At 63.7% G+C, this 56,377-nt stretch carries 55 protein-coding genes, 1 tRNA gene and 1 other RNA gene (2 of these 57 cut by a window edge); 42 read left to right on the top strand and 15 right to left on the bottom strand.

The genetic code is table 11. The features are described 5' to 3' along the window. The 3 genes from E8L03_RS21010 to mnmL all read right to left on the bottom strand — a co-directional run. Positions 1–786, bottom strand: partial view of an addiction module antidote protein gene (locus E8L03_RS21010; RefSeq protein ID WP_235896518.1) — the 5' portion only. 75 nt of this gene lie to the left of the window's left edge; only the first 786 of its 861 coding nucleotides appear in the window; its start codon is at positions 784–786; the stop codon falls past the left edge of the window. Continuing rightward, positions 764–1,087, bottom strand: coding sequence for a type II toxin-antitoxin system RelE/ParE family toxin (locus E8L03_RS13910; protein WP_171267666.1), 324 nt, complete (start codon positions 1,085–1,087; stop codon positions 764–766). Before E8L03_RS13910 ends, E8L03_RS21010 begins: the two co-directional genes overlap by 23 nt. Positions 1,088–1,178: 91 nt before the next feature. After that, entirely contained in the window at positions 1,179–2,108 is a 930-nt protein-coding gene (mnmL, locus tag E8L03_RS13905; protein WP_171267665.1) for a tRNA modification radical SAM protein MnmL/YtqA, read from the bottom strand. A 182-nt stretch (positions 2,109–2,290) separates the two neighbouring features. On the opposite strand from mnmL, the gene E8L03_RS13900 reads away from it, so the two are divergent. From E8L03_RS13900 to E8L03_RS13800, 21 genes are all read left to right on the top strand, one after another. Then, positions 2,291–3,328 carry a rod shape-determining protein gene (locus E8L03_RS13900; RefSeq protein WP_144234268.1) on the top strand — a complete coding sequence of 346 codons (1,038 nt, stop codon included), beginning with the start codon at positions 2,291–2,293 and terminating at the stop codon, positions 3,326–3,328. 4 nt (positions 3,329–3,332) lie between these two features. After that, the gene (gene mreC, locus E8L03_RS13895) at positions 3,333–4,358 is read left to right on the top strand and encodes a rod shape-determining protein MreC (protein ID WP_244963529.1); all 1,026 of its coding nucleotides are present in this window, start codon (positions 3,333–3,335) and stop codon (positions 4,356–4,358) included. 27 nt (positions 4,359–4,385) lie between these two features. Beyond that, positions 4,386–4,859, top strand: a complete 474-nt coding sequence (locus tag E8L03_RS13890; RefSeq protein WP_144234270.1) for a hypothetical protein — start codon at positions 4,386–4,388, stop codon at positions 4,857–4,859. Beyond that, positions 4,843–6,648 (top strand): penicillin-binding protein 2, encoded by a 1,806-nt coding sequence (gene mrdA / locus E8L03_RS13885; RefSeq protein ID WP_144234271.1) that lies wholly within the window; start codon positions 4,843–4,845, stop codon positions 6,646–6,648. The genes E8L03_RS13890 and mrdA overlap by 17 nt, the downstream gene beginning before the upstream one ends. A gap of 18 nt (positions 6,649–6,666) precedes the next feature. Further along, the gene (gene rodA, locus E8L03_RS13880; protein ID WP_144234272.1) at positions 6,667–7,830 is read left to right on the top strand and encodes a rod shape-determining protein RodA; all 1,164 of its coding nucleotides are present in this window, start codon (positions 6,667–6,669) and stop codon (positions 7,828–7,830) included. 43 nt (positions 7,831–7,873) lie between these two features. Then, on the top strand, positions 7,874–8,311 hold the full coding sequence (locus E8L03_RS13875; RefSeq protein WP_144234273.1) for a bactofilin family protein: 438 nt from the start codon (positions 7,874–7,876) through the stop codon (positions 8,309–8,311). 175 nt (positions 8,312–8,486) lie between these two features. After that, positions 8,487–8,903: a F0F1 ATP synthase subunit B gene (locus tag E8L03_RS13870; RefSeq protein ID WP_144234274.1), complete on the top strand. Its 417-nt coding sequence runs from the start codon at positions 8,487–8,489 to the stop codon at positions 8,901–8,903. Between the two features lie 14 nt (positions 8,904–8,917). Next, the gene (locus tag E8L03_RS13865; RefSeq protein WP_144234275.1) at positions 8,918–9,505 is read left to right on the top strand and encodes a F0F1 ATP synthase subunit B; all 588 of its coding nucleotides are present in this window, start codon (positions 8,918–8,920) and stop codon (positions 9,503–9,505) included. Next, on the top strand, positions 9,502–10,053 hold the full coding sequence (locus E8L03_RS13860; protein WP_171267664.1) for a F0F1 ATP synthase subunit delta: 552 nt from the start codon (positions 9,502–9,504) through the stop codon (positions 10,051–10,053). Before E8L03_RS13865 ends, E8L03_RS13860 begins: the two co-directional genes overlap by 4 nt. A 4-nt stretch (positions 10,054–10,057) precedes the next feature. Continuing rightward, the gene (gene atpA / locus E8L03_RS13855) at positions 10,058–11,566 is read left to right on the top strand and encodes a F0F1 ATP synthase subunit alpha (RefSeq protein ID WP_144234277.1); all 1,509 of its coding nucleotides are present in this window, start codon (positions 10,058–10,060) and stop codon (positions 11,564–11,566) included. 12 nt (positions 11,567–11,578) lie between these two features. Further along, positions 11,579–12,466, top strand: coding sequence for a F0F1 ATP synthase subunit gamma (locus E8L03_RS13850; protein ID WP_144234278.1), 888 nt, complete (start codon positions 11,579–11,581; stop codon positions 12,464–12,466). 18 nt (positions 12,467–12,484) lie between these two features. Further along, entirely contained in the window at positions 12,485–13,900 is a 1,416-nt protein-coding gene (gene atpD, locus E8L03_RS13845) for a F0F1 ATP synthase subunit beta (protein ID WP_144234279.1), read from the top strand. Positions 13,901–13,918: 18 nt separating this feature from the next. Continuing rightward, on the top strand, positions 13,919–14,323 hold the full coding sequence (locus E8L03_RS13840; protein ID WP_144234280.1) for a F0F1 ATP synthase subunit epsilon: 405 nt from the start codon (positions 13,919–13,921) through the stop codon (positions 14,321–14,323). A 287-nt stretch (positions 14,324–14,610) separates the two neighbouring features. After that, on the top strand, positions 14,611–16,050 hold the full coding sequence (gene glmU, locus E8L03_RS13835) for a bifunctional UDP-N-acetylglucosamine diphosphorylase/glucosamine-1-phosphate N-acetyltransferase GlmU (protein WP_171267663.1): 1,440 nt from the start codon (positions 14,611–14,613) through the stop codon (positions 16,048–16,050). Between the two features lie 31 nt (positions 16,051–16,081). Next, positions 16,082–16,324 carry a cell division protein ZapB gene (gene zapB, locus E8L03_RS13830; RefSeq protein WP_144234282.1) on the top strand — a complete coding sequence of 81 codons (243 nt, stop codon included), beginning with the start codon at positions 16,082–16,084 and terminating at the stop codon, positions 16,322–16,324. Then, positions 16,321–16,590, top strand: coding sequence for a cell division protein ZapA (zapA, locus tag E8L03_RS13825; RefSeq protein ID WP_235896520.1), 270 nt, complete (start codon positions 16,321–16,323; stop codon positions 16,588–16,590). The genes zapB and zapA overlap by 4 nt, the downstream gene beginning before the upstream one ends. 29 nt (positions 16,591–16,619) lie before the next feature. Beyond that, positions 16,620–16,802, top strand: a non-coding RNA gene (ssrS, locus tag E8L03_RS13820) — 6S RNA. Between the two features lie 735 nt (positions 16,803–17,537). Beyond that, a complete protein-coding gene (gene rny, locus E8L03_RS13815) occupies positions 17,538–19,100 on the top strand; it encodes a ribonuclease Y (RefSeq protein ID WP_144234283.1) in 1,563 nt (520 codons plus the stop codon). Between the two features lie 12 nt (positions 19,101–19,112). Continuing rightward, positions 19,113–21,092, top strand: a complete 1,980-nt coding sequence (locus E8L03_RS13810; protein WP_171267662.1) for a molybdopterin biosynthesis protein — start codon at positions 19,113–19,115, stop codon at positions 21,090–21,092. Between the two features lie 77 nt (positions 21,093–21,169). After that, the gene (locus E8L03_RS13805) at positions 21,170–22,297 is read left to right on the top strand and encodes a tetratricopeptide repeat protein (protein WP_144234285.1); all 1,128 of its coding nucleotides are present in this window, start codon (positions 21,170–21,172) and stop codon (positions 22,295–22,297) included. A gap of 2 nt (positions 22,298–22,299) precedes the next feature. Then, on the top strand, positions 22,300–22,719 hold the full coding sequence (locus E8L03_RS13800; protein WP_171267661.1) for a PaaI family thioesterase: 420 nt from the start codon (positions 22,300–22,302) through the stop codon (positions 22,717–22,719). Positions 22,720–22,796: 77 nt separating this feature from the next. On the opposite strand, the gene E8L03_RS21110 is transcribed toward E8L03_RS13800, so the two are convergent. Then, complete coding sequence (locus E8L03_RS21110) at positions 22,797–23,231, bottom strand: septal ring lytic transglycosylase RlpA family protein (protein ID WP_280530777.1); 435 nt, start codon at positions 23,229–23,231, stop codon at positions 22,797–22,799. Between the two features lie 201 nt (positions 23,232–23,432). Further along, positions 23,433–23,720, bottom strand: coding sequence for a hypothetical protein (locus E8L03_RS13790; protein WP_144234287.1), 288 nt, complete (start codon positions 23,718–23,720; stop codon positions 23,433–23,435). A 198-nt stretch (positions 23,721–23,918) separates the two neighbouring features. Between E8L03_RS13790 and E8L03_RS13785 the strand changes: the two genes are divergently transcribed. From E8L03_RS13785 to E8L03_RS13730, 12 genes are all read left to right on the top strand, one after another. Continuing rightward, positions 23,919–23,993 (top strand) — tRNA-Val (locus E8L03_RS13785). Between the two features lie 144 nt (positions 23,994–24,137). Then, positions 24,138–26,093, top strand: a complete 1,956-nt coding sequence (gene thrS, locus E8L03_RS13780) for a threonine--tRNA ligase (RefSeq protein WP_171267660.1) — start codon at positions 24,138–24,140, stop codon at positions 26,091–26,093. Beyond that, positions 26,059–26,589 carry a translation initiation factor IF-3 gene (gene infC / locus E8L03_RS13775; RefSeq protein ID WP_144234460.1) on the top strand — a complete coding sequence of 177 codons (531 nt, stop codon included), beginning with the start codon at positions 26,059–26,061 and terminating at the stop codon, positions 26,587–26,589. Before thrS ends, infC begins: the two co-directional genes overlap by 35 nt. Positions 26,590–26,635: 46 nt before the next feature. Further along, a complete protein-coding gene (gene rpmI / locus E8L03_RS13770) occupies positions 26,636–26,836 on the top strand; it encodes a 50S ribosomal protein L35 (protein WP_144234289.1) in 201 nt (66 codons plus the stop codon). Positions 26,837–26,865: 29 nt separating this feature from the next. Next, the gene (rplT, locus tag E8L03_RS13765; protein WP_144234290.1) at positions 26,866–27,219 is read left to right on the top strand and encodes a 50S ribosomal protein L20; all 354 of its coding nucleotides are present in this window, start codon (positions 26,866–26,868) and stop codon (positions 27,217–27,219) included. Between the two features lie 189 nt (positions 27,220–27,408). Beyond that, complete coding sequence (gene pheS, locus E8L03_RS13760; protein WP_171267659.1) at positions 27,409–28,455, top strand: phenylalanine--tRNA ligase subunit alpha; 1,047 nt, start codon at positions 27,409–27,411, stop codon at positions 28,453–28,455. A 132-nt stretch (positions 28,456–28,587) separates the two neighbouring features. Then, positions 28,588–31,020, top strand: coding sequence for a phenylalanine--tRNA ligase subunit beta (gene pheT / locus E8L03_RS13755; RefSeq protein ID WP_171268492.1), 2,433 nt, complete (start codon positions 28,588–28,590; stop codon positions 31,018–31,020). A gap of 32 nt (positions 31,021–31,052) precedes the next feature. Further along, positions 31,053–31,385: a MerR family transcriptional regulator gene (locus E8L03_RS13750; protein ID WP_144234292.1), complete on the top strand. Its 333-nt coding sequence runs from the start codon at positions 31,053–31,055 to the stop codon at positions 31,383–31,385. 13 nt (positions 31,386–31,398) lie between these two features. Continuing rightward, positions 31,399–32,100, top strand: a complete 702-nt coding sequence (gene rpe, locus E8L03_RS13745) for a ribulose-phosphate 3-epimerase (RefSeq protein WP_171267658.1) — start codon at positions 31,399–31,401, stop codon at positions 32,098–32,100. 121 nt (positions 32,101–32,221) lie between these two features. Further along, positions 32,222–34,234, top strand: coding sequence for a transketolase (gene tkt / locus E8L03_RS13740; protein ID WP_171267657.1), 2,013 nt, complete (start codon positions 32,222–32,224; stop codon positions 34,232–34,234). Between the two features lie 21 nt (positions 34,235–34,255). Then, a complete protein-coding gene (locus E8L03_RS13735) occupies positions 34,256–35,434 on the top strand; it encodes a phosphoglycerate kinase (RefSeq protein ID WP_171267656.1) in 1,179 nt (392 codons plus the stop codon). A 135-nt stretch (positions 35,435–35,569) separates the two neighbouring features. Continuing rightward, positions 35,570–35,995, top strand: coding sequence for a YccF domain-containing protein (locus E8L03_RS13730; protein ID WP_144234296.1), 426 nt, complete (start codon positions 35,570–35,572; stop codon positions 35,993–35,995). A gap of 87 nt (positions 35,996–36,082) precedes the next feature. On the opposite strand, the gene E8L03_RS13725 is transcribed toward E8L03_RS13730, so the two are convergent. The 3 genes from E8L03_RS13725 to E8L03_RS13715 all read right to left on the bottom strand — a co-directional run bounded on the left by E8L03_RS13725 (position 36,083) and on the right by E8L03_RS13715 (position 40,604). After that, a complete protein-coding gene (locus tag E8L03_RS13725; protein WP_171267655.1) occupies positions 36,083–37,150 on the bottom strand; it encodes a sensor histidine kinase in 1,068 nt (355 codons plus the stop codon). Positions 37,151–37,242: 92 nt separating this feature from the next. Further along, the gene (locus E8L03_RS13720; protein WP_171267654.1) at positions 37,243–38,814 is read right to left on the bottom strand and encodes an SDR family oxidoreductase; all 1,572 of its coding nucleotides are present in this window, start codon (positions 38,812–38,814) and stop codon (positions 37,243–37,245) included. After that, complete coding sequence (locus E8L03_RS13715) at positions 38,814–40,604, bottom strand: FAD-dependent oxidoreductase (protein WP_171267653.1); 1,791 nt, start codon at positions 40,602–40,604, stop codon at positions 38,814–38,816. Before E8L03_RS13715 ends, E8L03_RS13720 begins: the two co-directional genes overlap by 1 nt. A gap of 95 nt (positions 40,605–40,699) precedes the next feature. Between E8L03_RS13715 and E8L03_RS13710 the strand changes: the two genes are divergently transcribed. After that, a complete protein-coding gene (locus E8L03_RS13710; RefSeq protein ID WP_171267652.1) occupies positions 40,700–41,356 on the top strand; it encodes an HAD family hydrolase in 657 nt (218 codons plus the stop codon). A gap of 43 nt (positions 41,357–41,399) precedes the next feature. Further along, positions 41,400–41,774: a RidA family protein gene (locus E8L03_RS13705; protein ID WP_144234301.1), complete on the top strand. Its 375-nt coding sequence runs from the start codon at positions 41,400–41,402 to the stop codon at positions 41,772–41,774. 55 nt (positions 41,775–41,829) lie between these two features. On the opposite strand, the gene E8L03_RS13700 is transcribed toward E8L03_RS13705, so the two are convergent. From E8L03_RS13700 to E8L03_RS13685, 4 genes are all read right to left on the bottom strand, one after another. Beyond that, a complete protein-coding gene (locus E8L03_RS13700; RefSeq protein WP_171267651.1) occupies positions 41,830–43,206 on the bottom strand; it encodes a deoxyribodipyrimidine photo-lyase in 1,377 nt (458 codons plus the stop codon). Beyond that, the gene (locus E8L03_RS13695) at positions 43,203–43,994 is read right to left on the bottom strand and encodes a response regulator (RefSeq protein WP_144234303.1); all 792 of its coding nucleotides are present in this window, start codon (positions 43,992–43,994) and stop codon (positions 43,203–43,205) included. The genes E8L03_RS13700 and E8L03_RS13695 overlap by 4 nt, the downstream gene beginning before the upstream one ends. Positions 43,995–44,098: 104 nt before the next feature. Beyond that, the gene (locus E8L03_RS13690) at positions 44,099–45,145 is read right to left on the bottom strand and encodes a DNA polymerase III subunit delta' (RefSeq protein ID WP_171267650.1); all 1,047 of its coding nucleotides are present in this window, start codon (positions 45,143–45,145) and stop codon (positions 44,099–44,101) included. A 4-nt stretch (positions 45,146–45,149) separates the two neighbouring features. After that, positions 45,150–46,433, bottom strand: coding sequence for an adenylosuccinate synthase (locus tag E8L03_RS13685; RefSeq protein ID WP_171267649.1), 1,284 nt, complete (start codon positions 46,431–46,433; stop codon positions 45,150–45,152). A 326-nt stretch (positions 46,434–46,759) separates the two neighbouring features. Here E8L03_RS13685 and E8L03_RS13680 point away from each other — a divergent pair, with 326 nt between their 5' ends. After that, positions 46,760–48,133, top strand: coding sequence for an MltF family protein (locus tag E8L03_RS13680; RefSeq protein ID WP_171267648.1), 1,374 nt, complete (start codon positions 46,760–46,762; stop codon positions 48,131–48,133). Here E8L03_RS13680 and E8L03_RS13675 read toward each other — a convergent pair. Beyond that, complete coding sequence (locus E8L03_RS13675) at positions 48,041–48,418, bottom strand: hypothetical protein (protein WP_171267647.1); 378 nt, start codon at positions 48,416–48,418, stop codon at positions 48,041–48,043. The two genes, E8L03_RS13680 and E8L03_RS13675, sit on opposite strands and share 93 nt — an antisense overlap. 262 nt (positions 48,419–48,680) lie before the next feature. On the opposite strand from E8L03_RS13675, the gene E8L03_RS13670 reads away from it, so the two are divergent. From E8L03_RS13670 to E8L03_RS13650, 5 genes are all read left to right on the top strand, one after another. After that, positions 48,681–49,961 carry an IMP cyclohydrolase gene (locus tag E8L03_RS13670; protein ID WP_144234308.1) on the top strand — a complete coding sequence of 427 codons (1,281 nt, stop codon included), beginning with the start codon at positions 48,681–48,683 and terminating at the stop codon, positions 49,959–49,961. A 10-nt stretch (positions 49,962–49,971) separates the two neighbouring features. Further along, on the top strand, positions 49,972–52,113 hold the full coding sequence (locus E8L03_RS13665; RefSeq protein ID WP_171267646.1) for a ribonuclease catalytic domain-containing protein: 2,142 nt from the start codon (positions 49,972–49,974) through the stop codon (positions 52,111–52,113). After that, positions 52,110–52,709: a glycerol-3-phosphate 1-O-acyltransferase PlsY gene (gene plsY, locus E8L03_RS13660; protein ID WP_144234310.1), complete on the top strand. Its 600-nt coding sequence runs from the start codon at positions 52,110–52,112 to the stop codon at positions 52,707–52,709. Before E8L03_RS13665 ends, plsY begins: the two co-directional genes overlap by 4 nt. A 59-nt stretch (positions 52,710–52,768) precedes the next feature. Then, the gene (locus E8L03_RS13655; RefSeq protein WP_171267645.1) at positions 52,769–53,215 is read left to right on the top strand and encodes a universal stress protein; all 447 of its coding nucleotides are present in this window, start codon (positions 52,769–52,771) and stop codon (positions 53,213–53,215) included. Positions 53,216–53,282: 67 nt separating this feature from the next. Next, positions 53,283–54,071 carry a D-alanyl-D-alanine carboxypeptidase family protein gene (locus tag E8L03_RS13650; RefSeq protein WP_171267644.1) on the top strand — a complete coding sequence of 263 codons (789 nt, stop codon included), beginning with the start codon at positions 53,283–53,285 and terminating at the stop codon, positions 54,069–54,071. 110 nt (positions 54,072–54,181) lie between these two features. Here E8L03_RS13650 and E8L03_RS13645 read toward each other — a convergent pair whose 3' ends face one another. Together E8L03_RS13645 and E8L03_RS13640 are read right to left on the bottom strand one after the other, a co-directional pair. After that, positions 54,182–54,694: a hypothetical protein gene (locus E8L03_RS13645; RefSeq protein WP_144234313.1), complete on the bottom strand. Its 513-nt coding sequence runs from the start codon at positions 54,692–54,694 to the stop codon at positions 54,182–54,184. Positions 54,695–54,793: 99 nt separating this feature from the next. Then, positions 54,794–55,606: a universal stress protein gene (locus E8L03_RS13640; protein ID WP_144234314.1), complete on the bottom strand. Its 813-nt coding sequence runs from the start codon at positions 55,604–55,606 to the stop codon at positions 54,794–54,796. A gap of 140 nt (positions 55,607–55,746) precedes the next feature. On the opposite strand from E8L03_RS13640, the gene E8L03_RS13635 reads away from it, so the two are divergent. Further along, positions 55,747–56,377: the 5' end (the start) of an ABC transporter substrate-binding protein gene (locus E8L03_RS13635; RefSeq protein WP_235896521.1), read on the top strand. Its footprint extends 737 nt past the window's final position; only the first 631 of its 1,368 coding nucleotides appear in the window; the start codon lies at positions 55,747–55,749; the stop codon falls past the right edge of the window.

The following is a 56,377-nucleotide window of genomic DNA, read 5'->3' as shown; positions in this document are numbered from 1 at the left end:
GCCGGCGCCGGTAAAGCCAGTGAGGCCGCCGGAGGCCGAGAGCACCCGATGGCACGGAATGAACAGCGGCCAGCGGTTGGAGGCCATGGCCCGGCCCACGGCGCGCGCTGCATGGGGACGACCGCTCATGGCGGCGAGCTCGCCGTAGCTGGTGGTGTGGCCGAACCGCACCGAGCGGAACAGGGTGCGCAGGACCTCGCGGGAAAAGTCGGACACGTCGTCCAGCGGAATGTCCCGATCCAGGTCAAGGCCGAAGTCGGCGGCGCGGCCCTCCAGGTAGTCGGCCAGGCCGCGTGCAAAGGCCCGGCCGCGGGGGCTGAGCTCCTCTTCCGGCGTGGGCGCGGCACCCTCGGGCGCAAAGTCCAGGGATATGTTGTTCAGACGCTCGCCATTCCAGACCAGCGTGACGCTCAAAGGCGGCATGCAGATGATCTCGGTGTTCATACGATGTGCTCCATTTTTGCGAGGCAGTGATGTGTGCGAGCCGTGCGGCCGCCGGGCCATGCCGGCGCGTTGCACCGCAAGGGGCAGGCCAAGGGCCCTGGTGATCTTCACGATGGTTTCGAACCGCGGTTTCGCACCAGGGGCGAGGGTTTTGTACAGGCTCTCCCGGCCGAGGCCGGTGTCTTTGGCCAGCTGGGCGATGCCGCGGGCTCTGGCCACGTCGGACAGGGCGGCCAGAAAGACGTCGGGGTTCGGGTCCTTCATCGCCGCCGTGAGGTACTCGGCCATCACCTCGTCGTTGTCGAGGTACTCGGCCGCGTCAAATGTGCTGAGTGGAATCATGGTGCAGCTCCTCGATTTCCCGCCGCAAGGCCTTGGCCCGGTCGATGTCATGCTGCCGCGAGCGCACGTCGCCGCCGGCAAGCAGCCAGAAGACGCGCGGGCCGTGCTGCCACAAGTAGAGGCGGTATCCGGGATCGATATGCAGACGTATTTCCGACACACCTTCGCCCACAGGATCACAGTCGCCGAGGTCGCCAAGCTCCGCCGACCTGATCCGGGCGAGGACCCCGGCTCGCGCTCTGGCATTCTCGATCTTCCTGAGCCAGGCAGCGAATGCTTCTGTCTGGTAGAAGGTGTACACGAGTAGACTGTATCCGATTAGATACAGAAATCAAGCAGAATGATTTGCACCGCAGGATATGGCCCGGCACGATGCCCTATGTGAACACGGGCTACCGGCGGACAGTGTTTGATCCCTGCCGGACGTCCCGCTCTTCCAGCGCCTTTTCAATGGCGTTGCGTACGGCGTGTTTCTCTCCAGCCCAGGCTGGCGCGAGCAGCTCGCCTGGGGCCGGATCGGCATGGAGGCGGTGGATGACGACCTCTGCGGGCACGAGGGGCAGAGCCTGGCAGAGCATGTCCACATACTCTTCGCGCGCCAGCGGCTCGTATGCGCCGCGTCGCCAGAGGGGGACCATGCCCGAGCCGCGAACCACGAGGAGGTTGTGGAACTTGATGCCGGCAACGGGTAGGGCGCAGGCGTCGCGCACGGTGCGCAGCACATCCGAGGCGTCCTCTCCGGGCAGGCCGGCCACCACGTGGACGCAGACTTTGATGCCGGCGTCGTGCGCCCGGACGCAGGTGTCGGCCCAGGCAGTGAAGTCGTGGCCGCGGTTGATGCGGACCAGGGTGGCGTCATTGGAAGACTGGAGCCCGAGATCGAGCCATATCTCGTCTCCCAGGCGTTCACGGCAGGCCGCGACGAGGCCCAGGCGTTCATCATCCAGGCAGTCCGGACGGGTGCCCACGGCGAGGCCGGCAATGCCGGGCAGGGTGCAGATTTCGTCCAGCCGTTCGCGAAGAACGGGAACCGGCATGTACGTATTGGAAAAAGATTGCAGATAGGCTATGTAGCTAGCATCAGCATAGCGCTTGTCAAAGCGCGTTTTCCACATGGCCCATTGGCGCTCCAACCCGAGGCCCTGCTTCCAGGAGCCGGTGCCCGACCCGCGAAGGTTACAAAAAATACATCCTTGGGTTGATACAACGCCGTCACGATTGGGGCAGCCGGCCCCGATATCAAGGGGGATTTTCTGCGCCCGCGTCCCGAAGCGGGAGCGGAAGTACGCGGAAAGTTTCGTATAGCGAGCATCAGGCTGCATGTGTGGGCATCTTTTCGCGGCGAAAACGCCGGAAAGCGCATGGCCGGGTTGTACGGAAAAAAGCGTGTGATTGAACGCAAGACCGCGTTGCAGCGCGTTTTTTTCCGGTTGACAGAAAGGGAGGTTTGGACGCACATCCATCCTCAAAACAAACAGCATTAGAGTGTTGGAAGAGGAATTTCATGTCAAGAACGGTCGATTTTCTCCTGGGCTTGTTCTCCAATGATCTGGCCATTGACCTGGGCACTGCGAACACGTGCGTCTACGTCAAAGGGCAGGGCATCGTGCTCAGGGAACCCTCCGTGGTTGCGGTCAAGCAGGATGCCGGCAAGGGCAAAAAGGTCCTGGCTGTGGGCAACGAAGCGAAGCGCATGCTGGGCCGCACCCCGGGCAACATCGTGGCTATCCGTCCCATGAAGGACGGCGTCATCGCCGACTTCGAAATCACGGAAGCCATGCTCCGCCATTTTATCTCCAAGGTGCACAACTCAAGACGGCTGGTGCGCCCGCGCATCATCATCTGTGTGCCCACCGGCATCACGCAAGTGGAGAAGCGTGCGGTGAAGGAGTCGGCGGAATCGGCCGGCGCTCGTGAAGTCTATCTTATCGAGGAGCCCATGGCTGCGGCCATCGGCGCCAACCTGCCCATCGAGGACCCCACCTCCAACATGGTAGTGGACATCGGCGGCGGCACCACCGAGGTCGCGGTCATCTCCCTGTCGGGCGTTGTGTACTCCAAATCCGTTCGCGTGGGCGGGGACAAGATGGACGAAGCCATCATGACCCACGTGAAGCGCAAGTATAACATGCTCATCGGCGAGAGCACCGCCGAGGCCATCAAGATCACCATCGCCTCGGCCTATCCCGGCGCCGAAGAGACTATGGAAGTCAAGGGCCGGGACCTCGTCTCGGGTATTCCGCAAAACATTACAATCACCTCCGAGGAAATCCGAAAGTCCATCTCCGAACAGGTGGACGGCATTGTCCAGGCAGTGCGCATTGCCCTGGAGCAGACCCCGCCGGAGCTCGCGGCCGACATCGTGGACCGCGGCATCATGCTCACCGGCGGCGGCGCGCTGCTCAAGGGGCTCGACCAACTGCTGCGCGAGGAAACCTCGCTGCCCATCACCGTGGTCGAGAATCCGCTGGACACCGTCGTGCTCGGTTCCGGCAAGGCGCTGGACAATCTGGATATTCTCAAGGAGGTAACCATCGATTAATCTCGTGCCCCGACGACTCGCTGTTGCACTCTTCGTCGTCCTGTTCCTGTACCTGACCCTGTACACGTGGAATCTGCGCACGGGATACCTGGACAAACTCTCCACCACGACGGGCCTGACTTTCGTCGGGCTTATTCTCAAGCCTGCCGATTGGGTCAGGGACTCGGTCTCGGACCTGTGGCATCGCTATGTGTACCTCGTGGACGTGCAGAAGGAGAACACGCAGCTCCGCGGGCAGGTCCGCGGGCTAAACCTGGAGCTCGCCCGCCATCGTGAGGGAGCGGCCGAGCTGCGGCGTCTGCGCAAGCTGTTGCAGTTCGATCCCCCGCCGGCCTGGCGGGTGGAAGGCGCGCGTGTGCTCAGCCGTCGCGTCGGTCCCTATGCAGTCCTCGAAACCCTGGTGGTGGACAAGGGCTCCCACTCCAAGCTGGTGGAGGACATGCCAGCCGTGACCGACACGGGCGTGGTGGGCCGGGTTTTCCGGGTCGCGCCGCTCACCAGCCAGGTTCTCCTGGTCACCGATCCCAACAGCCGCATTGCCGTGCTGGGCCAGCAGAGCCGCACCTCGGGCATCGTCATCGGCCAGGGCGCCAACAAGCCCCTCGCCGTGGCCTATGTGCCGCTCAACGCGCCGCTCTACGAAGGTGAAATCCTGGTGACGTCCGGCTTTGCCGGCGTGTTCCCCAAAGGGCTCCCCGTGGCTCGGGTGCAGTCCATCCGCCGTTCCGACATATCCCTGTTCCAGAAGGTGGTGGCAGAGCCGTTGGTGGCCCCGCGCGCCCTGGAGGAGATTCTGCTCCTGGAGGTGGTGGACGAGTCCGAGGCTCCGGAAGCGCCTACCGGCAACGCCTCGCGCGATGTCATGCTCGACGTGGACGCCCTGGTGGACCAGCTTTTGAGCAAGGACTCCCCGCCTGAGATTTCGCCCGAGCTGCAGAAGGCGCCCGGCGAACCCGCGCCCCTGGGCGGCAACAGCACCGGCGGCAGCGGCGCAACAGGGACTGGGTCCACGGACAGAGCAGTTCAGTAGCTTCGTAAACGAATCGTATTACAAAATATGGGATTCCGTAACATACTGTGGTGGTTCGGCTTTACGGTCATCGCGCTCCTGGGGCAAACGGTCTTTCCAGGCGTGGACTTGCTCGTGCCCGGACTTATCGTATCCATGCAAGAGGAGCGGAACCGCCAAAGCATCGTCCTGGGCATCGTCTTTCTGCTCATCCAGGAAGGCTCGGGCAGCCTCGCTTTCGGTGCAGGGCTGGCCTGGTACGGCATGGCGATTGTCCTGTTCATTGCAGGCCGCTGGCTCTTCGAGGCGCGCAATATCATGTTCATGGTCATACTCGGCGCGGTCCTCGGCGTCTGGCGGTATCTGCTCATCTCCATGCTGACGGCGCTGCAGGAGTACACCTTCCTTGAGGACGTGGTTTTCTGGGAATGCGTGCACCAGGCGCTTACATTCCCGCTGATGTGGTCTCTCGCCGCTGCCCTGCGGCCGACCAAGCCGGAGAACAATGCCTATTCGGTCTGATTCGCATGACAGTCAGCCGGCTCCCAAGCTCGGTCTGATTCTGCTCCAGTTCCTCACGCTGGTGCTGTTCTTCTGCTTCGGCCTGCGATTCTGGTACCTCCAGGTGCACAAGGGCGCGGATTTCGAGGAAAAAGCGCGGCAGAATCAGCTGCGCGAGGAAGAGGTCTACGCACCGCGTGGCCGCATCCTCGACCGCTCCGGCAACCTGCTCGCCATCAACCAGCCGGCCTATGCCCTGGCCATTGTTCGCGAGGATGTGGAGGACGAGGAAGCCACTCTGCGGCAGGTCAGCGAGTGGACCAGCATCCCCTATGAGGAGCTGGAGGAGCGGATGGCCAAGGGCCGCCGCAAGACCAAGCCTTTCGACCGCCTGATCCTCGTGCCCGATATGGACTTCGAGCTCGTCTCGCTCATCGAGTCCAACAAGATCTACTGGCCCGGCCTGGAGATCGTCATTCGTCCCCGGCGGGTGTACCTGCAGGGGCCGTTGCTGGCGCACATCCTGGGCTATGTGGCAGAGGCCAACGAGAAGGAGTTGGGCGAGCGCCCGGAGCTCTCCATGGGCGACATGGTGGGCAAGCAGGGCCTTGAGTACATGATCGAGGACAGGCTGCGCGGCGAGAAAGGGCTCAAGCGCGTGGAGGTGGACGCCACCGGCCGGCGGCTCAAGGAGTTCATGGTGGAGCAGCCCCGGGCCGGAGAGTCCATAGCCCTGTCCATCGACCTGGGCCTGCAGGAAAAGGCTTCCAAGCTGCTGGAAGGGCAGGCCGGGGGCATCGTGGTGCTCGACCCGGACACGGGCAAGGTGCTCGCCCTGGTCACGCAGCCCACGTACGACAATAACGCCTTTGCCGCGGGCCTGACCAGGACGCAATGGAACGCGCTGCGCTCCCACCCGCGCAACCCGTTGCAGAACCGCGTCATCCAGTCGGTCTATCCGCCTGGCTCGGTGTGGAAGCTGCTGGTGGCCGGCTGCGCCCTCCATGAAAACATGGTGGACCCCAACGAGACTTTTTTCTGTGGCGGCTCCTACCGGCTGGGACGACGCGTGTTCCGGTGCTGGAGAAGCTGGGGACACGGCAACGAGAACCTGATGGAAGCGCTGGTGGACTCCTGCGACGTCTACTTCTACCAGCTGGGCGAGCGGCTCGGCGTGGACCGCATCAGCAAGTTCGCCTTTGCCTGCGGCTTCGGCAAGCCCACCGGCATAGACCTGCCCCACGAGAAGGGCGGCCTGGTGCCCACCCGCGCGTGGAAGCGCAAACGCTTCAACGAGCCGTGGCACGGCGGCGAGACCCTCAACCTCGCCATCGGCCAGGGCTTTACCCTGGTCCAGCCGCTGCAGGTGGCGCGTTTCGTGGCCGCGCTGCTCAACGGCGGCAAGCTGTACAAGCCCTCGCTGCTGCGCGACGAGGCACCGCTGGTGCAAGGCGATGTTCCCATGGACGAGGCCCAGCGGCAGCTCATTCTGGAGGCCATGGTCAAGACCGTGGAAGAGGGCACGGCCCGGCGCATCAAACGGCCGGACGCTGTGCTCGGCGGCAAGACAGGCACAGCCCAGGTCATCCGCATCGGCACAGAGCGCCTCGACAAGGAAGACATGCCGTACATGCACCGGGACCACGCCTGGCTTGCCTCCTGGGGTCAGAAAGGCGACAAGCGCTACGTGGTCATCTGCATGATCGAGCACGGCGGTCACGGCGGCTCGGCCGCAGGTCCTCTTGTGCGGGAAATTTACAACTACCTCTTCGGCGAACCGGACGCCGAGGCGGCGAAACCCGGCAACTAGGGACGGAGACGTCTGAACATGTCCATAGACAGACGGGTTATCAAGTACCTCAACTGGCCGCTGCTCGGCTTCACCGTCGCGCTGTTCGCCGTCGGCGCGGTGAACCTATACTCGGCCAGCGCCATCCGGCTGGAGGACGGCATCGCCCTGGCGCCGTACTTCGAAAAGCAGCTCATCTGGGGTCTGGTCGGCCTGGGCGGCATGATTGCGTTCATGCTGTTCGACTACAACAAGTTCTACACGCTGGCATGGCCGCTGTTCATCGTCACGCTGCTGCTGCTCGCCGCGGTGCCCCTGTTCGGCACCAAGATTTACGGCGCCAAACGCTGGCTGGACTTTGGTGCATTCAACTTCCAGCCCAGCGAGGTGGCCAAGATCTCGGTCCTTATATTGGGCGCGCGGCTGCTTTCCCGTAATCCGGAAAAGCTCGGCTGGAAGGAGTTCCTCTTCACGGTCTTCGTGGTCATGATTCCGGCCGGCCTTGTGGTGATCCAGCCGGACCTGGGTTCGGCGCTGAACCTGCTCTTGCTATTGGCGGGCATCATCCTGTACAGAGGCCTCAAAGGCCGGGTGCTCAAGGTGCTGGCGATAATCGTGCCCGCGATGCTGCCGTTGGGTTGGTTCTTTCTCCACGATTACCAGAAACAGCGGATTCTGACGTTCCTGGACCCCACGAACGATCCCCTGGGAGCCGGCTACCACATCATTCAGTCGCAGATCGCTATCGGCTCGGGCCGTCTCTGGGGCAAGGGATTTCTCCAGGGCACGCAGAGCCAGCTGCGGTTTTTGCCGGAGAAGCATACGGACTTCGCCGTCGCCGTGTTCGGCGAGGAGTGGGGGTTCGTGGGCTGCATCATATTGCTGGCCCTGTTCGCCCTGTTTCTGATGAGTATTTTTTCGACAGCCCGGGACGCCCGCGACCGATTCGGCAGCTTCCTGGCGGCTGGCGTGTTCTTTTACTTTTTCTGGCAGATCCTCATCAATATGGGGATGGTGCTGGGGCTTATGCCCGTTGTGGGTATTCCCCTGCCGTTCATGAGCTACGGCGGCAGCACCACCCTGGTGAACTTCTGTCTGATCGGACTCGTGCAGAACGTCTCCATGCGGCGCTTTACTTTCCGCCACCGCCAGAACAGGTCGCTGCAGTTCAAGGGTGAGACAACGTACACCACGAAGAAATAAACCACGCAGGCGCCCTTCAAGCGGCGCGAGGGAGCAAGAACCAATGGCCAAAGACGAGATCAATGCCTTTCTCGGCAGCGGCACCGCTTATGAGGGCAAGCTGAACTTCCAGGGATCCGTTCGCGTCGACGGGTCCTTTACCGGCGAGATCCAATCCGAAGGCACGCTGGTCGTGGGCAAGGACGCCAAGGTGCAGGGCAAGGTCTGGGTGGGCCAGCTCATTCTTTCCGGCCATTTCCAGGGCGAGATCCTGGCGACCAAGAAGGTGGTGCTGCACAAGACGGCGAACCTTCTGGGCAGCCTGAACACGCCGGTCCTGGTCATCGAGGAAGGTGCCGTGATGGAAGGGCAAGTGAGCATGGGCACAAGCGAGGCCGGGAAGTCGAAATCGAAAACCGAGCTGAAGGCCGTGGGCACTGCCACAAAGCCGACAGATCAGGAGCCCGTCAAAGAACCGAACGATTCTGCGGGCAAAGCGTGACAAGAAGATTCAATCATCACGGGGGCCCCGTGCCGGAGACGGCGCGGGGCCTTGGTTTATGAAGGTCTCGCGAATGAAAAATGCCTTTGACACTCAAGGGTAAATTGGTTAAGCCGCAGTGACTTTGATCAAAAATTCACAATAACCCGCCAGCCGTAAGTTCGAGGGGAGAGCCATGATCGATCTTGATGTCACATTCATCGTGCAGTTCATCAACTTTCTGGTCACGTTATTTGTGCTGAACTACCTGCTGGTTAAGCCTATCCGGGCGAAGATCCAGGAGCGCCAGCAGTCGATGGACGCCATGGCTTCCGAGATCGAAAAGTTCAGCGAACAGGCAGAGCGGAAACTCGAAGATTACGAAGAAGCGCTTGCCGAGGCGCGCAAGGCCGGCACCAGCGAGCGCATCAAGATGAAGGACGCGGGTGAGGCCGAGCAGGAAAAGATCGTCTCTGCAGCCCAGAGTGCGGCTCAGGCCGACCTGAGTCAGGCTCGCAGTGAGATAGAGAGCCAGGCCAAGGCTGCTCTCGAAACGCTTCGGTCCCAGGTGGACTCCATGGCCGCCAAGGCTGCTGACAAGGTTCTGGGATAAAGGAGGAGGGTGCGTTGAAGCGAATCATTCGGATTACGGTCACAGCCCTTGCGGTCCTCGCGTTTGCGGGTGTCGCCATCGCGGCTGAAGAGACGGGGCACGGCGGTGCAGCCGGCGGACACCACTACGACTGGACGAACTTCATTCTCCGTGTCGTAAACTTCGTCATCGTCGCTGGCATCATCTGGTACTTTGCTGGTGGTAAGATCAAAGATTTTCTGAAGACCCGCCGCTACAACATCGAAAACGAACTCTCTGAGCTCGACAAGCGCAAGGAAGACGCGGCCAAGCGTCTGAGCGACGTCGAGAAAAGCATCGCGAACATGGAAGAGGAGCGCAAGAAGATCCTGGACGACTATCGCGCCCAGGGCGAAGCGCTCAAGGCTTCCATTATCGAGCACGCCGAGAAATCCGCGGAGCAGATCAAGGACATGGCCAAGGCCACTGCCGAGACCGAGTCGCGCATGGCTGTGGAGTCCATCCGCGAGCAGCTGGGCGAGATGGTCGCAGAGGCGACGCAGAAGGTGCTCGAAGAAAGGCTGACCAAGGAAGAGCATCAAAAGCTCATCGATAAATACTTAACAAAGGTGGTGCTCAATTGATCGGCAACGTCGTCGCGCGCAGATATGCCCAGGCACTGTTCGCCTTGGGTAAGCAGAAAGGTCTCGAGGAGCTCGAGCGTTACGGCGCGGATCTCTCCGCCGTTGCTCAAGCCGTGACGGAGAGCCCTGAGCTCCTGCGAGTGTTCAAGAACCCGCTCTTCGGCGTCGAGGACAAAAAATCCGTTCTGGTCAAGCTCCTCGACAAAGCCAAGGTGTCCCCTGTGGCGAGCAACTTCATGAAGCTCCTCGCCGACAAGGAACGCCTCGGTCTGCTGCCGGAAATTGAAGCCCACTACGCCGACCTCCTCGACGCGGAGAAAGGCGTCATCCGTGGTGAGCTGCTTACCGCCGTCAAGCTCGACGCGGCCAAGCAGAAAGAGGTCAAGGCTTCGCTTGAAAAGCAAGCCGGCAAGGAACTCATCCTGGAGTTCGCTACCGATCCCGAGATTCTGGGCGGGGTCGTGCTCAAGGTCGGGGACCGCGTCCTCGATGCGAGCATCCGGGCACAGCTGGAGATGCTGAAGGAAAACATCAAGAGGGGTGAATAGGGTCATGCAGATCAAAGCCGAAGAGATCAGCCAGATTATTGAGGAGCAGATCCAAAACTACGAGCAGAAGGTGGAGATGAGCGAAACCGGTACCGTCCTGTACGTCGGTGACGGCATCGCTCGTGTCTATGGTGTCCAGAACGCGATGGCCATGGAGCTCCTCGAGTTCCCCGGCGGTGTCATGGGCATGGTTCTGAACCTCGAAGAGGACAACGTCGGTGTCGCCCTGCTCGGCGAAGACACCGGCATCAAGGAAGGCGATCCCGTCAAGCGTACCGGCCAGGTGTTCTCCGTGCCGGTGGGCGACGAGGTCATGGGTCGCGTCATCAACCCGCTCGGCCAGCCCATCGACGGTCTCGGCCCGATCGAAGCCAGCGACACCCGCCCGGTGGAGCTCAAGGCCCCTGGCATCGTCCAGCGTAAGTCGGTTCACGAGCCCTGCTACACGGGCCTCAAGGCTGTCGACGCCATGACGCCCATCGGCCGCGGTCAGCGCGAGCTGATCATCGGCGACCGTCAGGTCGGCAAGACCGCCATCGGCCTCGACGCCATCCTGGCGCAGAAGAACACCGATGTGCACTGCTTCTACATCGCGGTGGGCCAGAAGAAAGCCTCCGTCGCTCTCGTGGCCGACATCCTCCGCCGCGAAGGCGCCATGGAGTACACCACCATCATTTCGGCTACCGCTTCCGAGCCTGCGCCGCTGCAGTTCATCGCCCCGTACTCCGGCGCCACCATGGCCGAGTTCTACCGCGACAACGGCAAGCACGCGCTGATCATCTACGATGACCTTTCCAAGCAGGCTGTCGCCTACCGCCAGATGTCTCTGCTGCTTCGCCGCCCTCCGGGACGCGAGGCCTTCCCCGGCGACGTTTTCTACCTCCACTCCCGCCTGCTGGAGCGCGCGGCCAAGCTGGCCGACTCCCAGGGCGCCGGCTCCATGACCGCGCTGCCCATCATCGAGACCCAGGCCGGTGACGTGTCCGCCTACATCCCGACCAACGTTATCTCCATCACCGACGGTCAGGTGTACCTGGAGCCCAACCTCTTCAACGCCGGTGTGCGCCCCGCCATCAACGTCGGTCTCTCGGTTTCCCGAGTCGGCGGCGCGGCCCAGATCAAGGCCATGAAGCAGGTTGCAGGTACCCTCCGCCTCGACCTCGCCCAGTACCGCGAGCTCGCCGCATTCGCCCAGTTCGGTTCCGACCTGGACAAGGCCACCCAGGCCAAGCTCAACCGCGGCGCCCGCATGGTCGAGCTGCTCAAACAGGACCAGTACCAGCCCCTGTCGGTTGAAGAGCAGGTCGCCTCGCTCTACGCTGGTACCCGCGGCTACATGGACGAGGTTCCGCTGGAAGCCGTCCGCAAGTTCGAAGCCGAGTTCCTCGACTTCATGCGCAACGCCAAGGCCGACATCCTGACGGGCATCCGCGAGAAGCAGGCCATTGACGAGGACCTGGAAACCCGACTGAAGGCCGCGATCGAAGAGTTCCAGAAAGGCTTTTCCGCCTAAGGGGGATTATCGATGGCATCCTTAAGGGACATCCAGAACAAGATATCTGCGGTCAAAAAGACCAAGCAGATAACGAAGGCCATGAACATGGTGGCCTCCGCCAAGCTGCGCAAGGCGCAGCAGAGCATCGAGCGCTTCCGCCCCTACGCGGAAAAGTTCTACGAGATGCTCGGCGATATGGCTTCCAAGGTGGACGAGACCGCCCACCCCCTGCTCGCCAAGCGTGACGAGATCAAGACGGTCGGCATTATTGTCATGACCTCTGATCGCGGTCTGTGCGGCAGCTTCAACGCAAACCAGAACAAGACAGCCCTGCGCCTTGCCGAGGAAAAGAAGGCCGAAGGCAAAGAGGTTGTGTTCTACGCAGTCGGCAAGAGAGCGCGCGACCGCATCCGCAAGACGGATTTCAAGTGCGCGGCCGAGTATGCCGATCAGATGACCTCGTTCGACTTCAGCTTCGCCAACACTGTCGCGACGGAGGTCATCGAGGCCTACCTGAGCGGCGAGCTGGACGAAGTCATCATGATCTTCGGCGAGTTCATCTCCATGGCCAGGCAGCAGCCCAACATCCTGCCCATCCTTCCCATCCAGCCTGCGGAAGCAGGCGCCGAGGAAGGCGAGGCGGCTCCGGGAAGCACCACCGAGTACATCTACGAGCCGGACGTCAAGGGCCTGCTCGCAGAACTGCTGCCCCGGTTCATCAAGGTCATGGTCTATCGCGGCATGCTCGACACCTCCGCGTCCGAGCACGCAGCACGTATGGCAGCCATGGATAACGCTACCAAGGCTTGCGATGATATGGTTGGAAACTTGACCCTCGTATACAACAAGACACGCCAGGCGACGATTACCAAGGAACTGATGGATATCGTCGGCGGAGCCGAGGCGCTCAAAGGATAAGGGAAGGAGCCAATAGCCATGAGTGAGAACATCGGTAAGATTGTTCAGGTCATCGGCGCCGTCGTGGACGTCGAATTCGAGCCGGGGAAGCTGCCCAACATCCTCTCCGCTCTTGAGATCAACAACCCCAACAACCAGGACGCTCCAGACCTCATCTGCGAGGTAGCGCAGCACCTCGGCGACAACGTGGTCCGCACCATCGCCATGGACGCCACCGAGGGCCTCGTGCGCGGCATGGAAGCCAAGGACCTGGGTCATCCCATCCAGGCTCCGGTCGGCAAGGCCTCTCTGGGCCGCATCATCAACGTCGTGGGCCGTCCCGTGGACGAGCTCGGCCCCATCGACACCGACAAGATGCTGCCCATCCACCGCAGCGCCCCCGAGTTCACCGAGCAGTCCACCAAGGTTGAGCTGCTCGAAACCGGCATCAAGGTCGTTGACTTGCTCATCCCCTTCCCCAAGGGCGGCAAGATGGGCCTGTTCGGCGGCGCCGGCGTGGGCAAGACGGTTATCCTCATGGAGATGATCAACAACATCGCCAAGCAGCACGGCGGTATCTCCGTGTTCGCCGGCGTGGGTGAGCGCACCCGCGAAGGCAACGACCTCTACCACGAGATGAAGGACGCCGGCGTTCTCGAAAAGGCCGCGCTTATCTACGGCCAGATGAACGAACCTCCGGGAGCCCGTGCTCGCGTGGCCCTGACCGCTCTGGCCTGCGCCGAGTACTTCCGTGACGAGGAAGGCCAGGACGTGCTGCTCTTCGTTGACAACATCTTCCGCTTCACGCAGGCGGGTTCCGAGGTGTCCGCGCTTCTGGGCCGCATGCCTTCCGCGGTTGGTTACCAGCCCACCCTGGGCACCGACCTTGGTGACCTGCAGGAACGCATCACCTCCACCAACAAGGGTTCCATCACCTCGGTCCAGGCCGTGTACGTCCCCGCGGATGACCTTACCGACCCCGCGCCGGCCACGACCTTCTCGCACTTGGACGGTACCCTCGTTCTGTCCCGTCAGATCGCCGAGCTCGGCATCTACCCCGCGGTGGATCCGCTCGACTCCACCTCCCGTATTCTGGACCCCAACGTCCTCGGCGCCGAGCACTACCAGACCGCTCGCGAGGTACAGATGGTTCTCCAGAAGTACAAGGAGCTCCAGGACATCATCGCGATCCTGGGTATGGACGAGCTCTCTGACGAAGACAAGCTCATCGTGCACCGCGCCCGCCGCATCCAGCGCTTCCTCTCCCAGCCCTTCCACGTTGCTGAGACGTTCACCGGCACCCCCGGCGTCTACGTCAAGCTCGAGGACACCATCAAGGGCTTCAAGGCGATCCTCGAGGGCGTCCACGACGAACTCGCGGAGAACGACTTCTACATGGTCGGAGACATCTCCATGGCCGTGGAGAAGGGCAAGAAGCGCCAGGCCGAGGGCTAATAGAACGGGGAGACCACCATGGAAAAGTCCCTGCAGTTGGAAATAGTCACCCCTGACAAGCTCGTGCTGAGCGAGTCGGTGGATTATGTCGGCGCTCCCGGCCAGTTGGGCGAGTTCGGCGTTTTGCCGAACCACATCCCCTTCCTGTCCGCGCTCAGCGTCGGCAACCTCTACTACAAGAAGGACGGCAAGACGAAGTACGTCTTCGTCGCCGGTGGTTTCGCCGACGTCTCCTCCAACAAGATCACCATCCTCGCGGAAGCCGCGGAGAAGGCGGAGGACATCGATGTCGAGCGCGCCCGCAAGGCCAAGGAGCGCGCCGAGGCGCGCCTTGCCAAAGCCGCAGACCAGATCGCCTACGCACGCGCACAGGTCGCGCTCCAGCGCGCCCTCTCGCGGATGAAGGCGGCCGGCGTTTCCTAAGACGTCGCGCATACGACTGACGCACAAGGCAGGCCGCAGTTACTGTGGCCTGCCTTTTTTCATGCCGTATGGACAATGGCTTTACCCTGAGGCCACGGCGTCCGCCTTGGCCGATCGTCATGTTTGTTCAGGTAGTATGGCGTTTCTGGTTATGCGTATCCCTTTGGAAAAATTTAGTATGCAGAACCGCCTGATAAAACGGCTCTCCACGCCCTTGTTGCGGCGTTGTGGAAACGGTACACAGTCCCCATCCTGATGAACGCGATACAGCACGCGAGGTGCATTACATGAAGGATCTGCAGACGCCCATACGACCCCTGGGCGAGCACTGGGGCGCCGTTGTCCTGGCCGCCGGCAAGGGCACGCGCATGTACTCTCAGAGGCCCAAGGTGCTCATGGAGCTCCTGGGGGAGCCCGTGCTGGGCTATGTCCTGGATTCGCTGGAGCCGCTTTTTGGCGAGAACATAACCGTGGTCATCGGCCACGAGGCCGACTTGGTGCGTGGGGCCTGCGCAGGCCGCTCCTGCCGCTTCGTCCATCAGGAGCAGCAGCTCGGCACCGGCCATGCGTTGCAGGTCGCCTGGGAGTCCCTCGCCGCTTCGGGCATCCGCAAGCTTCTGGTCATCAATGGTGACACCCCCCTGGTCACAGCGCAGGACGTCGCCGCGTTCGTGGAGTATGGGGAGGAGGCCGATCTTGCCTTTCTGACCGTTTCCCTGCGCGATCCCGGCGCCTTCGGCCGGGTGGTCCGCAGTAACGGCAAGGTCAATGCGATCATCGAGGCCAAGGATTTCGATCCTGAAACGCACGGTCCGACAACCGGCGAGATCAACGCCGGCCTCTACCTGATGGACATGACCCGGGTGGGGCCGCTGCTGGACAAGCTGACCGACGACAACGCCAGCGGCGAGTACTACATCACCGATCTCGTGGCCCATGGCCTGGATGCCGGTCTGCGTGTGGAGGGCGTTCTGGCCGCCGTGGCCGGCACGGCCGAGGACTACGACGTGCTCCGGATGCTGGGCATCAACAGCCCGGTCGAGCTGGTCCGCGCAGAGGCCCGCCTGGCCGAGAGCAGGGCGCAGGAGGCGTTGAATACGGGCGTGCTGGTGCGCTGGCCGGAATCGGTGCGCATTGGCCCGCACGCCGTGGTGGAGCCCGGCGCGGAGATCACCGGCCCGTGCGAGATCTACGGCCGTAGCGTCATTCGCTCCGGGGCCAGGGTGGAGTCACACTGCGTGATCATAGATTCCACAGTGGATGCCGGCACGTCGGTGCACTCTTTTTCGCATCTTCAGAGCGCCAGCGTGGGCCCTGGCTGTAGCGTGGGACCGTATGCGCGGCTCAGACCCGGCGCCGTGCTGGAAGAGCACTCCAAGGTGGGGAATTTCGTGGAGGTCAAGAAGGCGACCCTGGGGCCGGGGGCCAAGGCCAGCCATCTGACCTATCTGGGAGATGCCGCCATTGGCGCCAAGGTAAATATCGGCGCCGGCACAATTACCTGCAATTATGATGGAAAAAACAAGCATTTGACGACGATAGAGGAAGGCTCGTTCATCGGTTCCAACACGGCGCTGGTGGCTCCGGTTACCGTGGGTGCACACGCTCTGGTAGCGGCCGGATCGGTCATAACCCGCGATGTTCCAGAGAATGCGCTGGCCGTGGCGCGCTGCCGGCAGACGGTTTTGCCGGGTCGCGGAACTATGCCGGATGACGAGACATCTTGATATATTGAGCCAACACGTGTAGATTGGAAGAATGAATTTGCTGGAACAATTAGAAAGCAAAATAAACGAGCTTTTGGAAACGCTCGCTGGGCTGCGCAAAGAAAACGCCCGTTTACGGCAGGAAATCGCCACAGGGACCAGTGCGCACGAGGAAGAGGCGCGCCGCCTGCGCGAAGAGCTCCAACAGGAACGCGACGCCAAGGAGGCTGTCCTTTCCCGCATTGACGCATTGCTCGACAAGCTCAAGGCGGAATCGGAACCCGAAGAGTCATGACGGCAGAAATGAACCGCTATAATTTGACTCTGCTCGGATTCAACATATCTTTCATGGCAGAGGCGGACAGAGAGCGGGTTGACGAAGCCGTCGCCCTGCTTGAGTCGCGGTACAAGAAGCTAGACGACGGAAGGCAGATTAGCAGAGAACGCCTGTTGATTTTTTTGGCCTTGGGACTTGCAGACGACTTGCTGCTGTCCAACAGGAGGCAGGCCGAGCTGGAAGAAAGGCTCGGTAAGCTGGTGGCCAGGATCGAAGAGGTGTAGACAACAGAGACGACGAGCTTATATCAAGAAGAGCCCTGGGGTGTGCGTGATCGTCTGTGTGTTTTTTGAGCCAACGATCAAAAAACAGGGTGCCAGACCCACGGACTGGTGCGCAGACCCGCTCACAAGCGGGAAGCCTGAAGGTCTGCGGTAGGCGCCCACCATGCTTGCATGGTTCAAAAACTCGGGCGACACGGCTCTCTGGGGATATTTTCACGGCAGCGTGAATCTTCTTCGCGATAGGTAGCTCGTACAAAAGGCCGCACGTATTCGTACACGGAACGGTCGTAAACGCGATGCAGCAGCGTCGCACCGGGCAAGACGAGTGAGTCGTCGACAGTCCGGACCTGGCGCATCAGGTACACGCGAAACCGCTGCATTACGAATGGGACCGAGGCGACGCCGACAGGCATGCTCCGCAGGCCCGGAAGAAGGGCGCGGCAGGGCCGCACGGGGGGAACGCCAGAACGGCGCCGCGCGACGCGCAAACCAGGAACTGCGTCCCGTGACAGGAACCGATGCGTGAACAAGCATAGGATGCACGGCCCTAAAAATGTGAGGCCCCGTTCAACTGGGTGCGCGACATGGAATCAGTAATGCACGACAACACAGCTTGGCCGCCGGGCGAAGGAGCGAGCCCACCAGGGAAACGCTCCGCACCGACGTGCCCGTGTGTCTTTATTATTGGACACGTCAAACCCTGATCAAGGGCCTTTGTTTCTGCCGCCGGCGCACATGAGCACGGCGGGTTTACCCTTCCTCGAGCCAACACGCCCCGCCAAAAGCGAGGCGCTGCTGGTCATCTCCGCAAGGCGGCGTGTAACGCCGTCCTCCTCCGAGTCCCGAGCCCAGACGACTGAAGATCATGCGCATCCGTTGCGGCGGGTCCGCATCCGTTCATCGGTTCCGGTCCAACCGGGGCCGTCACCATACAGGAGGCTCGAGGCATGGAATCCATCATCAGCATTTTACTCATCGCATTGGGCATCATCGTGGGCGCGGCAGGGGGCTACGCTCTCCACAGGCTGCTCGCCACAAAGCGGCTGGAGGATGCCCGTGAGCTTGCCAAACGCATAATCGAAGAGGCGCGCAAGGAAGCTGTGGCCCACAAGAAAGAGGTCAAGCTTCAGGCCCACGACGAGATACTCGCCCAGAAAAAGGAAATGGAAGACGAGCTCAAGGAGCGTGAGCGGGAGATCAAGAAGCGCGAGAACAAGATGCTCGAAAAAGAGGAGCGCCTCGAAGACCGCTCGGAAAAGGTCACCCAGAAGGAGGGCGAGGTCCTCTCTCTGGAAAAGAGCCTGACCAAGAAAGAGCGCAAGCTTGAAGAGCGGGACGAGGAGATCGGCAAGCTGGCCGAGGAGCAGACCAAGCGGTTGCAGGAGATCTCCGGCCTGACGCAGGAAGAGGCGCGCAGGCGGCTTATGGACGACGTGGAGTCGCGCAGCCGCCACGAGGCCGCCATGATGGTCCGGCAGATCGAGACCGAGGCCAAGGAGCTGGCCCTGCGCAAGTCCCAGGAAGTCATGGCCACCGCGCTGCAGCGCTACTCCGGCGACTTCGTGGCCGAGCAGACCGTGACCACGGTCGCCCTGCCCAGCGAAGACATGAAGGGCCGCATCATCGGCCGCGAGGGCCGCAACATCCGCGCCCTGGAAGCCGCCACCGGCGTGGATCTGATCATCGACGACACGCCCGAGACCGTCATCCTCTCAGCCTTCAGCCCGCTCCGGCGGCAGGTCGCCAAGCTCGCCCTGGAGCGCCTCATCTCCGACGGCCGCATCCACCCGGCGCGTATCGAAGACGTTGTCCGCAAGGTGGAGCAGGAGATGGACGTCAAGCTGCGCGAGATCGGCGAGCAGGCCACCTTCGACGTGGGCGTCCACGGCATCCATCCGGACATCATCCGGCTGCTGGGACAGCTCCAGTACCGCACCAGCTTCTCGCAGAACGTGCTCCAGCACTCGCTGGAGGTCGCCTCCCTCTGCGGCGTCATGGCCGCCGAGCTGAAGATGGACGTCAAGCGCGCCAAGCGCGCCGGACTGCTCCACGACATCGGCAAGGCCGTGGACCACGAGGTGGAAGGTCCCCACGCCACCATAGGCGCCGACCTGGCCAAGAAGTACAACGAGTCCAAGGACATCATCCACGCCATTGCCGCGCACCACGAGGACGTCCCGCCCCAGACGGCCATGGCCGTGCTTGTCCAGGCCGCGGACTCCCTGTCCGGAGCCCGCCCCGGCGCGCGCAAGGAGCTCCTGGAGAACTACGTCAAGCGGCTGGAGGACCTGGAGAACATCGCCACGAACTTCGACGGCGTCTCCAAGGCCTACGCCATCCAGGCCGGTCGCGAGATCCGCGTCATGGTCGACTCGGAGGCCGTGGACGACGACAACACTTACATGCTCTGCAAGGACATCTCCAAGTCCATCGAAGAAAACCTCACATATCCGGGCCAGATCCGCGTCACGGTCATTCGCGAACGCCGCGCCGTGGGCTACGCCAAGTAACGGGAGCGCACAATGGCCGCCAGGGATAGAGCCGGCATCTACCTGGAAACGATTCCTGTCGAAGAGGCGGTGGCGAAGGTCGCCGCCGCCCTCGACAAAGAAGCCCTCCTCAAGTCCGAAACCATCGACAGCCGCCATGCCGCCGGACGCGTCACCGCGGCGCCCGTCACCGCCGTCCTCTCGTCGCCCAATGTCCATTGCGCGGCCATGGACGGCATCGCCGTTGTGGCCCGCTCCACGTTCAGCGCCCGGGAAGGCAGACCCCTCACCCTGGTCAAAGGGCAGGACTTCGTGCCCGTGAACACGGGCCACGCCCTGCCGCGCGAACCTCTGCGCACCGACGCCGTGATCATGGTGGAGCACGTGCGCTTCGACGACGAGGGCAACGCGCACATCGAGACTCCGGCCTACCCCTGGCAGCACGTACGCCGCATGGGCGAGGACATCATCGCCACGGACATGCTGCTGCCACACAATCACCGCATTACGCCGTACGACGTGGGGGCCTTGCTGGCAGCCGGCGTCTGGGAGGTGGAGGTCTGGGAGCGTCCGTCCGTGTACATCGTACCCACGGGCGACGAGGTCCTGGAAGCTGCCTCGCGGCCCAGGCCCGGTCCCGGCCAGGTGGTGGAGTCCAACTCCTATGTGCTGTCCGCGCTGGCCGAGCAGGCTGGCTGTGCGGTGCGGCGCGCCGTACCGGTCAAGGACGATCCGGAGGCCATTCGCGCGGAGGCGGCCAAGGGGTTGGAGCAGGGCAGCCATGCGGTCATCATCTGCGCGGGCTCCTCTGCCGGAACCAAGGATTACACCCGCAGCGTCTTCGATTCGCTGGGCACCGTGCTGGTCCACGGCGTCTCGGCCATGCCGGGCAAGCCGGCCCTGCTGGGCGTGGCGGATGAGAAATCCCCCAGGCCGGGAGCGCTGCTCGCCGGCGCACCGGGCTATCCGGTCAGCGCAGCCGTGGTCATGGAAGAGATCATTTTGCCCCTGCTGATGGACATCGGGCGGATGGAACGCACGATCAGGCCGGAGGTGCCGGTCACGCTGGCCAGGCGCTCGCCGTCCAAGCCCGGCCTTGTGGAGTATCTGCGCCTCAGCGTGGGCCGGGTGGGCGGTCGATATGTGGGCATGCCCCTGTCTCGCGGCGCCGGCAACATCACCTCGCTGTCCAAGGCGCAGGCCGTAACGCGCATCCCCATGGACAGCGAAGGCGTGGAGGCCGGGGAGCTGGTGACGGCCGAGCTGCTGGTTACGCGCAGCATGCTGGACCGCATCCTCCTTGTCATCGGCAGCCACGACGCCACTCTCGATCTTCTGGCCGATGCGCTCATGGGCGGAGAGGCGGGCGTGCGCCTGGCCTCCAGCCATGTGGGCAGCCTGGGCGGTCTGCAGGCGCTCAAGGCGGGCAACGCCCACCTGGCCGGCTGCCATCTGCTGGACCCGGAGAGCGGAGACTTCAACTTCCCGTTCCTCGCGCGCTACGCCCCGGAGCTGGAGTGCACGGTCTACAACCTCGCCATCCGCCACCAGGGCCTCATGGTCGCGCCCGGCAACCCCTTGGGCATCCAGGGCGTGAACGATCTGGCGCGCGACGACGTGCGCTTCGTGAACAGACAGCGCGGCGCGGGAACGCGCATCCTTCTGGACTACGAGCTGGCCAAGGCCAATATCGAGGCGGCTACGGTGAACGGCTACGGCAAGGAGGAGGTGACCCATACCGCGGTGGCGCTGAACGTGGCCACGGGCGAGGCCGATTGCGGCCTGGGCATCATGGCTGCGGCAAAGGCGCTGGGGCTGGACTTCGTGCCCCTGGCGCGGGAGCGGTACGACCTCATCATACCGGAGTTGGACCTCAGCGACCTGCGCGTGCAGGCGCTGCTGGAGATGATCACCAAGCCGGAGATCAAGGCCGCCATCGAGGCCCAGGGCGGTTACGAGACATCGCTGACCGGCCAGCGCATGCGGCCGGGCATGGGGCTCAAGCTGGGCTAGTTTTACAAAAACCTGCGCCGGCGCGTATACAGGCGCCATGGCCGCGGCGCGTCCGGGCCCGGGGGAATGCACACACTATGAGCGGCTTAACTGCCAATACCTCCAAACGAGCCGTCAACAGGCCGACAAAACGGGTGGTCATCGTCTCCCGGGACCGCTCCCACGTGGAGCGCGACCGCCAGGCGCTCAAGCGTTTTCCCCTGGAGGTGGACGTGGTTGCCGCGTCCGGGTCCGAGGCGTACAAGCACCTCGCCAAGAACCCATGCGACCTCGTGCTCTGCGATACCGAGGTCGAGGACATCGACCCCTACGCCTTTCTGCGTTCCCTCAAGGCGGACAAGAACCTCAAGAAGATCCCGGTGGTCATGGTCACCCAGGAGAACGACCGCCACGCCGTGCTCGACGCGGTGGCGGCCGGCTGCTCCGGCTACATCCTGCGTCCCTACTCGGACGAGACCTTCGAGCGACACATCAGCACCGCCCTGCAGCTCATCCGCTACAACGAGATCGAGGCGCGGCAGCTCAATGACGCCAGGCTGATGATGGAGACCGGGGACTACGACGAAGCCATCGAGGAGTTCGAGGAGGTTCTCTCCCAGCAGGAGGAGGCCCAGAAGTTCTACGACCTGGGCTGCACCTATCTTTCCAAGGACAAGTTCGGCAAAGCCATCGTCGCCTTCCAGAAGGCCCTCACCATCAACGGTATGTTCGCCGAGGCGTATGAGGGGCTCTCCGAGGCGCACAAGCGCAAGGGCGACCTGGAGCAGTGCCAGTTCTTCCTGAAGAAGGCCGCCGACCTCTACGCCGCCCACGACCGTATGGAAAAGGTCAAGGAAGTGTTCATCGACATCCTCAAGATGGACAACCGCGCGGCCAACCCCTTCAACTCCCTGGGCGTGCGGCTGCGCAAGACCGGAGACCATACGGCGGCGATTCGGGCCTACAAGCAGGCGTTGGAACTCACTCCCCACGACGAGAACATCCACTTCAACCTGGCCAAGGCGTACTTTTTCATGGACGATGTGGAAAACGCCCTGGACAAGCTCGCCGTAGCGCTCTCCATCAACCAGGACTTCCCCGAGGCGCTGAAGATGTACAAGACACTCAAGGGCTCGCCGTGGCCCGGTCTGCGGTCGCAGAGCGAGTCGAGCCTGGAACGGCAGCACCTCATCCGCAACCAGGGACCGGCGGTCAAGGACGTCTAGCCATGAGCAAGGAATATCTGGAGGCGCTGCAGAGCGGCGACCGCGAGGTGAACCGGCTGTTCACCTTCCTCGGCGTGGAGGTGGTGGCCATAGACCCGGAGGAGTGCGTGCTGGGGCTCGTGGTGCAGGCCGAGTTTCTGCAGGGCGCGGGCGTCATGCCCGGCGGGCTGTCGGCCACGCTGCTGGACGAGGCCATGGCCCACGTGGTCATGGCCGGGCTGGGCAATGGCCAGAGCACCGTGACGGTGGAACTGTCCGTGCGCTTCCTGGCTCCGGTCAAAGAAGGCGAGCGCGTCACGGCGCGGGCGCGCGTGGTCAAGCGCGGCGGCCGGGTGGTCACCGTGGAGGCCGAGCTGAACAAGGAAGACGGCTCCCTGGCGGCCAAGGGCATGGGCTCGTTTCTGGTCTGCGGCCGCGGCTGAACCCCGCCGGCCATTTCCCCCATCATTCGGACAAAAAAAGAGCAGGCCCGGGCCTGCTCTCGTTGCGTTGACGATGGCTACATGAAGCGGATCGTCGGCGGTTCGCCGTCCTCGGCCGTTCGGTCGAGCACGGTGACGCGCACCTTGGCCGTGCCGGCGTTGTACATGCCGAGCTGCTTGGCCGCCGCCTTGGACAGGTCGATGATGCGCTTGCCGACGTACGGGCCGCGATCGTTGATGCGGACCTCCACCGAGTATCCGTTCTGAAGGTTTTCCACGCGGACGAGAGTGCCCAGGGGCAGGGTCTTGTGCGCGGCGGTGAGTGCGTGCGTATCGAAGCGCTCGCCGCTGGCGGTGGGACGGCCCTGAAAGAAGCCGCCGTACCAGGACGCGATGCCGACCTGGGTGAAGCCGGGTTCGGGCAGTTTGGTTTTGGAAGCAGAGACCAGCGCAGGGCAGAGCAGAGTGAAAACGATTGCGATAGCGAGAGCGCGATGCATGGCTCGATGCATGAATCCTCTCCGTAATATGGTGTGGTTTGAGTAGGTTCGCGGATAAACACCGCGAGATTGGTTGGTAAAAATCGCCCGTAATGGGGCAGGGTTACTGCGATAGGATGGAGGTGATTACCCCAGCCCCGGGCGGAAGACAAGCCCCAAAAAAGGCGGGTACATCGAAATGTATCCGCCTCATACGTGATGTCGCGGGCGTATCTAGGATTTACAGCCTTGAGATTCCATGAACTTCCGCGCCTTCTCGCGAACAGCGGGGGGCATCCATGACAAAAGATTAAAGGGCTTGTCGCCATTCATGGGATCGACGGCATAGCGGACGGCCATGGACTCCTTGGCGCCCTGGTCGCAGAGGCTCTCGTTGGAAGAGAGGAAGAAGCTGCAGTCGTCGTTGTTGCATACGAATATCTCGCCCCACATGGTCTCGGGCGGACCCATCCAGGATTCCAGCTCGGTGTTGCAGTGGGGACAAATGCGTTTATCGCTCATGAATTAAACTCCTTGAAGCGGTAGGCCGGTTCAGGAAATGGATGCAACCGGCGTGCGTCGATGGTACAAAGACTATGACCCGACCGGGAGGCGTCAACCCCCGGCGAAAAAAATGGGCTGAAAAGCGAGAAAAAAATTTTTGAGCGCTTGACAAGTGCTGGATAGGACGGATAAACAAACCGTCTGCTTTGCGGCAGTAGGCGCGTAGCTCAGGGGGAGAGCACTTGCTTGACGCGCAAGGGGTCAGGAGTTCAAATCTCCTCGCGCCTACCACAGAAAGACGCTGAAAGCGGGAGGCTTGGTCCTCCCGCTCTTGTTCTGTTCGCCAGCCTTCGGCCGGCCCGGGGAAGGTTGTACGGCGTATCCATATTTTGAGTCGGCAAGGAAGTTTCCGGGCATTCGGCAAGGACAATCACTGTGCAAATCGCAGTCGAAGGAAAAACAACGGACATCCCTGAGGGCGCCAGCTGCCTGGACGCGCTCAAGGAATCCCTGAGCGGCAAGAAGCTCCGGAAGGTCGTGGCATGCAAGTGCGGCGGCCGTGTTCTGGACTTGTCTGCTCCCGTGCCGGAATCCTGCCAGGGCCTCGAGCCCGTAGAAGAGGATTCCCCGGAGGGGCTCGACCTTCTCCGCCACAGCGCCGCGCATGTCATGGCCGCCGCGGTCAAGCGTCTCTTCCCGGACGTCAAGGTGACCATCGGCCCGGCCATCGAGAACGGCTTCTATTACGATTTCGACGCGCCCAAGCCGTTCACGCCCGAGGATCTGGAGGCCATCGAAGCCGAGATCCAGAAGATCATCGCCGAGAACCAGGAGTTCACCTGCACGGTCATGCCCAAGGCCGAGGCCCGCGAGATCTTCGAGAAGATGGGCGAGACCTACAAGCTGGAGATCATGGACGACCTGGAGCAGGATACGGTCTCCATCTACCGCAACGGCGACTTCGTGGACCTGTGCCGCGGCCCGCACATCGCATCCAGCGGCGCGCTCAAGGCCGTCAAGCTGACCCATGTGTCCGGCGCGTACTGGCGCGGCGACGAAAACCGCCCCATGCTGCAGCGCATCTACGGCACGGCCTGGAGCGATCCCAAGGCGCTCAAGAAGTACCTCAATCAGGTTGAGGAAGCCAAAAAGCGCGACCACCGCAAGCTCGGACGCGAGCTCGACCTCTTCTCCATCCACGAGGACGTGGGTCCCGGCATGGTCATCTGGCATCCCAAGGGCGCCCTGGTGCGCACCATCCTTGAGGACTTCGAGCGTAAAGAGCATTTGAAACGCGGCTACGACATCGTGGTGGGCCCCACCATCCTCAAGAAGGACATGTGGGAGATTTCGGGCCACTACGACCACTACCGCGAGAACATGTATTTCACCGAGATCGACGAGCAGATCTACGGCATCAAGCCCATGAACTGCCTGTCGCACATGCTCGTGTACAAGTCGCGCATCCGCAGCTACCGCGACCTGCCGCTGCGGCTTTTCGAGCTCGGCACCGTGCATCGGCATGAGCGCGCCGGCGTGCTCCACGGCCTGCTGCGCGTGCGCCAGTTCACCCAGGACGATGCGCACATCCTTTGCCGGCCGGACCAGCTCGAAGAAGAAATCATGGGCGTCATCCGGTTCGTGCACGACGTGATGGGCCTGTTCGGTTTCGAATACGAGATGGAGCTGTCTACTCGTCCTGAAAAGTCTATCGGCAGCGACGAGGACTGGGAGCGCGCCACCAACGCGCTGAAATCCGCCATGGAGAGCCACGACCTGCCGTACGATATCAACGAGGGCGACGGCGCTTTCTATGGTCCGAAGATTGACATCAAGCTCAAGGATGCCTTAGAGCGTCGCTGGCAGTGCGCCACCATCCAGTGCGATTTCACCTTGCCCGAACGCTTCGACCTGTCCTATGTGGATCAGGACGGCGAGCGTAAGCGGCCTGTGATGTTGCACCGCGTGGTGCTCGGCGCCATCGAGCGTTTCATGGGCGTGCTCATCGAGCATTTCGCCGGTGCGTTCCCCGTGTGGCTGGCGCCTGTTCAGGCGCGGGTGCTCACGGTGACCGACGCCCAGAACGAGTTCGCCGAGGAGGCTGTCGCAGTGCTCAAAGCGCGCGGCATCCGCGTCGAGGCGGACCTGCGGAACGAGAAGCTCGGCTACAAGGTGCGGGAAGCCCAGTTGGAAAAAATTCCCTACATTCTTGTTGTTGGTGATAAAGAAGTTGAGGAAAGAGGGGTCAACGTGCGCATCCGGGGCAATAAGAACCTCGGCATGCAAAGCCTGGACGATACGGCTGCGATGATCCTGGAAGAATGCCAGAAGCCCTTTGCGCAAGGAGGAATGTCCTATAGCTTCGCCCACGCAAACGCAAGCTCGCTGTAACAACCAGATCCGTGCCCGGCAGCTTCGGGTGATCGATGCAGACGGCAACCAGCTTGGGGTGCTCCCCAAGGATGATGCATTGCGCGTAGCGCGCGATCAGGGTTTGGACCTCGTGGAGGTCGCGCCCAACGCGGATCCGCCCGTGTGTCGTATTATGGACTACGGGAAGTACAAGTATCAGCAGCAAAAGAAGCAGCAGGAAGCGCGCAAACGGCAGTCGGTCATCCAGATCAAAGAGATCAAGGTCCGGCCCAAGACCGACGAGCACGATTACCAGACCAAGCTCAAGCATGTGCGCCGCTTTCTTGAAAACGGCGACCGGGTCAAGGTGACTGTGTTTTTCCGCGGCCGCGAGATTGTCCACAAGGACCGCGGGCTTATTATCCTTCAGCGCATGGCTGAGGATACTGAAGATCTGGCCAAGGTGGAGCAGGAGCCTCGCGCCGAAGGCCGCACCATGAGCATGTTCCTGGCCCCAGTGGTCAAGAAGAAATAAAACGAAGCGCCAGTTGTGCGGCGCTGGAATGAAAGGGAGCAATGTCATGCCCAAGATGAAGACAAAGAAATCCGCAGCCAAGCGGTTTACCGTGACCGGCAGCGGAAAGTTCAAGCGCCGTCGGCAGAACCTTCGCCACATCCTGACCAAGAAGAACGCCGACAGGAAGCGCCGTCTTGGTCAAGACACCCTCGTGGACAAGACCAACCGCAAGGCCGTTGAGCGGATGATGCCCTACGCGGGCTAACGCTCCGGTTTCGCGAGGAGGAGAGCAATATGCGAGTTAAGCGCGGAAAAACCGCACATCAGCGGCACAAAAAATATCTGAAGCAAGCGAAAGGCTATCGGGGCGGACGCTCCAAACTGTACCGCAGCGCGCGCGAGGCTGTTGAGCGCGCCGGGCAGTACGCCTATCGCGACCGCAAGGTCAAAAAACGCGAGTTCCGCAAGCTGTGGATCCTGCGTATCAACGCGGCTGCACGGGAGCACGGGCTCTCCTACAGCCGATTTATGCGCGGCCTTTCTCTGGCCGGAGTGGAGCTGAACCGGAAGGTGCTGGCCGATATGGCCGTGCGCGAGAAGGAAGGCTTCGCCAAGCTGGCCGAGACTGCAAAAAGCAAGCTGGACTAGCGGCCGCGCAAGTCGCCGGGCTCTGCACCGGCGCGAAAGAACCGACCTGCCCCCATCGCCACGGGGGCATGGGTGTGAATCGAGCGATAAGGCCCCCGCTTGCGGGGGCCTTTCTGTGCTTGGACTATCCAGGACGCATCCGTTCGCACCCGAACACACCAGGTGAACCTCTTCAACAGGTTGCAACCAATGCCCCTTTCAGACCTCATCTCAGAACTGGAGGCCCTCGTCCCGGCCATGCGCGACGCCATGGAGAACGCCGGGGACGAAAAGGAACTCGAAACCGTGCGCGTCGAGTTTCTTGGACGCAAAGGCAGCCTCGCGGCCATCATGTCGCGGCTGCCGGAGCTGGACCCTGCCGAACGGCCAGAAGCCGGTAAGGCGGCCAACCGCGTCAAGACCGCGCTGACCGAGATCCACGAAGACCGCCTCGCCTCCTTCGCCCGCTCCCGCGCAGAGGCCGAGCTTGAAGGCTTCGACCCCACGCTGCCCGGCCGCGATCCTGCCTGCGGCACCCTCCACCCCATCACCCTGGTCATGGAAGAAGTCTGCGCCGTGTTTGCGGAGCTGGGCTTCGAGGTCGTCACCGGCCCGGAGGTGGAGAACGACTACTACAACTTCGAGGCCCTGAACATGCCCGCCGACCACCCGGCCCGCGACATGCAGGACACCCTCTACGTCAGCGACAACATCGTGCTGCGTACGCACACCTCGCCCATGCAGGCGCGCGTCATGGAAAAGCGCGAGCCTCCGGTGGCCGTCATCGCGCCGGGCAAGGTCTACCGCCGCGACTCGGACGTGACCCACACCCCCATGTTCCACCAGATCGAAGGTCTGCTCGTGGACAAGGGCGTGTCCATGGCCGATCTGCGTTCGACCCTCACCTACTTTGTGCGCAAGGTGTTCGCCAAGGACGCCCAGCTCCGCTTCCGGCCCTCGTTCTTCCCCTTCACCGAGCCCTCGGCCGAGGTGGACATCTCCTGTGTCATGTGCGGCGGCAAGGGCCATGTCCACGGCCAGACCTGCCGCATCTGCAAGCAGACCGGCTGGGTGGAGATTTTGGGCTGCGGCATGGTGGACCCGGAGGTCTTCAAGTTCGCCGGCTACGACTCCGAGAAGTGGACCGGCTGGGCCTTTGGCATGGGCCTGGAGCGCATCGCCCTGCTCAAATACGGCGTGGGCGACATCCGGCTCAACTTCGAGAACGATCTGCGGTACCTGCGGCAGTTCTTCTAGAGCATTGCAAGCTTGAAAAGGTCTGGATGCTCTAAAAATTACAGGGCGCATGCAATCATTCGCGCATGCTCCAAGTGATGATACCCGTAATGGCCCTGCCCTGGCCGGGCCGCCAACACGGAGAGAATGACGATGCTCGTCAGTGTGAAATGGCTGCGTGAGATGGTCCCCTTCGAGGTCGGCGTACAAGAGCTCGCCGACCGCCTCACCATGCTCGGCCTCGAGATGGAGGAGTTCATCCGTCCCTTCGAGGAGATCGAGGATGTCGTGGTGGGCCACGTGCTTACCTGCGAGAAGCACCCGGAGGCGGACAAGCTTTCCGTGTGCACTGTGGACGTGGGCGAGGGCAACCCCCTGAATATCGTGTGCGGCGCGCCCAACGTGGCGGCCGGCCAGAAGGTGCCGGTGGCCAAGGTGGGCACTACGCTGCCCGGCGGCCTCAAGCTGAAGAAGGCCAAGATCCGCGGCGTCGCTTCCCAGGGCATGATCTGCGCCGAGGACGAGCTCGGCCTGGGCGACGACCATGAGGGCATCATGGTCCTGTCCGAGGACGCGGCGATCGGCGACCGGCTGGTGGACGCCCTGAATATGGACGACCTGGTCATGGACATCGGCATCACGCCCAACCGCGCGGACTGCCTCTCCATCCTTGGCGTGGCGCGCGAGGTGGCCATGGCCTACGGCCTGCCGATTACGCTGCCGCCCCTGGATATCGCCACCGTGGAGGATGCCTCCCTGGAACCGGCGTCCAAGGTCATGGACATCGAGATTGCCGATCCCGACCTCTGCCCGGCCTACCGCGGCCGCGTCATCCAGGGCGTTTCCGTTGCCAAGTCTCCGGCCTGGATGCGCTACCGGCTCATCGCCCATGGCATGCGGCCCATCTCCAACATGGTGGACATCACCAACTACATTCTCATGGAGACCGGCCAGCCCCTGCACGCCTTCGACCTTTCCCTGCTCAAAGGCGGCAAGATCCGCGTGGCGCCGGCCGAAGAGGGCATGAAGTTCACCACCCTGGACGACCAGGAGCGCACCCTCACGGCCGACGATCTGCTCATCTGGGACGGCGAGCGTCCCGTGGCCCTGGCCGGCGTCATGGGTGGCCAGAACACCGAGGTCAACGACGCCACCAACAGCGTCTTCCTGGAATCCGCGGTGTTCAAGCCCATCAACGTGCGGCGCACGGCGCATCGACTCATTATCCCCAGCGAGGCGTCCTACCGCTTCGAGCGCGGGGTGGACCAACCTGGCTCGCGCATCGCCATGGACCGCGCCGCGACCCTCATGGCCCAGCTCGGCGGTGGTCGCGTGGCCCCCGGCAGCACAGAGGCCGAGCCCGCGCCCTGGACCAACCGCGTCATCAACTTCCGCGCCCAGCGCGCCCGCAAGCTGCTCGGCATCGATGAGCTGGGCGACGACTTTTGCCATACCACGCTCGTGAACATGGGCTGCGAGACCACGGAGCTTTCTCCCGGCGTCTGGCAGGTCACCGCGCCGAGCCACCGCCTGGACCTGGAGCGCGAGGTGGACCTCGTGGAAGAGGTGGGCCGCGTCTTCGGCATGGACCGCATCCCCACGGTCTCGCCGCATCTGGCCAAGTCTCTGGAAAGCCCGGCCATGGCCGACACTGAGTTCGGTTTCATCTCCAAGCTCAAGGGCTGGGGCCGCGGCGTTGGCCTCAACGAGGCCATCAACTACAGTTTCGTGGGCCAGAGGGATCTGGATCGCCTGGGCATGCCGGAAGAAGACCGCGTGCCTGTGGCCAACCCCCTCACCGAGGAGCAGGACGTGCTGCGCACCGTGCTGGCGCCCGGCCTGCTGTACTCCATGAAGGTGAACCTGGCCCAGGGGCAGGAGCGGCTGCGGCTCTTCGAGCACGCACGCATCTTCCACAGCGACGCCTCCTCCGAGACCAGCGCGCGCGAGGCCGGCCGTCTGGGCATTCTGCTCCATGGCCCGCGTGAGCGCGAAGGCTGGCCCCACAGCCGCGAGGCTGCCGACTACCTCGATATCAAGGGTCTGGTGGAGCATCTGCTCGAAAGCCTGGGCCTGCCGGAAGCAGCGTTCGCCATGGCCCCGACCGAGCACGAGGCGCAGAGCTACCTCTCGCCGTGCGTGCTGGTCACGCTGGACGGCGAGGCGCTCGGCACCATCGGCCGCGTGCAGCCGGAGGTGGCGGACGACTACCACGCCCGCGCCGCCGTCTGGCTGGCCGAGCTGGACGCCGACATGCTGCGCGCCAGGTACACCGCAGCCATCCCCGTGTGGGAAGAGCTGCCCAAGTTCCCGTCGGTCAAGCGCGACATCACCCTCACCGTGCCTGCCGGCATTGCCGCGGGCCGCGTGCTGGACGCCTTCCGCGGCCAGAGCTCCAAGATCATGACCGGCGTGATTCTGCAGGACCTTTTCGAGCCCACGAGCGAGGAGGGCCACGGCGCCCGCAACCTGACCTTCCGGCTCACCTTCCGCCACGCGGACAAGACGCTGAAGGACAAGGACGTGGACAAGGAGATGGAGCGCATGGCACAAGCAGTGATGAAGGAGCTGCCGGTGAGCCGTTAACCGCGCCCGTTCGCGGCGTAGCGAGTCGATCCATGACAGATTGGTCCGGAGGATCAGGAACGTACAAGATAGGCGAGGCGGCCGAGCTGCTCGGCCTCAAGCCCTATGTGCTGCGGTTCTGGGAGTCCGAGTTCCCGCAGCTCAAGCCCAAGCGTTCGTCCACCGGCCAGCGCGTCTACACCGAGACGCATGTCGAGCTTCTGCGCACCATCCGGCACCTGCTGCACGAGGAAGGGCTGACCATAGACGGCGCCCGCAGGCGTCTGAAAGAAACCATGAGCCCGCCGCCGGAGGCGACCATTGCCTACGTGGTGGACGAGCTCGAGGCAATGCGCCGGTTGCTGACCGGTGAACACGAATCGTGAGGTAATCCGTATCATGTCCGGTCTCGATCGCACGCGCACTGCGCCCATCCTGGCTCCGTCGCTCCTGTCCTCGGATTTCTCCCGCCTGGGCGAGGAGCTGGAGGCGCTCCAGAGCGCCGGCCTGGAGTGGGTTCACTGGGATGTCATGGACGGCATGTTCGTGCCCAACATCACCCTGGGGCCGCCCATCATCAAGAAGCTGCGCAAGCGCAGCAATCTCTTTTTCGACGTCCACCTGATGATCGAGCAGCCGGAGCGCTACCTGGAAGCCTTTGCCGACGCAGGCAGCGACATGCTCGTGGTCCACGCCGAAGCGAGCATCCACCTGGAGCGCACCGTGAGCGAGATCAAGCGCCTGGGCATGAAGGCCGGCGTGGCCCTCAACCCCCACACCCCGCTGGACCACGTGCACTACCTGCTGCCCGAGCTGGATATGGTGCTGATCATGTCGGTGAACCCCGGCTTCGGTGGTCAGTCGTTCATTCCGTTTACGCTGGACAAGGTCCGCGAGCTCGCCCGGGAGGTGACCCGCCGCGGCCTCTCCACCCTCATCCAGATGGACGGCGGCGTGAGCGTGAATAACGCTGAAGAGCTCATTGCTGCGGGGGCCGACGTGCTCGTCTCCGGCTCGGATTTCTTTGGTCACCCGCCGTATCCCGAAAGATACCAGACGTTCCGCCGCGCCATGGACAAAGGCGCCGGATTAGCCGTCTGATGATCACGCCAGCGCTTGAGATGTACCGCATTTTTTATGGCCTCCGGGGATGTTGCCCTTGAGGCCATTTCTTATTACGTAGAGCGCGCCCTACCAGTTCACCCACCCCCAAGGAGGAATCATGAGCCAGTCCCCCTCGCCCCGCGAACTCGCCAATGCGGTGCGATTTCTCGCCATTGACGCTGTGCAGAAGGCCAACTCCGGTCACCCCGGCGCGCCCATGGGCATGGCCGATTTCGCCCAGGTCGTCTGGTGCGACTTCATGAAGCACAACCCCACCAATCCCAAATGGTGGGATCGCGACCGGCTCGTGCTCTCCGGCGGCCACGCCTCCATGCTGCTCTACGCCATGCTCCACCTCTCGGGCTATGACCTGACCCTGGAGGACATCAAGAACTTCCGGCAGCTCGGCTCCCGGACGGCCGGCCACCCCGAGTACGGCCTGGCCCCCGGCGTGGAGACCACCACCGGGCCCCTGGGCCAGGGCATCAGCAACGCCGTGGGCTTTGCCCTGGCGGAAAAGATTCTCGCAGCCACGTACAACCGCCCCGGCCACACCGTGGTGGACCACAACACCTACTGCTTCCTGGGCGATGGCGACCTGATGGAAGGCATCTCCCACGAGGCGTGCTCCCTGGCCGGAACCCTCAAGCTGGGCAAGCTCATCGCCCTGTGGGACGACAATCGCATCTCCATCGAGGGCAAGGTGGAGAACTGGTTCGCGGACGATACGGCCAAGCGCTTCGAGGCGTACGGTTGGCATGTGGTCGCCTGCGTGGACGGCCACGACGCCGAGGCCGTGCGCCAGGCCCTGGAAGCGGCCAAAGCCGAGACGGAGCGCCCCTCCATCATCTGCTGCCGCACCGAGATCGGCCACGGCGCGCCCACTGTCTGCGGCACCGAGCGCTGCCACGGCTCTCCGCTGGGCGCGGAAGAGACCGCCGGCGCGCGCAAAAAGCTGGGCTGGAGCCACGAGCCTTTCACCATTCCGGACGAGCTCTATGCCGGCTGGAACCTGCGCGACAAGGGCGGCAAGGCAGAGGCGGCCTGGAACGAGACGTGGGACGCCTATGCCAAGTCATTCCCCGAGCTGGCCGATGAGTTCGCCCGCCGGATGCGCGGCGAGCTGCCTGCCAACTGGGCTGAGGAGTCTGAAAAATTCATCGCCGGCGTGCAGGAAGCTGCCGAGGACAAGGCCACGCGCAAGGCCTCCCAGGCCGCGCTTAACGGCTACGGCCCGTTGCTGCCCGAGCTGCTGGGCGGCTCGGCCGACCTGGCCGGCTCCAACGGCACCCTCTGGTCCGGCTCCAAGCACGTCACCCCGGACGACGCGGCCGGCAACAACATGCGCTACGGCGTGCGCGAGTTCGCCATGGGCGCGATCATGAACGCCCTGACCCTGCACGGCGGTTTCATCCCCTTTGGTGGCACGTTCATGGTTTTCTCCGACTACATGCGCAACGCCATGCGCCTGGCCGCGCTCATGGAGATCCGCGCCATCTACGTGCTCACCCACGACTCCATCGGCGTGGGCGAGGACGGCCCCACCCACCAGCCCGTGGAGCACGCCTCGTCCCTGCGGCTCATGCCCAACATGGACGTCTGGCGGCCCTGCGACACCGTGGAGACGGCCGTGGCCTGGAAGTGCGCCATCGAGAGCGTGAAGACCCCGTCCTCCCTGCTGCTCAGCCGCCAGGGCCTGCCCTTCATGCAGCGTGACGAGCAGCAGATCGCGGACATCGTCAAGGGCGGCTACATCCTGCGCGAGGCCGAGGGCGGCAAGCCCGAGGCCATCCTCATCGCCACCGGCTCCGAGGTGGGCCTGGCAATGAACGCCGCCGACGCCCTGGCCGCCAAGGGCACAAAGGTTCGCGTTGTCTCCATGCCCTGCGCCGACCGCTTCGACAAGCAGGACGCCGCCTACCGCAACGCCGTGCTGCCGCCGGCGGTGGAGGCGCGCGTTGCCGTGGAGGCTGGAAGCACAGGCTTGTGGTTCAAATATGTGGGCAGCCGTGGTAGTGTGGTCGGGATGGACTGCTACGGCGAATCGGCGCCCGGCAAGGTCCTGTTCGAGCATTTCGGTTTCACCGTTGACAATGTCGTCGGGGCCGTCGAATCGGTGCTCGGCGAGTAAGCGATTCGAGGAGGTGGCATTGTGGCTGTACTGACCATGAATGATGTGGAGCTCAAAGGGAAACGGGTCCTCATTCGCGAGGACCTGAACGTGCCGCTCAAGAACGGAGTGGTTCAGGACGATACGCGCATCCGCGGGGCGCTGCCGTCCATCAAGGCCGCGCTGGACGCGGGGGCTCGCGTTATTGTGGTGAGCCACCTGGGCCGGCCCAAGGAGGGCGAGTTCGACGAGCAGTTCTCGCTCAAGCCTGTGGCCGCGGCGTTGCAAAAGGCCCTGGACGTGCCGGTGGAGCTGGTGCGCGACTGGGAAGGCGGCGTGGACGCCGAACCTGGCAAGGTGGTGCTGCTGGAAAACATCCGCTTCGCCAAGGGCGAGAAAGCCAACGACGACGAGCTGGGCAAGAAGATCGCCGCGCTCTGCGACGTGTTCGTGTTCGACGCGTTCGGTGCGGCGCACCGCGCGCAGGCCTCCACGCATGCAGCCATGAAGTTCGCTCCTGTGGCCGTGGCGGGCCTTCTCATGCAGAAAGAGCTGGAAAGTCTGGGCAAGGCCATCAAGGACCCGAAACGGCCTCTCGTGGCCATTGTGGGCGGCGCAAAGGTCTCCACCAAGCTCGGCGTGCTCAAGAACCTCGTGGGCAAGGTGGACGTGCTTATCGTGGGCGGCGGCATCGCCAACACCTTCCTGGCCGCCACGGGCAAACCCGTGGGCAAGTCGCTCTACGAGCCGGACCTGATCGATGACGCCAAAGCCATTCTGAAGATGGCCGAAGACAAGGGCGTGGAAATGCCCCTGCCCGAGGACGTGATCGTCGCGCCGGAGCTGTCCGAAAACGCCACGCCGCATCTGCAGACTGTTGAAAAAGTCAATGACCAGGATATGATCCTGGACATCGGCCCGCAAACGGCCAAGGCCTTCGCCGCGCTCATCCACAGCGCCAAGACCGTGCTCTGGAACGGACCGGTAGGCGCTTTCGAGTACGACCAGTTCGCCGGCGGCACCAAGGTCCTGGGCAACGCCATCAAGGACTCCGACGCCTTCAGCGTGGTCGGCGGCGGCGACGTGGTCTCGGCCATCGAGCGCTTCGGCCTGGCCGACGGCGTCTCCTACATCTCCACCGGCGGCGGTTCCTTCCTGGAGTTCGTGGAAGGCAAGGAGCTGCCTGTGGTCAAGCTGCTGGAAGAACGCAGCTCCAAGTAGCGGAAAAGCTTCACACAGCGTATAATCAAGGCGGTCGTTACCGAAAGGCAGCGGCCGCCTTTCTTCTGCGGCGCGGGTACTGCCCGTGCCGGAGGTCATTCATCACGCACACCAAGCCCCCCGGGAGGCGGCGCAATGCTTACACTCATACTCAACGTGCTCTGGTTCATTCTCGGCGGCTGGGCCATGGGGCTCATGTGGTGGCTCGCCGGCATCGTCATGTTCATCACCATCATCGGCATTCCGTGGGGCTCGGCCTGCTTCCGCATTGGCCTTCTGGCGTTCTGGCCGTTCGGGCGCACCGTGGTGCACCGCGGCAACCTGGGCCAGCAGGACATGGGCACAGGCGCAGCCGGCTTCCTGGGCAATGTGATCTGGTTCGTCCTGGCGGGCATCTGGCTGGCCATCGGCCATCTGCTGGAGGCCATAGCCCTGGCCATCACCATCATCGGCATTCCCTTCGCCTTCCAGCACCTCAAGCTGGCGCGCATCACCCTGGCGCCAATCGGCACGGCCATCGTGGATACGGACGTGTGGGAGCAGATCCGGCTCAAGGGCTAGTGTCCAGAAAATTGGACACGGAAAGACACGAAAGAGGGCGGCGTCAGGGCCTGGAGGCCGAGCATCCATGGAGCAGCGGCCGCAGGCCTACTCCATGGGGAATGTCAGCGCGACAGTGGTGCCGTCGTCCTCCGAGGTGTGCATGGCGATGGAGCCGCCGTGCAGCTCCATGATGAGCTTGGCGATGTAGGTGCCCAGGCCGGCGCCGCTGTTGCGGCCGCTCACGTACTTCTCGAAGAAGCGCTCGCGCACGGCCGGGGCCACGGCTGTGGGGTTGCGCACCTCGATGGTGATGTCGTGTTCGCCGATTTCGCCGCGGATCAGAACGCGGGCTCCGGAACTTTCCGCCTCCAGGGCGTTGCGCAGCAGATTGGCCACGGCGCGGGCTATGAGCGAGCGTTCGCCGTTCAAAACAGCCGTTTCATCCAGGGACGGCAGGTCCGTTTCTATTGCGACGCCGGCGCTGTACGCCATGGGTTCGAGCATGCGGACAACGTGGTGCACCACGTCGTGCAGCTCCACGGGCTGCGGTGTGAGCGTGTACAGACCCTCTTCCATGAGAAACGCCTGCTGCCCGCTTGCCATGAGGTCCATGGTCTGCACCACGGTGGCGCGGATATATTCCAGCATCTCGTCCGAGGCGGGCTTGTCGTCGTGCAGGGCGTTCATGATCTCGGCGGCGTTGGCGAGGCTGGCGATGTAATCCCGCAGGTCGTGGCGGATTATTCGCTCGGCGCTCTTCTTGCTGCATTCCAGGCGGCGTTGCTCCGTGACATCCACCGCGGTGATGAGTCTGAGCGGCGTTCCTTCGGACTCAAACATGGTTTCGGTAACGCGGACTTCGAGGGGCGAACCATCCCGGCGGGTGGTCTCGTAGTAGCGGGGCGTTTCATCGGTCTGCTGCGTGTCCAGGAAAGGATAGCGCTCCCGTATTTCCCCCATGATGTGATGCGGCAGGATGGAGATGTTGCGGTAGGTCTCCGAGATCATCTCGCACTCGTAGCCGAAAATTTTGCAGAAAGCCTGGTTGGCGTAGACCGTGTTTTCGCCGGTCGGGCCGAAAACGGCGATGCCGTCGGGCATGGAGTAGAAAATGGCGTCAATGAGTGAAGGAACAGCGATTGAATCGAGTGAGACCGACCCCTTATCCGGCATTCTCAACCCCCCAAGGTGAGTATTTGGAATAAAACTATCAATGGGAGGAAATTGTCGCAACAGGTATGTCGGACCGCATATAGGAGCTTGTCTCAGAAAGATATTTTACATGAGCTGCCTTTTTTTCGCGTCGTCCACTTTGGGCCATCGATTATTGCCGCGTCCAACCGCCTGGCGATGGCGGTCAGGGTGCCGCGGAAAATGTAGAGATGGAGCGGGTAGGTGGACCACCAGTAAGCCAGACCCAGCATGCCACGGGGCAGGAAGTTCGAGGTCTGCGTCAGCACGGTGCGGTCCGGACCCTGCGGCTGGAGCGTGAACTCCAGCAGGGCGTCGCCAGGCACCTTCATCTCCGCCAACAGCAGCAGCCGTTCGTTCTCCCGCAGGTCGAGCACGCGCCAGAAGTCCAGGGCGTCGCCCACGGCCAGCTCGTGCGGGTCGCGCCTGCCCCGGCGCAGCCCAGGGCCGCCGGCCAGCCGGTCCAGAACGCCGCGCAGCCTCCAGAGTACATTGCCGCAGTACCAGCCGTTCTCCCCGCCGATGGAGACCACGTGGTTCCAGACCTTGTCCACAGGTGCGGCCAGGGTGACGGAGAACGCCTCGCCAAGCACATCGCCGCCGGCATAGGGAGCGTCCCCGCAGCGCAGCCACTCCGGCGGGAGCAGCTCCCCGGCGTCGGACCAGCACGTCTCCACGGTGTGCTGTCTGGTCTTCTGCAAGGCGCGGCGTATGGTCTCGCGCACGGAGAGTGGTTCGAAAGGCACGATGTCCCGGATGGCGCTGTCCTGGCAGACCACGCGGTTGGCCGCGCCACGGATGAGCGGCATGCCCAGGGATGGCGGGATAGGCGTGACAAAGCCGACCCAGTAAGACGAGAGCTTGGGCGTGAGCACCGGCGCCGGGATAACCAGCCGCTTCATCAGCCCGGCTTCCTTGGCGTAGATGTCGAAGAGCTCACGATAGGTGATGACGTCCGGGCCGCCGATGTCGAAGGAGCGTCCTGCCGCTTCGGGCGCGTCCAGCACGCCCATGAGGTAGGCGAGCACGTCGCCCACGGAAATGGGCTGCGCCTCGGTGCGTATCCATTTCGGCCCGACCATCACGGGCAGGCGGTCCACCAGGTAGCGGATCATCTCGAAGGAGGCCGATCCGGCCCCCAGGACCTGGGCCGCACGCAGCACCGTGGCCGGCACGGTGGAGTCCATGAGGATTTCGGCCACCTCGTTGCGGGAAAGCAGGTGGTGGGAGACGTCGTCCTCCGGGGGCATGATGCCGCCCAGGTAGATGACGCGCTCCAGCCGGGCAGCCTCGGCGGCGCGGCGGAAGACCCGTGCGGCGGAGCGGTCCGTGGCTGCGAAGTCCTTGGCCATGCCGGTCATGGAGTGCACCAGGTAGTAGGCGGCGCGGCAGCCCTGCATGGCGCTGCGCATGGAGGCGTAGTCCAGCAGGTTGCCTTCGGCCAGCTCCACCCGGGGATGATGCGCCCAGGGCCGGCAGGCGAGCTTGGTTCTGGAGCGCGCCAGAGCGCGCACCCGCTGCCCCCGGGCCAGCAGGGCGGGCGCGAGCCGGCCGCCCACGTAGCCGGTGGCGCCGGTCACGAGCACGGGTGCGTCCAGCTTGGCCGGATCCTCGGTAAAGGGAATGGGCCGAGGCTGCTCAGGCATCAGGCCGCGCCTTTCTTCCAGTAGGGGTGGGAGCTGTCCTCGAAGGCACTGATGGCGGCCACGGAGCCCTCGCCGATGGCGGTGACGATCTGCTGCACCCCGCCGGTCAGGTCACCGGCCGCGTAGATGCGCGGGATGTTGGTGCGCATGGCGCGATCCACTACGATAAAGCCGTTCTCGTCCAGGGTGAGGCCCAGATCCTGCGCCAGCTGGTTGTTGGCGTTGATGCCGATGGCCACGAACACGCCGTCCACCTCGATCTCATGAACGGCGCCGTCCAGTACGTTTTCCAGCAGCACGGCGCGGACCTTGCCCTCGTCGGTGCCCAGCACCTCCTTGACCACGGTGTTCCAGATGACCGGAATCTTGGCCTCCTTGACCGAATCCTGCAGGTGCTGCTGCCCGCGGAAGGCGTCGCGGCGGTGCACGATGGTCACGTCCACGCCGAGGTTCCTCAGGTGGAGCGCATCGGTGAGGGCGGTGTTGCCGCCGCCCACGATGATGACTTTCTTGTCCTTGTACAGGTAGCCGTCGCAGGTGGCGCAGTAGTTCACGCCGTGGCCGAAGAAGCGGTCTTCGCCCGGCACGCGCAGCCGCCGCCAGGTGGCGCCGGTGGCCAGGATAAGCGATTTGGTCACGTACACGGCGCGGTTGGTGTACACCTCCACCTGCTTGCCCACCTTGATCTCGCGGACCTCCTCGCCTTCGTGGATGTCGCAGTACTCGCGGGCGTGGGTCGCCATGATGTCCATGAGGTTCTTGCCGGCCACGGTGGCGAAGCCGGGGTAGTTCTCCACCACCGGCGTGAGCGCCACGGCCCCGCCCACGATGTTCTTTTCCAGAATCACGGTGGCCATGCCGGAGCGCTCGGCGTAAATGCCGGCGGTAAGCCCGGCCGGGCCGGCTCCGATGATCACGCAGTCCATCTCCTCCACGGGCATGTGCTCGTGGCCGTGCTCGCTCTCCACCTCGGCGCGGGCCAGCTCGTCCACGATACGGCTCGACAGGTTCAGCCCTTCCACGTTGCCTGTCTCCCTGGCTTCGGCCACGAGCTCCTCCACATCGCGCAGAGCCAGCGTTTCCAGCACAAATCGCTCCTCCTGCAGCAGGCCGAGGGAGACGAGGTTCTCGTTGACCACGGTGTGCGGCACGGAGCCCACGTCGTACTCATCGGCAGTGGCCGGGTCCTGGGCTGTGTCGATGCACACGGCGCTGATCAGATCCGGCCGTTCCACGGCCATGCGGAAGGCGTTGAGCACCTGCCCCGGGCAGTAGGGGCAGCTCGGGTTGACGAAAACCTTGATGTTCCGCTCTTCCTGCAGCTCCTTGAGCAGCTCGCGGGAGAGGGGTTGCAGGCCGGAGTTGCGCAGGGAGATGTGCAACAATATCTGCATAAAGGAGCGGCCTTCCTCACCGAGCATGGCTCCGCGATAGGCGATGCGGAAGGTGTCCGGCTCCACCAGCAGGGTGGGCGAGAAGTCCACGCCGCGCGCCTCGGCTTCGGGCATGTCCAGATGGAACTCGTGCAGGATGATCTTGTCCGAGAGCCGGTCGAGGTCGCGCACGAACTTGAGCATGAAGTCGTTGTAGGCGTCGTTTTCACCCGGCTGGGTGTATGCCTCCAACGTGACCGGCTCCTTCAGGGAAGCGAAAAGCTTGAGGATGGACTTCCTGCTGTCCTCGGGCAGGAACCAGCCGGCGTCAGTGGTGGTCGAATCCGACTCGGTCACCTCTGCGTCCCCGGTGTTTTCGCGGGGTTCTTCGTGCTTCTTGAAAGGATTGAGCTTCATAAAAAATAGATTCCCGGTATGGTTGAAGTTGAAGGCACGTCACGTTACCACGCTTAATCTACGTGATACAAGAAGCTGTTACAAAAGGATGAAATATGCAGCGTTATGAGCTTATTTGTTTTGACTACGACGGAACCCTGGTGCACAGCGTGCCCGCCATCACCGCGACCATGGCGGTTATCTTCCCGGAGTTCGGGGTGGAGCCGCCGGACCAGAACGACGTGCGCGGCGCCGTGGGTATGGGCATCCGCGAGACCTTCCACCGTCTGGTGCCCGGCATCCGCGAAGAGGATGTGGACGGCTGGGTGGACCGATACCGCGAGGTGTACCCCCCCATTGAGCAGGAGAAGACCGAGCTCTTCCCCAAGGCGCAGGAGACCCTGTGCGCCCTGCACGAGCGGGGCTACCGCATGGCCGTGGTTTCCAACAAGGGGCGGCGCATCCTGGACCGCTCCACGGAGCGGCTCGGCCTGGCTGACTACCTGGACCTCGTGGTGGGCGACAGGCCGGGCTACGCGAGAAAGCCGGACCCCCGCGTGTGGGATGAGGACGTGGCCCCAAACTTTCCGGGCGTCACGCCGGACAAGGTGCTGCTGGTGGGCGACGCCTACCCGGACCTGGCGTTCGCCAAGGCCATCGGCGCCTCGGCGTGCTACGCCACCTGGGGCTACGGCGACCGCGAGCATTGCATGGAGCTCGGCCCGGCGCACGTGATCGACGCCTTTCCGGAGCTGCTGGACTTTCTGAAATAAACCCTGCCGAGCCGTCGCGCGGCTGAATAACACGGAGTGGACCATGAAAGTTGTGCACAGTGACAAGGCCCCCAAGGCGCTGGGCCCGTATGCGCAGGCCATCGAGACCAACGGCATGATCTTCTGCTCGGGGCAGACCGGCATCGACCCGGCGACGAACACCCTGGTGGACGGTCTGGAGGCGCAGACGCGGCAGGTTCTCTCGAACCTCGGCGTGGTTCTGCAGGAAGCCGGTTCATCGCCGTCCCGCGTGATCAAAACCACGGTCTTTCTGGCGGATATGCAGGACTTTCCCGTGATGAACGAGATTTACGGGGAGTTTTTCGGCGAGCACAAGCCGGCACGGACCACGGTCCAGGTGGCGGGTCTGCCCCTGGACGCTCGGGTAGAGATCGAGTGCATCGCCCTGGCCGGGTAGCCGGTTTGAAGATTTTCCCGAGCCGGACTGCGTTGTCCTGGCCGGGTAGCAGGCCCTAGCGTTTCGAAAAAGGCGAATCGTTCCAGAGCGCGTCCATGGCCGCGATGTAGGCTTTGACGTCGAACTTGGATTTGGCCCCGCTGTAGGTCATGGAGCGGATCTTGCCGAACACCGGGCGCTGGGGCCAGGCGCGGTCGTGCACGCCGCCGATGGACCAGGCAATGCCGGTGTAGCCGTTGGCGTCGCGGCCGTCGAGCTCGTAGCGGTCGTTCAGGCGGATGGCGATGGCCATGGCGTCCTGCGGCGTCTTTGTCCATTCCAGTATCTTTTTGGCCCAGTACATGCGCATGTAGCCATGCATGTAGCCGCTGGCCACCATCTGCTTCTGCGCGGCGTTCCAGAGCGGGTCATGCGTCTTGGCCTGCTCGAAGGCGTCAGGGTCGTAGACGTACTCGCGCTCGTCGCCGGCGTGGTCGGCCTGGGTCTGTTTTGCCCAGTCCGGAAAGCAGTCGGCCGAGTCGTAGTCCGGCGTGTGGAAGCAGAAGTTGTCCGCCAGCTCGCGGCGCACCACGAGCTCCTCCAGAAACGACTCCTCGGCCTCGGCGTCGTGTTTGGCGGCCTTGGACACGGCCAGGGCGGCGCGCAGGGGCGAGAGCATGCCGAAGTGCAGGTATGGCGAGAGGTGGGAGACCGCCTCGGCGTTGGGATCGTTGCGGCTGCCGTAGCGGTCCAAGTTGTGTTGGATAAACGCGCCCAGCATGCCGGCCGCGGCGTCCTCGCCCGGCGTCAGCCAGTCCACTTCGGGCACGTCCCTGTCCACGCGAAGGCCCTCGCGCAGGGCAGACCAGTCGGTTTCGGGCACGTGGCCCGTGTAGATGTGGGGATGGTCCGCCAGATCCGGCGGTTCGAGCAGAAACTCCGGCAGCAGGCGGTGGATCTTGGGCCGGATGGTGCGGGCGGCGTACTCCCGTTTGTCCGAGGCCACGCGGCAGGGCACTACGTTGCGGGAGTCCACCTCGTGCACGGGGATGTCAATGTTCTTGGATACGTCGCGCAGCCAGCCGCGTTTGATGCGCAGGGAGTCGAAGTCCGTCACCAGCAGAGCTGCGCCGGACTCGCGCACGTAGCGGGGCACCTCCTCGGCCGGGTTGCCGCTGAGCACGACAAAGGGGATGGATTTCTGCGCCAGGGCCTTCGCTGTCTCCTCCAGACCGCGCAGGAGAAAGCCGAACTGGCGGATGGTCGCGTCCAGAAATGTGGACGCCAGGCAGTAGACAACGGCCATGGGCCGGCCCAGCTCCAAGGCTTTGCTTTGTGCGTGCAGCAGACCGAAGTTGTCGCGGGCGCGGTGGTCGCGGTGCATCCAGTAAAGCACGGGTCCGTTGCCGGGAGCCCCGTTCTTCAGCAGGTGGATGCGCCTCGCGTCGATCATCCCAGATTCTCGTAGCAGTTTTTGAGCTCGGCGATGACGTCCACCATTTCCATGCACTGGTTCACGCGCCAGGAGAACTCCTCCACCTCGAAAGGCTTGGTGAGGAAGTCGTTGGCCCCGTTCTTGAGGAACCGGGCGGTGAGCGGGCCGGAGCCGGCCGCCGAGACGCCGATGATGGGCAGCTGGTCCATCTTGTGGTGCTCGCGCACAGCCATGACCAGCTCGCAGCCGTCCATCTCCGGCATGTTGAAGTCCGTGATGATGAGCTGAACCTCCGGGTGCTCAGCCAAGATCTGCATGGCCTGTGCGCCGTTTTCCGCCTCCAGGACCTGGAACTGCTGCACCTCCAGGCCACGGCGCATCATGCCGCGGTCCACAACGCCGTCGTCCACCACCAGCACGGTCATGTGGCGGTTCTTGTAGAGCCGCTCCAGGCTGCGGACCATGGGGTCCATGTCGCGGATCGAGCCCTTGAAAAAGTAGTCGGCCACGCGCTTGTGGATGAACTGCTGGCGCAGCTCCTCGTTGAAGGTGGCGGTGAGCACCACGGTGGGCACGCCGTTTTCCAGGGTCAGATCCACGACCTCGCCGTCCGGCGCGTCCGGCAGGTTCAGGTCCACCACGGCCACAAAGAAGCGGTGGGACGCTTCCAGAGCCTCGCGGGCCTCCTCCATTGTATGGCAGATGATGGTTTCGAAGTTGGATAGAGCGAGAATCTGCTTCTGGATGATCTTGGCCTGGACGTTGGAGTCCTCGATGAGCAGCACCTGGTTTGCGGACTGTGTCATGGATCGGTTCCTCATCCCTGCCGTCGCAGGCAGGGGGCGTGGGAGCAAATGGGTTCGTTCAAGATGCGCAAAGCGGTGCGGGTGGTCAAGAAAAGAAGAGGGGGCTAGCCCATACGTTTTCGCAGGGTGGTATCCCGCGCCAGGGAAACGGCGCGTGTGGCCAGCCAGTCCAGCGTGAGGGCCGGGTTCACCTGCATGCCCAGTGCCTGGGCCGCCTGATCCACGGCGATGTCCAACCCGCGCAATGCCTGGGGGTCGAGCCGCGAGGCCAGAGCGCCGGCAAGGCGGTCGCTGCCGGCCCTGTCCGTGAGCACGGCGAGTATGGCGCGCTCCAGGGCGTTGCAGAACCCGAGGCCAATGTTCCTGCTCACGGCTCCCTTGCCTCCGGTGATGGAGAACCACCCCTTGCCCGTTTCCAGGAAAACGGCGAAGCCCTCGGCCAGCCGGGCGGTGGTCTCGCCATCGTCGGATGCGCTTTGGACGTCCTCGCCGTGGGGCCAGGCCAGGGTGAGCACAAAGCTGCGCGAAACCAGAGTGGGCAGGAGCCGCTCCCGTTGGGGGGCCAGGAGCACGAAGCTGTTGCCGGGCCGCGGCTCTTCCAAAGATTTGAGCAGGGCGTTGGCGGTTTCGATGCGGGAGTTGTGCAGCTCGGCCAGGATGATGACGCGCACGGGGTGGTCGCGCGGGGGCTCGCCCAGCACGCTACGCACCTCGCGCACGGCGTCTATCTTGATCATCTCCTCCCGGCCGTCCAGGAGGTAGAGGTCGCGGTTGGCGCCGGTGAGCGCCTGCATGCAGCTGGTGCAGGTCAGGCAGGGCCGCTCTTCCGGTTCCGGCTCGGCCTCGGGGACCGGGGCCATGGCGCCAAGCATGCTCATCTGCGCCGGCTCGGCAGCGGGCTCCGGTCCACGGCAGTGGAGCAGGGCGGTCCAGAACAGGGCCATGGACAGGCGGTCCGAGGCGGAGCCGCCTTCGAGGAGAATCACCTGAGGGATGGCCTCGGGGTTCTCGGCCAGCCGTTGCATGTGGCCGCGCACGCGCGCCTGCGCAGGAGAGTGCGCCAGCTCGCGGACGGCGTCCGGGTCCGGCAGGGGAACACCTTCCACCGCTTCGGTAACGGCGGGTTCCTTTGCGGCGCGCGCGGCGGCCATATCGTTACTTCCTGATGAGCGTCTGGTCGCGGTCCGGCCCCACCGAGATGATGGACACCGGGGTCCGCAGCGTGTGCTCCAGGTAACGGATGTACTCCTTGGCGTTGGTCGGCAGGGAGATCCAGGAGGTCACGCCGCCGATGTCCTCTTTCCAGCCGGGCAGCTCCTCATAGACAGGTTCCACCTCGGCCAGGGCGCCCTGGTACTGGGGCGGGTACTCGATGATCTCGCCGCGGAACTTGTAGCCCGTGCAGACCTTGATGGAGTCCAGGCCGGTGAGCACGTCCAGCTTGGTGATGGCGATGTCCGTGGGGCCGTTGAGGCGGGTGGACTCCCGCAGCACGGGCAGGTCCAGCCAGCCGCAGCGGCGCTTACGGCCCGTGGTGGCGCCGAACTCCGCGCCGGTCTGCTGCAGGTGGTCGCCGTCGCAGTCCGCGAGCTCCGTGGGGAAGGGGCCGCCGCCCACGCGGGTGGTGTACGCCTTGACCACCATGACCACGCGGTCCAGGCAGCGGGGCGCAATGCCCGAGCCGGAAGCGGCGTTGCCGGCCACCGTGGTGGAGGAGGTGACGAAGGGGTAGGTGCCGTGGTCGATGTCCAGGTGCGTGCCCTGCGCGCCCTCGAAGAGGATGGACTTCTCGTCGGACATGGCCGCTTCAAGCGCGCCGGACACATCGCCCAGCATGGGGGCGACGCGCGGGGCCACGGCCAGCATCTGCTCCATGACCTCGTCCACCTGCACCGGGTCCTTGCCGTAGAGGTTCTGGAGCAGCATGTTTTTTTCGACCAGCGCCGTCTCGACCTTGGAGCGCATGAGGTCGAGGTTGGCGAAGTCGCCGGCGCGGATGCCGATGCGGGCGGCCTTGTCTTCATAACAAGGGCCGATGCCCCGTCCGGTGGTTCCGATCTGCTTCTCCCCACTTAATGCTTCTTCCCGTGCCATATCCAAAAATTTATGGTATGGCATGATAACATGCGTCTTGGGGCTGATCGTGATTCGCTCGGGGCCGACGTCGATGCCCTGTGCGGCGAGCGTGTCGAGCTCGTCGACGAACACGCGAGGGTCGAGCACCACGCCGTTGCCGATGAAGCAGTGGGCGTGGGGCTGGAGGATGCCCGAGGGGATGAGGTGGAGGATGGTCTTTTTTCCTCCGACGACGAGGGTGTGACCGGCGTTGTTGCCGCCTTGAAACCGCACGATGCAGTGGACGTCTCGCGTGAGGAGATCGACGATCTTCCCCTTGCCTTCGTCACCCCATTGCGAGCCCAGAACCACGATATTTGACATGAAAAACTCCTTGGTATATAAGAATCGCTTCCTTCGTTTAATATGGCGCATTCCAAGACGAAGGAAGGCGTTCCCTCCTAATTTCCATCACAAGAAAAGTCAATCTATACCAAGCGGTTGTTATTTTAACCGCAACAGTCGCATCCTTTCGTTCCGCGATGCGCGGGACGCTTTGAGCGGAGGGGACCGCTTTCTCGTCGATACGCCAACAAGGTAGCTCCACTATGGAACAGGAACAACATGGATATCAATGCCGAGGTGCGTTCGTACTAGTTACCTTGCTTTTGACCGGACTTGTCTTTTTTCTCTATCAAGCCGATTTTTCGGTGAAGACCTCCCAGCCCGCACAGCCAGTGGTTGTCGAGCTCAAGCGCTTCACCCTCGACACCAACCCGGACCCGGCCCCACGCGGCCCGGCCCGGATCATTCGCGTGCTCTCCACACGGAACGAGCACGTGCTCGCCACCCTTTCGCCCTACGGCTCCGGCTTCGAGCGCGAGCTTCTGCAGCGCTTTGCCGACCAGTACGACTACTCCCTGTACTGGATGCACAGCCGTAGCCCCGAAGAGGCCTGGAAGGCCCTGACCAAGGGCGAGGCCGACCTCTTCATCGGCCTGGGCTTCGAGCCGTCGGAGGTGCTGCACCACAAGGTGGAAGCGGGCCCTGCCTATGCTCATTACAGGCCGGTGGCCGTGTCCGTCAAAGCCCCTGCCGGCAGCGCGTTCTGCCCGGATACGGTGCTTGTGACGGCGAACACCACCCTGAGCGCCGGCAAGCTCACGTCAGACCTCTGCGGCTCCACACGCCGCCGTCTCAGCGCCCGCCGTCTGCCCACGCTGCTGGGCAACGTGGCCGGGAGCAAGGACGCCGTGGCTGTGGTGGATAGCGGCCGTTTCCGTCTGTGGCAGCCGTTTTTCCCTGCGCTCAAGGCCGTGACCCCCATGGGCCGGCCGGTGCCGTACCGCTGGTACTGGAGCGAAAGTCGTCCCGGCCTGGCGCGCGATCTTTCCCTGTTCTGGAAAAGCAGCCGCTCCAAGCGCGTCCTGTCCCAGCTCACCGAGCTCTACTTCGGCTTTCTGCCCAAGCATACCGACCCCTATGCCATGCACCAGCTCGTGCAGCGCGTGCGCTACGGCGCATCGGTCTGGGGCGACGACATCGTGCGCGCGAGCAAAAAATACGAGATCGATCCCCTGCTGCTCATGGCCGTCATCTACCAGGAGTCGCGCTTCGATGCCGAGGCCGTCAGCGCCACGGGCGTGCGCGGTCTGTTGCAGATAACCGCCGATACGGCGCGCACTCTGGGCATCGACCGCAGCAATCCGCACCAGGCCATCGAGGGCGGCGCGCGCTACCTCAAATCGCTCTGGGACAGCCTCGAAGGCTGGAACCTCTCCAAGTGGGACCGCTGGTTCTTCACCCTGGCTGCATACAACCAGGGCCCGAAAAACCTGGAGAAGGCGCGCGAGAAGGCCATATCCATGGGCGGCGAAGGCGCCACCTGGAGCGAGCTCAAATCGATCTATCCGCTGCTGTCCAAACGGACGAGCTGCCGCGGCAACGAGGCCGTGCGCTACGTGCAGCGGGTGCGTTTCTATTATTACGTCCTACACGGACTCGTCGTCCTCGCGGGGCCGGAAATGGAGGACCTTGGCGCGCTTTCCCGTGTCGTTTCCCTCGAGACCAGCCCCTTCTCCTGATTTCTCGGTTCTGGCCAGCTCCCGGAAGGGATCGTCCTCGGCGTCGTACAAGGGCGGCAACGGCGAGTTCTTTCCGGGCCGCGCTTCCTGGGCCCAGTGGTAGTTGAAGAGCTGGTTCTTCCAGCGGATGGCCTGCAGAAAGCTGAAGACGAGGGCGGCTTCCTCCCACCGCTTGGTGGGTTCGAAGTGCTGCACGAGGGCGGCGTAATTCTCCCACAGCGACATCAGGGACGCCTCATCGTAGGCGTTGAGCTGGCGAGCCAGTTTGAGCAAAACCTTTTCCATACATTGGTCTCCCGTGTCCGTGGCGACGGACGATCCAGACCCTACGCCATTCCAGCCCACAATCCAAGGGGCCGGATCGGGCAAGGCGGATTGCCCACCGACCGGCGCTGTGATAGGCCACGTGTTTTCAACGGACGTATCTTCACGCCTCCATCCGCAACGCCAGACTAATGCACACGATCCGTGACGGACACGGTTCCGCGGCCGGACGTGCGCCGCGGCGGGGGAGCGCGATCATATCGAACCTACCAAGGGCTGACTCATGAGTGATCTCAAGCAGATGTACAAGACCCTGGCCGAGGACCCATTTCCGTCCGAGCTCACCATAGAGCTTGGCTCACAGAAGCTCGTCTTTGCCAAGCGCACCTGGGTCGTAGACGGCCAGGAAAAGGGGCTGCGCTACGGCGAGAACCCGGGCCAGCCTGCCGCGCTGTATGCGCCCAAGGAAGGCGGCCTGGAGCTCGACGGCGTCGCCCTGCGCAACACGCCCGGCGGCCCGGTGCTGGTCTCCTCCACCCGAGAGGAGCACATGATCCAGGCCGGCAAACACCCCGGCAAGACCAACTTCACCGACGTGGACAACGGCGTGAACATGCTGCAGTACCTCACGGCCAAGCCCGCCGCGGTCATCCTCAAGCATAACAACCCCTGCGGCGCGGCCTGGAACGAGGCCGGCGTGGCCACCGCCCTGCAGAACGCCTTTGACTGCGACCGCATCGCCGCTTTCGGCGGAGCCGTGGTGGTCAACCGCCCGCTGGACATGGCCGCCGCCGAGATCATCAATAGCGCCTACTTCGAGGTGGTCGCCGCGCCGGAGTTCGAGCCCGGCGTGGTGGACGTGCTCAAGCGCCGCAAGAACCTGCGCATTCTCCAGCTGCCCGGCCTGGCCGAGCTGGAGAGCTTCGTCGGCCAGCCCTTTCTGGACGTGAAGTCCCTCACCGACGGCGGCCTGGTGCTGCAGTTCTCCTTCGTCAACCGTATTCGCACCGTGGACGACTTCCTGCCGGCCGAGGCCGAGAAGGACGGCGCGGTGTACGCTGCGCGCAAGCCCACGGCGCAGGAGGCGGATGACCTGCTCTTTGCCTGGGCCGTGGAGGCCGGCGTGACCTCCAACTCCGTGATCTTCGCCAAGAACGGCGCGACCACGGCCATCGGCACCGGCGAGCAGGATCGCGTGGGTTGCGTGGAGATCACCATCAGCAAGGCCTACACCAAGTATGCGGACCGCCTCGTATTCGCCAGGGAAGGCGTCTCCCTCTACGAGCTGGAGGCCAAGGCCAAGACCGACGAGGCCGCGGCCAAGACCCTGGAGGAAATCAGAGCCCAGGTGCAGGAGGCGCGCGGCGGTCTGGCCGGCTCGGTCCTCGTCTCGGACGGCTTCTTCCCCTTCCGCGACGGCGTGGATGTGGCCATTGCCCAGGGTGTGACCGCCATTGCCCAGCCCGGCGGCTCCATCCGCGACCACGAAGTCATCGAGGCCGTCAATCAGGCGTCTCCCCAGGTGGCCATGGTCTTCACCGGCCAGCGGTCTTTCAAGCACTAGAGGGGGCCCATTGTCAGGTTCCACTGTGCGCCACCCGGTACCGGGCTGCGTAGTCGAGTTCATGCAGTCCAACCGGCCGCAGATTGCCTTTGTGGCGGGCGAAAAAAGCGGACGTCTCAAGCTGCTCACCCTGAACAGCCGGGAGATGAATCATAAGCCTGAACGGCTCCTGCCGTGGTTCGGACCGCAGTACGACCCGAACCTCTCGCGCCAGGAGGTGCTCGACCTGCTGGCAAAGCATGAGGAGCGGCGCAGCGCCATCGAGTCCGAGGTAGACGCCATGGAGCTCTGGGACTTTGCCCAGGGCGAGGTGGCCACCGCCGGGGTGGACTGGTTTGCCGGCCTGATCTGGGACGGCGACGACACCAGGGACGTGGACCATCTGGCCGCGCTGGGCCGGGCGCTGCTGGGCTGCAAGACGCATTTCAAGCTCAATCCGCCGGTCTTCGCCATCCACCCGGAAGAAAAGGTGGAAACGAGGCTGCGCGAGCAGAAGATAGCCGAAGAGCGCGAGAAGCTGGCCGCGGCCGGACGTTCATTCTTCAAGCAGCTCTGGGATGCGCGCCAGCGCACCGGCACCGTGCCGGTCAAGGACGCCGGAGCGTGGGCCGCCGAGCTGGGGGACGATCTGTCGGCCCGGCTCGCGGATCTTCTGTGTACGCGTATGGCCCGGCCCGAGGACCAGGAGAGCGAGCAGGTCTGGCGAGTGGTCAGCAAGGGCCTGCCCGAGGTGCCGCACCTGCCGTTGCTGCTGGCCCAGGCCTGGGGCGTGCTGCCGGCGCATTACAACTTCCATCTGGACCAGAACGATTATACATCCGGCGACGGCTGGTGGACGGAGCTTGAGCCCGAGGTGCGTGAGCTGCAGACCTTGATGGCGCAGGAAGCCGCCGCAGCCGAGCTGCGCACGGACGGGCTGCTTGGCCGCCTGGTGAGTGTGGACGCAGCCACCACCAAGGACCTGGACGACGCCTTTGCCGTGGAGCCCCTGGAGAACGGCGAGGGCTGGCGCGTAACCATCGCCCTTGCCTGCCCGGCAATGTACTGGCCCTGGGGCGGGGAGCTGGACCACGCCGTGGCCTACCGCGCCTCCAGCCTCTATCTGCCGGAAGGCGCCAGCCACATGATGCCCGAGGTGCTGGGCACCGAGGTCTTCAGCCTTTGCGAGCAGTCCCCGCGGCCGGCCCTGCTGGTGACGTGCGAGATCAACCGCGAGGGCCGTCTGATCTCCTGCACGCCGGACGCCGGCTGGGTGCGCATCGCCGCGAACCTGACCTACGACCAGGCCGAGGAGGCCATCGCCAGCGAACAGGACGATCACGGTGCGAACCTCGCCGCCGGGTACGAGCTGGCCGAGGCGCTCCGTGACGGCCGCATCGCCTGCGGCGCGGCGCTCATCATGCGCCAGGAGCCCGAGGTAGAGCTGGAAGGCGAGGCCGCGGACACCCGCGTGCGCCTGGTGTACAAGCCGGAGACGCCGCGGTCGCAGCTGCTGGTCAGCGAGCTGATGATTCTGGTGAACCGCGCCGTGGGCTCCTGGGCCGCGGAGCGCTCCATCCCCCTGTACTACCGCACGCAGAACATCGCCCTGCCCAAGGAGAGCGCCGGCGTGTGGGAAGCGCCGTACGAGGTCTACCGCGTGGTGCGCGCCCTCGGCCCCTCCTGTCTGGAGACGCGGCCGGCTCGCCACGCCACCCTGGGAGCCGAGGCGTACAGCCCGGTGAGCTCGCCGCTCCGGCGCTATGCGGACCTGATCAACGAAGGCCAGATTCTGTACGCTTTGAAGCACGACGCGCCGCGCTTGGATGTCGGCGCAATGGAGTCCATGCTCACCTCCCTGGTTGCGCGCATGGAGGCCGTGGGCCGCATCCAGCGGTTCCGGCCGCGCTACTGGAAGCTCCTGGCCGTGAAGCAGTCCAAGAACCCCACGTACGATGCACAGATCGTGGACGAGGCCCCGAGCTTTGTCACGGCGGCCGTGCCGGACTTGCAAATTTTCGTGCGCGGGCCCAAGAAGATGTTTGGGGACAAGATAGTACCCGGGCAGCATTTCTCCGTGCGCCTGGGCAAGGTGGACCCCCTGGCCAACGAGATCCACGTGCTGGAAGCGTGGGAGAGTGAGGGCCAGGACACCAACGGGAGGGATGAATGACCTACGTGCTTCTGGTCCTCGGGGCGTACCTGCTGGGCTCCGTGCCGTTCGGCTATGTAGTGGGCCGGCTCTGCGGAGTGGACCCACGCAAGGAAGGCAGCGGCAACACCGGGGCCACGAACCTCGCGCGGACCTGCGGCCTGTGGGTCGGCATCGTTGTCCTTGTCCTGGACTTCGGCAAAGGGTTCCTGCCCGTGTTCCTGGCCCTGGAGATGAACGCGCCGTGGCCGTGGGTCAGCCTGGCCGGCTTTGCTGCGCTCGTGGGCCACTGCTACTCGGTCTTTCTCTGCTTCAGGGGCGGCAAGGCCGTGGCCACCACCATCGGCGTCTTTGCCGCGGCGGCCATACTGCCCCTGGCCGTGGCCACGCTGCTGTGTGTGGCGGCCATCGCGGCGTCCGGCTTCGTCTCTCTGGGCTCGCTGGCGCTCGTCACCAGCATGCCTCTGTTGTTGCTGGCGTTCGACTCGCCGCGTTATATTGCATTGAGCATCGCCGTGCTGCTGCTCGTGTACTGGCGGCACCGCGAGAACATCGGCCGGCTGGCGCGGGGCGAGGAAAAGCCCTGGCGCCGCAAAAAGCAGGCGGAAGAGAAGTAATCCCGGCGGACGTGCGCCACACCGTGGCGCAAACGAAAATTTCATACGAGGGTAACAGCATGCGAATTCTCGTCCCCGTCGATCTCGGACCGGCCACGGACAAGGTGATCGAGATGACCGAGGCCCAGGCCAAAGCGTTCGGCGCGTCCGTGGAGCTACTGCATGTGACCGTGCCGGAACCGGACTTCGTGGGCTACGGCCCGGGTCCCCAGCACGAGCGCGACCAGGTCGCATGCGACATGAAGGAATCGCGGCGCAAGCTCACGGCGCTCAAGGAGCGGCTCATCGAGGCGGGCATCGAGGTCTCGGAGCGCATGTACCAGGGCGTGCCCGAGGAGAAGATCCTCGAAGAGGCCAAGCGCTCGGACATCGACCTCATCATCATGGGCCTTGCACGGCACTCCTTCTTCTACCGCATGTGGGTGGGCAGCGTGGGCGAGGAGCTCTACCGCCAGGCGCCGTGCCCGCTGCTGTTCGTCCCCGCTCCGGAAGACGCCGAAGGCTAGGGGAACGGGCCTGGTCGTCGCATTTTTCGACCGCGCCAAGGCGTCGGCGGCTCTGCTCGTCTGCCTGGTGCTGCTGATTGCCGTTGCCGGCGTCGCGCACGCTCAGGAGAGAATCCCACCGGCGCGGCACACGGCCGCCGCTGTGCTTGTGGATGCGGACACAGGCGACGTGCTCTTTGCGCGCAATGCAGACATGCGTATCGCGCCGGCCTCCCTCACCAAGATCATGACCCTGCTGCTGGCGCTGGACGCCGTGGCCGCAGGGGAGACGTCCATGGACGACGTGGTCCGCGTGGACGGCTCGGTGAACGGTGTGTACGGAGCGAAGCTCGGGCTGAAGCCGGGCGACACGCTTACCGTGGACGAGGCTGTCCACGGGGTGGCCGTGGCTTCGGCCAATGACGCGGCCGTGGCCCTGGCCGTGCACATCGCCGGCAGCGAGCAGGCGTTCGTGGCCCGGATGAACGCCAAGGTTGTGGAGCTCGGCCTGGCTGACACGCACTACGCCAACCCCAACGGCCTGCCGGCCGCCGGACAGCGCACCACGGCGCTGGACACGGCGCGGCTCTCCCGCTTCTACATCCGCCGCCACCCCGAGGCCCTGGCCATCCACAGCATGCGCAGCTACGCCTTCCGGGGCGTGACCCATACGAACCACAACACCCTGCTGCGCTCGTACCCGGGCATCGACGGCCTGAAGACCGGTTACATCAAGGCCTCCGGGTACTGCCTGGTCGCCACGGCCATGCGCAACGGCGTGCGACTGATCTCCGTGGCGTTGGGCGCGCCCAACCCTGCCGCGCGAGACGCGGCCAGCCGGGAGCTGCTGGACTACGGTTTCTCGCAAAAGCAGTAGCGGTTCGGAACGCCACGCCGGCGTCGGCAAGCGCGCCATCCCCAAAAAAAACCCGCCGGACGCGAAAAGCGCAGACCGGCGGGCATAAGCTCAAAAGCAGAGCGTCGTCGCTACTTGGCCTTGGCCTTGAGCACGGCCACCTGGGTGATGATCCTGCCCAGATACTCGGTGTAGTCCTCGATGAACCGGCGGTAGGCCGTATTGTCGATCTCTGGTGCGCCGTCCTTGATGGTCTGGCGCTGTAGAGCCAGGGTGCTGGTCAGGGAGTCCAGACGCGAGTTTACATACTCAAGTATACGTATGTAGTTGTCATAGTTGCCGAAGTCAGAGTGACGGTAGAAGAAGATGATATCCAGAATGGATTCGATATGGAGCTTGGTGGCGAAAATCTTGCTGATGAAGTAGCTCGCCGTGCTGTTGTCGATCACGCCGTTATTCTTCATGGTGAAGACGATGGCGGTGTAGACGTTGACCTCCTGATGGAGGGCGACGAAGTTGTTGAACTCCTTCTCCACGTCTTCCTTCTGGAAACGGGGGCAGCCGGCGGACAGGGCAAGCAGGGCGCAGCACAGCACGCCTGCCAGGAGGGGTGCCGCGGGTTTCTGGAACATTCTGGAGCTCATGGCCGGTCTCTTCGGGAGTTGCGGTTCTGATCAGCTGGTTCCGCCACGCGGAACAGTCGCAATCATAGTCCAATCATCCACGATTGCAAAGTGTGCCGGTTACTTCGCAATCCAGAGGGAGGCGCCTCCGGAATCGTGAAACAGGTTGGCGCTCACCGAGTCCGAGAAGAGTTGTGTAATGAAGCCGTTGCCCGAGGCCGTGCGGCCCACGGCGACCACGGCGAAGCCTTCCTCCGCAGCCATTTTGGCGATGATCCGTTGTGGGCTGGAAGACTGCACGGTCTTTTGTGATATGCGCGAGGCATCGACCCCGTTGTCGCGCAAAATTCTGGCGGCGTGGTTGAGAGTCTGGTCCATGGCGGCCGGGTCCGAGCCTTTCTCCACCACGCTCAGCAGGGTCACGTCGTGGTCCTGTTCCGGTCCCAGCACGAAGCCCACGTGGTCGGCGGCGCGAAAGGCCTGCTCGGAGCCGTCCACGCAGAGCAGTACGTTCCTGCGGGTGGGGTCCGGCACGCGGCAGACCCACACCGGCGTGACGGCCACTTCCTCGATGATGCCGCGGCTGGTGCTCTCGCCCAGCATTTCCTCCAGGCGGGAAACACCGCGCCGGCCCAGCACAATGGCGTCGAACACGCCACGCCGGGCCTCGGCCAGGATGTCGCGAATAAGCGAGACACGGCGGGTGATGCTCTTGATCTGCACCGAACATTCGGCAAAGCCCAGGCTAATGCACTTTTGCCGGGCCGCCTCCAAAGCCTGGCCGGTGGCTGCATCGTTGCCGTTTTCATCCGGGGCTATGTAGAGCAGGGTGATTTTGATGGGATTCTTGTCGGTAAAAAACGAGGCGACGAAACGTACGCCGAAGAGTGCGGATTGGTCCTCGCTGACAGTGATCAACAGATTGCGTTCCATAATGAACCTCAGTGCTTGGCAGTTGTCAGCGGGCCCAGGCTGCCAGCTCCGTGCTTGACCGCCGGGTCCTTTCTGTTAGGTTTTTCTCACGTTGAGGCTAGGTCGTCCACAAAGACGGCATTTTTTTTCAGGCGGGGGCCATGAACCAGACATTTTCCCTGGCACGGGGAGTCAGGCGGCGTGACCGCCGGGATGCCGAATTTCCTGCGATACGACCGTGTCTGACGCTTCTCTTCCTCCTGCTTTCCTTCATGGCGTTGTGCGCCGCCGGTTGCGACAACGTCGGCCAGGACGGCTCTGACCAGAGCGCCGTCACGCCGGGCGTCACCAGCGACAAAATCCGCGTGGGCTCATCCCTGGCGTTGACCGGCCACGCCAGCTTTCTGGGCCAGCAGACGCTCTCCGGCGCCACCGCGTATCTCGACTACATCAACGAACAGGGCGGCGTGCATGGCCGGAAGATAGAGCTGGTGGTCTACGACGACCGCTACGAGCCGCCGCTGTGCCTGGCAAATACGCAGAAGCTCATCGTCAAGGAGAACATCTTCTCGCTGTTCTGCTACGTGGGCACGCCCACCACGGTGAAAATCATCCCTCTGGTCAAAAAGGCCAGGATTCCGCTGCTCGGCATGTTCACGGGCGCCAAGGCGCTCAGGGAGCCGTTCAATCCGTACCTCATCAATGTGCGCGCCTCCTACCACGAGGAAGTGGACGCCGCTGTGTCGCGCCTGGTGGAGGACCTGGGCTGCAAGCGCATCGCCGTGTTCTACC

The organism is Oceanidesulfovibrio marinus, assembly GCF_013085545.1.
In the GTDB taxonomy this organism is placed as follows: Bacteria; Desulfobacterota; Desulfovibrionia; order Desulfovibrionales; family Desulfovibrionaceae; genus Oceanidesulfovibrio; species Oceanidesulfovibrio marinus.
The sequence above is the reverse complement of the archived record's forward strand: the minus strand, read 5'-3'. Positions and strand labels throughout refer to the sequence as shown.

Excerpts from the sequence above, each read along its gene's own strand:
- E8L03_RS13805 (WP_144234285.1), top strand. The coding sequence starts at position 21,170 with ATGAGCGGCTTAACTGCCAATACCTCCAAACGAGCCGTCAACAGGCCG.
- E8L03_RS13690 (WP_171267650.1), bottom strand. The coding sequence starts at position 45,145 with ATGGCCGCCGCGCGCGCCGCAAAGGAACCCGCCGTTACCGAAGCGGTG.
- mrdA (WP_144234271.1), top strand. The coding sequence starts at position 4,843 with ATGCCTATTCGGTCTGATTCGCATGACAGTCAGCCGGCTCCCAAGCTC.
- zapB (WP_144234282.1), top strand. The coding sequence starts at position 16,082 with ATGAATTTGCTGGAACAATTAGAAAGCAAAATAAACGAGCTTTTGGAA.
- mnmL (WP_171267665.1), bottom strand. The coding sequence starts at position 2,108 with ATGCAGCCTGATGCTCGCTATACGAAACTTTCCGCGTACTTCCGCTCC.
- atpA (WP_144234277.1), top strand. The coding sequence starts at position 10,058 with ATGCAGATCAAAGCCGAAGAGATCAGCCAGATTATTGAGGAGCAGATC.
- rpmI (WP_144234289.1), top strand. The coding sequence starts at position 26,636 with ATGCCCAAGATGAAGACAAAGAAATCCGCAGCCAAGCGGTTTACCGTG.
- tkt (WP_171267657.1), top strand. The coding sequence starts at position 32,222 with ATGAGCCAGTCCCCCTCGCCCCGCGAACTCGCCAATGCGGTGCGATTT.
- pheT (WP_171268492.1), top strand. The coding sequence starts at position 28,588 with ATGCTCGTCAGTGTGAAATGGCTGCGTGAGATGGTCCCCTTCGAGGTC.
- E8L03_RS13695 (WP_144234303.1), bottom strand. The coding sequence starts at position 43,994 with ATGACACAGTCCGCAAACCAGGTGCTGCTCATCGAGGACTCCAACGTC.
- E8L03_RS13800 (WP_171267661.1), top strand. The coding sequence starts at position 22,300 with ATGAGCAAGGAATATCTGGAGGCGCTGCAGAGCGGCGACCGCGAGGTG.
- E8L03_RS13720 (WP_171267654.1), bottom strand. The coding sequence starts at position 38,814 with ATGCCTGAGCAGCCTCGGCCCATTCCCTTTACCGAGGATCCGGCCAAG.
- E8L03_RS13670 (WP_144234308.1), top strand. The coding sequence starts at position 48,681 with ATGAGTGATCTCAAGCAGATGTACAAGACCCTGGCCGAGGACCCATTT.
- E8L03_RS13640 (WP_144234314.1), bottom strand. The coding sequence starts at position 55,606 with ATGGAACGCAATCTGTTGATCACTGTCAGCGAGGACCAATCCGCACTC.
- rpe (WP_171267658.1), top strand. The coding sequence starts at position 31,399 with ATGTCCGGTCTCGATCGCACGCGCACTGCGCCCATCCTGGCTCCGTCG.
- rny (WP_144234283.1), top strand. The coding sequence starts at position 17,538 with ATGGAATCCATCATCAGCATTTTACTCATCGCATTGGGCATCATCGTG.
- E8L03_RS13790 (WP_144234287.1), bottom strand. The coding sequence starts at position 23,720 with ATGAGCGATAAACGCATTTGTCCCCACTGCAACACCGAGCTGGAATCC.
- E8L03_RS13875 (WP_144234273.1), top strand. The coding sequence starts at position 7,874 with ATGGCCAAAGACGAGATCAATGCCTTTCTCGGCAGCGGCACCGCTTAT.
- E8L03_RS21110 (WP_280530777.1), bottom strand. The coding sequence starts at position 23,231 with ATGCATCGAGCCATGCATCGCGCTCTCGCTATCGCAATCGTTTTCACT.
- E8L03_RS13710 (WP_171267652.1), top strand. The coding sequence starts at position 40,700 with ATGCAGCGTTATGAGCTTATTTGTTTTGACTACGACGGAACCCTGGTG.
- E8L03_RS13725 (WP_171267655.1), bottom strand. The coding sequence starts at position 37,150 with ATGCCGGATAAGGGGTCGGTCTCACTCGATTCAATCGCTGTTCCTTCA.
- E8L03_RS13705 (WP_144234301.1), top strand. The coding sequence starts at position 41,400 with ATGAAAGTTGTGCACAGTGACAAGGCCCCCAAGGCGCTGGGCCCGTAT.
- E8L03_RS13840 (WP_144234280.1), top strand. The coding sequence starts at position 13,919 with ATGGAAAAGTCCCTGCAGTTGGAAATAGTCACCCCTGACAAGCTCGTG.
- zapA (WP_235896520.1), top strand. The coding sequence starts at position 16,321 with ATGACGGCAGAAATGAACCGCTATAATTTGACTCTGCTCGGATTCAAC.
- rplT (WP_144234290.1), top strand. The coding sequence starts at position 26,866 with ATGCGAGTTAAGCGCGGAAAAACCGCACATCAGCGGCACAAAAAATAT.
- E8L03_RS13715 (WP_171267653.1), bottom strand. The coding sequence starts at position 40,604 with ATGAAGCTCAATCCTTTCAAGAAGCACGAAGAACCCCGCGAAAACACC.
- rodA (WP_144234272.1), top strand. The coding sequence starts at position 6,667 with ATGTCCATAGACAGACGGGTTATCAAGTACCTCAACTGGCCGCTGCTC.
- glmU (WP_171267663.1), top strand. The coding sequence starts at position 14,611 with ATGAAGGATCTGCAGACGCCCATACGACCCCTGGGCGAGCACTGGGGC.
- E8L03_RS13685 (WP_171267649.1), bottom strand. The coding sequence starts at position 46,433 with ATGTCAAATATCGTGGTTCTGGGCTCGCAATGGGGTGACGAAGGCAAG.
- E8L03_RS13890 (WP_144234270.1), top strand. The coding sequence starts at position 4,386 with ATGGGATTCCGTAACATACTGTGGTGGTTCGGCTTTACGGTCATCGCG.
- E8L03_RS13730 (WP_144234296.1), top strand. The coding sequence starts at position 35,570 with ATGCTTACACTCATACTCAACGTGCTCTGGTTCATTCTCGGCGGCTGG.
- atpD (WP_144234279.1), top strand. The coding sequence starts at position 12,485 with ATGAGTGAGAACATCGGTAAGATTGTTCAGGTCATCGGCGCCGTCGTG.
- E8L03_RS13750 (WP_144234292.1), top strand. The coding sequence starts at position 31,053 with ATGACAGATTGGTCCGGAGGATCAGGAACGTACAAGATAGGCGAGGCG.
- E8L03_RS13900 (WP_144234268.1), top strand. The coding sequence starts at position 2,291 with ATGTCAAGAACGGTCGATTTTCTCCTGGGCTTGTTCTCCAATGATCTG.
- E8L03_RS13645 (WP_144234313.1), bottom strand. The coding sequence starts at position 54,694 with ATGAGCTCCAGAATGTTCCAGAAACCCGCGGCACCCCTCCTGGCAGGC.
- pheS (WP_171267659.1), top strand. The coding sequence starts at position 27,409 with ATGCCCCTTTCAGACCTCATCTCAGAACTGGAGGCCCTCGTCCCGGCC.
- E8L03_RS13810 (WP_171267662.1), top strand. The coding sequence starts at position 19,113 with ATGGCCGCCAGGGATAGAGCCGGCATCTACCTGGAAACGATTCCTGTC.
- E8L03_RS13655 (WP_171267645.1), top strand. The coding sequence starts at position 52,769 with ATGCGAATTCTCGTCCCCGTCGATCTCGGACCGGCCACGGACAAGGTG.
- E8L03_RS13850 (WP_144234278.1), top strand. The coding sequence starts at position 11,579 with ATGGCATCCTTAAGGGACATCCAGAACAAGATATCTGCGGTCAAAAAG.
- E8L03_RS13870 (WP_144234274.1), top strand. The coding sequence starts at position 8,487 with ATGATCGATCTTGATGTCACATTCATCGTGCAGTTCATCAACTTTCTG.
- plsY (WP_144234310.1), top strand. The coding sequence starts at position 52,110 with ATGACCTACGTGCTTCTGGTCCTCGGGGCGTACCTGCTGGGCTCCGTG.
- E8L03_RS13700 (WP_171267651.1), bottom strand. The coding sequence starts at position 43,206 with ATGATCGACGCGAGGCGCATCCACCTGCTGAAGAACGGGGCTCCCGGC.
- E8L03_RS13675 (WP_171267647.1), bottom strand. The coding sequence starts at position 48,418 with ATGGAAAAGGTTTTGCTCAAACTGGCTCGCCAGCTCAACGCCTACGAT.